This is a genomic window from Bradyrhizobium sp. 147, assembly GCF_023073935.1.
Lineage (GTDB): Bacteria > Pseudomonadota > Alphaproteobacteria > Rhizobiales > Xanthobacteraceae > Bradyrhizobium.
Genome location: NZ_JADPKL010000120.1, coordinates 55,670 through 98,757, shown reverse-complemented (window position 1 = coordinate 98,757; position 43,088 = coordinate 55,670). Strand labels below are relative to the sequence as shown.

Genomic DNA, 43,088 nt, shown 5'->3' with positions numbered 1-43,088 from the left:
CCGAAAGATCCCACGGTCGGGACGAAGAGCTGGCCTGCAATCGAACAAAGAGCTGATCATAAATCTTGACACACCAAACCCCCATGTGAGCAATCCAGAATCCTTCCTTGGAGGCAGCCTGATTGCTTCGTCGCTTCGCTCCTCGCGATGATGAGGAGAGATTTTACGCCGGCGTCAGCTTCGCAACTTCCCCCTTCATGTCCTCCAGCACACCCGAGATCGCCGCGGTCAGTTCGTCGATTTGGGCCCTGGTGGCGATCAGCGGCGGGCAGATGGCGATGGCATCGAGCATGTTGCGGGAGATAACGCCGCGCTCCTGCAGCATGCGGCTGGCGATGCCGCCGACGGCGCCGGGCGTAGCGGCTGCGGTCTTGCGCTCCTTGTCGAGCACGAGCTCGAGGGCGGCAATCATGCCGACGCCGCGGACCTCGCCGACCAGCGGACCGCTGGCGAGCTCGCGCAGCTTGCCTTGCATGTAGCCGCCGAGTTCGGCAGCATGCGCGACCAGGCCGCGCTCCTCGATGATCTTCAAATTCTCAAGCGCAATCGCCGAGCCGACGGGATGACCGCCCGCGGTGAAGCCGTGGCCGAGCACGCCGATCTTGTTGCTCTCGTCGGCGATCGGCTCGAACATGCGGTCGTTCAGCAGGATCGCCGACAGCGGGAAATAGCTCGACGTGATCTGCTTGGACACCACGATCGCATCGGGCTTGATGCCGTAGGTCTCGCAGCCGAACATCTTGCCGGTGCGCCCAAATCCGCAGATCACCTCGTCGGCGACCAGCAGGATGTCGTACTTCTTCAAGACCTTCTGGATCTTGTCCCAATAGGTCGCCGGCGGAACGATGACGCCGCCCGCACCCATCACCGGCTCGCCGAAGAAAGCCGCGATCGTATCCGGGCCCTCCTTCTGGATCAGCGCGTCCAGTTCCTCGGCCCGGCGCGTCGCGAACGCCTCCTCGCTCTCGCCGGGTGCGCCGTCCTTGTAGAAATGCGGCGAGCCCGTGTGCAGGATGTTCGGCAGCGGCAGGTCGAACGAGCGGTGATTGTTCGGCAGGCCCGTGAGGCTGGCCGAGGCGATGGTGACGCCGTGATAGGCGCGCAGGCGGCTGATCACCTTCTTGCGCTGCGGCTGGCCCAGCGCGTTGGAGCGGTAGGCGATCAGCTTCAGCACCGTGTCGTTGGCTTCCGAGCCGGAATTGGTGAAGAACACCTTGCTCATCGGCACCGGCGCGAGCGCGACCAGCTTCTCGGCGAGATCGATCGAGGGCCCGTGCGATTTGGCCGAGAAAGTGTGATAGAACGGCAGCGCCTGCATCTGCTTGTGCGCGGCGTCGACCAGACGCTTCTCATTGAAGCCCAGCCCGACGCTCCACAGGCCGGCCATCGCCTCGAAATAGCGATTGCCCGCGGCATCGAACACGTAGGGACCCTCGCCGCGCTCGATCACGAGAGGACCGGCCTGCTGATGGGTGCGCGCGTTGGTGTAGGGATGGAGCTGGTAGGCCACATCCCGGGCCTCTTGCGAATTCGGCAGCATGGACATTTGCAGGGATCCCTAAAGTCGTGACGTCGCCAGCACAGCCAGCATCATCACTTGATGATCAAGTTACTTGGCTATTTCGATGAGACAAAGCTTGCAACGCCAATCCGTCGGCAGCAAGCGCTCAGCAGCGTTGCACAAAGCCGCATATCGGGATTGGGCGGCTTTTTAGGCCGCGTCGTCGTCATCCCCGTCTTCAGCGGTGGCGGCCTCCCTCACCTCGACGAGCGCCATCGAGAGCAGATAGACCGTCGTGGGCAAGCCGACGCGGCGCGCCGTCTCGACGGCACGCGACAAATCGCTTGCCAGCTCCTTGAGGTGTTCTCCCCGGGACAATGTCTCAACCCCACCCCGCCGATCGCGGCCGCCTACACCGCAACGGCGCCGCTGGTTCTGATCAGTTCGGCGCTGGAATGGATTGTAGCAAAATTCCCGATGACATTCACTACGGCACGCTTGTAGGCGGCGGCATCACCCGTGCCGGGCTGCCGGCAGGCCACGGCGTCAGTGATCACCTCGTAGCGATGGCTGCGGTGAAACCCGTCCACGGCGGTGGCCAGGATGGTCTCGTCCAGGGAAAATCCGGCCAGCACGCAGCGCACATTGTGGATATTGGACATAAAGTCCACAAACCGCGACGAGCTGTAGGCGGACGGCAGCGGATGCTCGAACATCATTTCTCCCGGACGCGGCTTTGCCTCCGCGATCCAATCGGTCAGCCTCGATGCCGGATTGAACCAGGCCGCCTGCGCGATGCGCTTCAAATGCATCACCGGCCAGAGATTGCTGCGCCACAGCGTCAGCAGTTCCAGGCAGCGTGCGGTGGCGGCATCACCGCCGAGGATGACGTGGCGGCGCCCAGGGGTCAGATATTCGACCTGCAGGTCCGCGCAGACCAGGATCGGCGGATCATCGTGGATGGAAACCGGCATTGTCTTGCGCGCAGTTGCACCTAGCTCAGTGATCGGCGGCCGCGAGGTGCCGCAGCGGCGAGGTCACCGCCCGCCCCGCCGAGGCATCGAGCACGCCCGGCCGGTCCCAATCGCCTTCGGGCCGGATGATCACATAGGGATCGCTGTCCAGCGTGATGGCGTTCGGGCCCGGCTCGATCTCCAGCAGCATCTCGGTGTAGGAGAAATCGGAGAAGGTGATCTTGCGATTGTGGCCGAGCGGCTTGGCGCCGAAATGGGCCCAGAAATCCACCAGGCGGTCCTGCGCCTGGCCGTAAATCTTGCGGAAGCCCTTGCGCTTCACATAGTCGACGCTCGCCTGCACCAGCTTGAACGAGACGCGCGAGCGCCGGTACTGGTGACGCACCGCAAGCCGCTCCACCTTGGCGAAATCGCCGAAGAAGCGCACCCGCAGGCAGCCCGCGGGCTCACTACCGACGAAGCCGATGAAATGCGCGGCGACCATGTCGTTGCCGTCGAACTCCTCCTCGAACGGACAATTCTGCTCGGCGAGATAGACTGCGGAACGGATCGCGGTGACCAGCATGAGATCGCTGGGATCGCGCGCAAGGCGAATGGTAACGGCGCGGGAATCGGGCTTGGAGAGAGGAGTTCTAGTACCGTGCATCTGCAAAACTCCTTGCTTGGATGATCGCACCGGGCATGCGCATCGGCCGGCGATGCCAGGGGCGCTCGTAGCACCAGAGGTCGGGTTGGAAGCTCGGAACGGGGGCAAAGCCGGTCGCTCTCATGATGTCGCGTCCGGCCACGGTTGACGGCTGCGCATAGCAATCGGCGCCGCGAAACCTTAGCTGTCGCAGATGAGCCGCGGCCTTGCCGAGACCGGCGATGCCGCGCCCCGTCGCCGCGATCGCCCAGATGTAGATGGCCGCAACGTCGTCCTTCGCTGAAGCGAGATGGCGCGTCTCCGGTGCAGTCAGGCAGATCTCGTCGAGCAGCAGCGCATCGTGCCCGCGATCATTGAGGAACAGGAAGGCCATGCCGCCGAGCAGACGTCCTTTCCGGCTGAAAGTCAGGATGCTCTGAGGATCGAACGTGAGATATTTCGAAAGCTCCGCCGCCTCGATCCGCACGCCCGGCACCAGCCGATGCGCCATCTCCGAAAGCGCCGCGATTTCGGAAGATTGCGCACAACGGACATCGACGTCCGGACTCAGCGGCAGCGCATCGAAATCATGCCGTGCGTCAAACGAGCCCCTTTCCATACCGATATCGCCTCTCTATCGTTTGCCGCTTTCGTACCCCGCTATGAGGACGAGCTTAGCGGTTGGGGACCAAGAGTATGCAGCAGTTATTGCACCGGGGTGCTGCGATGATGCAGCACCGTGAAGAAGCCCTGGGCGCGTCCTGGGACGATTTGAAGCTGTTTTTAGCGTGCGCAAAATATAAAAGTTTTCGCAATGCAGCCGAAGAGCTCGGGCTCACCTCCACCACCTTGATGCGCAGGATCGACCGGCTCGAAGAGAGCATCGGCTGCAAGCTGTTCCTGCGCGACCAGAGCGGGCTCACGCTCAGCGATGAAGGCACCGCGATGATCGCCGACGTCGCGCATATGGAGCGTCACGCCTTCAACGTCTTCCGTCGCGCCTCGCGTTCGTCGAACGACACTGCCGGTACCGTGCGCGTCGCGGTGACGGAGGGGCCCGGCAATTTCTGGATTCTGCCGCGGCTGATCGATTTCCAGAAGACTTATCGCAAGATCACCGTCGATCTGCGCTGCGCGATGGAGCAGGCCGACGTCGCCCGCCTGGAATCCGACATCGCGATCCAGCTCGAGCCACCGACCAATCCGGATCTGATCGTCGCCAAGCTGGGCCGGCTGCACATCTATCCGTTCGTCTCCAAGGAGTACGAGAGCCTCTACGGCGTCCCGGCAACGCTCGCCGAACTCAAGAACCACCGCATCATCAAGCAGAGCGCGCCGCAAGTCGACGACGGCGCCTATGCCCGCGTGCTCGGGCTGACGTCGCTGGAGGGCATCGTCGGCATCAAGATCAACTCCTCGGTCGGCGCGCTCTATGCCGTCGAACGCGGCGCCGGCATCGGCTTCCTGCCGACGGTTTCGATCGCGCTTGGTGCGCCGCTCGTCGCCGTCGATCTCGGCGTCAGCCACCACGCCGATCTCTGGCTCACCTATCACAAGGAGTTCCGCACCTCCGAGCGGCACAAGATTGTGGTCGACTGGCTGAAGAAGATCTTCGATCCCAGGACCTATCCCTGCTTCCGCGACGAGTTCATCCATCCGAACGCGCTGGTGCCGATGATGACGGCCGCGCGCGACGGATTTGGGCTGACCGGCTATGTTGCGACAACACCCGCATAAACTTCAGCTCACCATTTGTATTCGAAGCCGACCGTGCCCTGGTGCGACGTGAGCTCGTTGCGGAGCTTGCCGTCGTAATTGACGTAGAGCCGCGCGACGCTGGTCAGGCTGAGCGAGGCCGAGGCGCCGGCATCCATGCCGTAGCGACTCTCGCCGATGCCGGGGACGACGATGCTCTGGGTGCCCAGGCTGACCTGGATCGATCCGAGGTCCTGGTGGAAATTGTCGACGAACTTGCCGTGGGCGGACAGGTCCAGGATCTTCTGGTCGATGACGAAATAGCGGCCGATCTCGGCCCCGATCATGATACGCGCACGCGACAGCGCTGTTGCGCCGACGTTGATCGGATCGAGGCCGCCGGCCTCCTGGAACGCCGCGCTGGTGGCACGCACATATTCGACCGCGCCCTTCGGCACGATGCGCATCTGGTCCTTGGTCCAGTAATAGCTGATCTCGGTCAGCGCGCCGTCGACCGCGGCGCTGTAGCCCGCCCGCGCAAGCCCAAGGCCGGTATCACGGCTGGAACGGACCTTGCCAAAGCCGTGCACCACCGCAAAGGCCCAGGTCCAGGGCCCCTTGTCGACGGAGCCATTGAAGCCGATTTGGGTGAGGTCGAGTGTCGCGGACTGGAGCGCCAGGGGCACGTCGATGTCGGTGTGGCTCTGGTCGACCGAAAAGCCGATACTGACACCCGGCGCGAGACGTGCGCCGATGCCGGCGACGCCGCCAAAGGTCTTGCGCTTGTCGCCGACGAAGTCTCCTTGCGCATCGGTGCGGACCGAGATGCCGTAGCCCTCGAACCAGGTGCGGTAGCGCGGATCTTCGGTGCTCGCCGATGCGCCGCCGCCGCCGGGATTGGTTCGCAACGCCCGGTTGAAGCCGCTCGATGCCTGGTTGCCGAGGCGCTCCAGGAAACCTGAGCCGAGATTGAGCGTGCTGTTGCCGGCCGACTGGTCATAATTGGCCGAGGTCGGCATCGGGACCGGGGTCGGCGACGGCGTGGGTGTCGGGGTCGGCGTCGGCGTTGGCGTGGGACTTTGCGCGAGGACGGTCGTAGCCGCCGACATCGTCACGATGAGCGCAAACGCCATAAGTGTGAAGGTCGTGGCGACCGCTGCCGCGAGCCGGCGGACACGGTTCAGCCCGATCGTCTGCCGTGTCCCTGGTGGCTGCGCAGTGCAGCGCATGACGACAAAACCCGAAGCAAATGGCGGCGCGCAAAAATGCAACATGAGCGGCACACCCATGAGCTGATTTGCGCCGAACTGTTACGGAGGGTCAACCAGCTGACGCCTCCAGATAAGGGGGATTGCTCCTGATTGTGGTTCCCCGGCCACAGGTCGAAATTGGGCCCGGGCACGTCCGGGGCGATCTTGAAATTCGTGCTCTGCTTGCTAACGCACGGTTTTCATGTTGCAATATTGGCCACAACGGAATTGGCCGCTGGCTGTGCGTTTCGCGACATTGAGACTCAAGACTCGACAGACTTTCGGAAGGCCGTTTGTGGCGTGGCACGCGAAAAAGCGGCCGCGTCTTTTTTCTATCTAGTGGAGGAGACTAGCGATGCCACAAAAGGGCACCGTCAAATGGTTCAACCCGACCAAGGGCTATGGGTTCATCAAGCCGAACGGCGGCGACAAGGACGTGTTCGTCCACATCTCCGCCGTCGAGCGCGCCGGACTCTCGACCCTCAACGAGAACCAGGTGGTTGAATACGACCTCGTGGAGAACCGCGGCAAATCATCCGCGGAGAACCTCAAGGTCTCCTGATGCCTCTCACGACACGCGAGAGATCATGACGTTGCCCCCGGCTCTGCCGGGGGATTTTGTTTGGGACACGTAATCGAACGGGTAGCGGGTGAGCCCGGGACCGTCTTTTACCCCACCACAGGCGCAATCAGAAAATTCTCCGACGCCGCGCTGCCCACCGTCCTGCACACATCACCCTCGATCCGGACCTTGCCGGTCGCGAGCAGCCGCAGCGCCTCGGGATAAATGCGGTGCTCGATTTCGAGGATGCGCTCGGACAGCGTATCCACCGTGTCGTGATCGCTGACCGGGACGGCGCCCTGCATCACGATCGGGCCTGCGTCGGTCTCTGGAATGACAAAGTGCACCGTCGCACCGGATAGCTTGACGCCGGCACGCAGGGCCTGGCCGTGCGGATCGAGACCGGGGAAGGACGGCAGCAGCGACGGATGGATGTTGAGCATCCGCCCGTACCAGGCCTTGGTGAAATCCGCCGTGAACAGGCGCATGAAGCCGCCCAGGCAAATCAGCTCGATGCCGTGCCGGTCGAGCGCGGCTTGCAATACTTTCTCGAAGCCGGCGCGATCCTTGCCGAACGGCTTGCTCTCGATCACCTCGGTCGTCACGCCGCTCGCCCTGGCCCGTTCCAGCCCCGGCGCACCGGTCTTGTTCGAGATCACCAGCGAAATCTCCGCCGGAAAATCCGCCGAGCTTGCTGCCTTGATCAGCGCGGCCATGTTGGAGCCGCGGCCGGAGATCAGGATGGCGACGCGGCGCTTCATCACAGCGCCAGGTCGAGATGGCCGTTATAGACGACGCGGTGCTCGCCCTCGGCGGGAATCACGGTGCCGAGCTGCGCCACGGTTTCGCCGGCATCGGTGAAGACCTCGACCACCTGGTCGACCTTGTCGGGCTCGACGATCGCGATCATGCCGATGCCGCAATTGAAGGTGCGCAGCATTTCGAGCTCGGTGATGCCAGCCTGCGCGGCCAGCCATTTGAACACCGGCAGCACCGGCAGGCGTGCGAGGTCAATGCCGACGCCGAGGTTCTTCGGCAGCACGCGCGGAATGTTGTCGGTGAAACCGCCGCCGGTGATGTGGGCTAGCCCCTTCACCGCGCCGGTCTCGCGGATCGCACGCAGGCAGGATTTGACGTAGAGCCGCGTTGGCGTCAGCAGCGCGCCGCCGAGCGTCATGACCGGCGCAAACGGCGCCTGCGCCTGAAAGCCGAGACCGGATTGTTCCACGATCTTGCGCACCAGCGAGAAGCCGTTGGAATGCACGCCCGACGACGCGAGCCCGATCACGGCGTCGCCTGCCGCGATGTCCGGGCGCGGCAGGAGCGTACCGCGTTCGGCGGCGCCGACTGCAAAGCCGCCGAGGTCGTAATCGCCGTCTTTGTAGAGGCCGGGCATCTCGGCCGTTTCGCCGCCGATCAAGGCGCAGCCGGATTCGCGGCAGCCCTCCGCAACACCCGCGACGATCGCGGCGGTGGCCTCCGGATCGAGCTTGCCGCAGGCGAAATAGTCCAGGAAGAACAGCGGCTCGGCGCCCTGGACCACGAGGTCGTTGACGCTCATTGCGACAAGATCGATCCCGATGCCGCCATGCAGCCCGGTCTCGATCGCGATTTTGACCTTGGTGCCGACGCCATCGGTGGCGGCGACCAGGACGGGGTCCTTGAAACCGGCCGCCTTGAGATCGAACAGGCCGCCGAAACCGCCGATCTCGGCGTCGGCGCCGGGCCGCGCGGTGGCGCGCACCATCGGCTTGATCAGGTCGACGAGACGGTTGCCCGCGTCGATATCGACGCCTGAATCGGCGTAAGTGAGGCCGTTTTTGCGGTCGGTCATGCCCGATTTCCAGTGGGTTTGCGGCTGGTTACGTCGAATTCCGGGGACACGCAATGGCAAGCGTGGCGCCCCGCGCTATAGTATGTAGATATCAACCGGTTCAGCCTCCCTAGGGGCCGGATCCGAGGTCAGGCCGGGTGCCGGGAAGCGCCGCGTGAGTATTCCGAATATCATTACCCTGGGCCGCATCATGCTGGTCCCGATCATCGTCTGGGCCATCGTGTCGAGCCAAATGGAGGTGGCGTTCGCGGTCTTCCTGATCGCCGGTATCAGCGATGCCGTGGACGGTTTCCTGGCCAAGCGGTTCAACATGGCGAGTGAGCTCGGCGCCCTGCTCGATCCGCTCGCGGACAAGGCGCTGCTGGTCTCGATCTACATGGCGCTCGGCATCTGGGGGGCGATTCCGCGCTGGATCGTCATCCTGGTGGTCTCGCGCGACATCATGATCGTCACCGCCGTGATCGTATCCTGGCTGTTCGACCGGCCGGTCGAGATGAAGCCATCAAAGGTGTCCAAGCTCAATACTGTGGCACAAGTGGCATTCGCGGCGCTGGTGCTGGCGGCGCTTGCCTTCGGCTTCAAGCCGGCACCCTATGACATGATCCTGATGGGCCTCGTCGCGGTATTCACGCTCTCCTCGGTGTCGCTCTATCTCGTCGAGTGGCTGCGGCACATGAGCACGATTGAGGCCAAATGAGTGGATGTGGCCCCGCAAAAGGCCAACTCCCGCTCGAAAGTCGAATCTTTTCAGACGAGGCCGGGACGCCGGCACGGAGCAAGGCAAGCGTGGCAGGCCGCGTTCATCCCCGACAATTGGCGTTTTCGCTGCCGCATGCGGAAAGCCTCAGCCGGGACAATTTCCTTGAGGGTCCCGCCAACGCGGTCGGTCTAGGCCTGATCGACGCCTGGCCGGAATGGCCGAACCGGATCATGTGGTTGACCGGCCCCGAAGGCAGCGGCAAGAGCCATCTCGCCGCGATCTGGGCCGAGGTATCAGGCGCCCGCTCGACCACGGCCGATGCGCTGACCGCCGCCGCGGTCCCGGGCGCGCTCGCGACCGGAGCGCTGGTGGTCGAAGATCTCAAGGCAAAAGAGTTTGACGAGCGCGCCCTCTTCCACCTGATGAATCTCGCCCGCGAGGATGGCGCCTACGTCCTCTTCACCGGGCGCGAGGTACCCGCATCGCTCGAGATCGAGCTTCGCGACCTGCGCTCGCGTCTGCGCGCCGTGCCGGTGGTCGCGTTGCTGTCGCCGGACGACCAGCTTTTCCGCGGCCTGATCGTCAAATTCTGCGCTGACCGCCAGCTCACGGTGGATGAGAGCGTCGTCAGCTACCTCGCGACCCGGCTGGAGCGATCCTCGGCCGCCGCCCGGCGGGCGGTAGAATTGCTCGACAGCGAGGCCCTGCGGCTTGGCCGCCCCGTCACCCGGGCGCTGGCGGCTGAGCTGCTTCGGGACGTCTGACCCGTCCGCCGGCACCAGCCGCTTGACGCGGTGGAACGGCGGAACATCAATGTCATCGAGATGAATACGCCGGTAGCGTTACAACCCGACGATGGCCAAATCATCCTTTTGGACCGCTGGCGAGTTACGTTATCGGCAACGTCATCGAAACGTCATCGCTCTAACACATGCTCCCGCCGATTTTGCGCGTAAGTCGCAATTGGGGTGAACTGGATGGATCGACTTCTCATGGACTCTGCGCAAGCTGTTGAAATCAAAGAAAAAGCCCCGGAAACGGAGAGCCTGCCGGCGATCGCTTCGAGCCCCGAACGGTTCATCAACCGCGAGCTGTCCTGGCTGCATTTCAACCGCCGCGTCTTGGAGGAATCGGTCAATCCCAGCCATCCCATGCTGGAGCGGGTGCGATTCCTGTCGATCTCGGCAAACAATCTCGACGAGTTCTTCATGGTCCGCGTCGCCGGCATCAAGGCCCAGGTACGCGAGGGCATTGCCGAGCGCAGCCCAGACGGTCTGACCCCGTCGGAGCAGCTTGCGTTGATCAATCGCACCGTCTCCCAACTTGCCTCCGACCAGCAGGCGATCTGGCGCGACCTGCGCGGCACGCTCGCCGAGGTCGGCATCGTCCTGGTCGACGGCAAGGACGTCACCAAGCCGGAACGGAGCTGGATCGAGGACTACTTCCTCAACAACGTGTTCCCGCTGCTGACGCCGCTCGCAATCGATCCGGCCCACCCCTTCCCGTTCATTCCGAGCCTCGGCTTCACCATCGCGCTCCAGCTCACGCGCGCTGCCGACGGCAAGCAGATGAACGCCCTGATCCGCATGCCCGGCAAGATCGACCGCTTCATCCGCCTGCCGGCCGAAGGCAAGGCCGTCCGGCTGATTTCGCTGGAACAGGCAACCGCCCTGTTCATCAATCGTCTCTTCCCCGGCTACAATCTGCACGGCCAGGGCGCTTTCCGCATCATCCGCGACTCCGAGCTCGAAATCGAGGAAGAGGCCGAAGACCTGGTCCGCCTGTTCGAGACTGCGCTGAAGCGGCGGCGGCGCGGGTCGGTGATCCGTCTCGAGATCGACGCCAAGATGCCGGAGCAGCTGCGCAGCTTCGTGCAGCATGCGCTGTCGACGGCTGACGACGAGGTGTTTCTGGTCGACGGCGTGCTCGCCATGAACGAGCTTTCGCAGCTCACTCGTCTCGACCGTCCCGACCTCGAATTCACCCCTTACGTGCCTCGCCATCCCGAGCGGGTGCGCGAGCATGCCGGCGACGTCTTCGCTGCGATCCGGCAGAAGGATCTCATCGTCCATCACCCCTACGAGTCCTTCGACGTGGTGGTGCAGTTTCTGCAGCAGGCCGCGCGCGACCCAGATGTAGTCGCGATCAAGCAGACGCTCTACCGCACCTCCAACAACTCGCCGATCGTGCGCGCGCTCGCCGAAGCCGCCGAGGCCGGCAAGTCGGTCACGGCGCTGATCGAGCTGAAGGCGCGCTTCGACGAAGAGGCCAACATCCGCTGGGCGCGCGACCTCGAGCGCGCCGGCGTGCAGGTCGTCTACGGCTTTCTCGAACTGAAGACGCACGCAAAGCTCTCGATGGTGGTGCGCCGCGAGGGCGGCAGCCTCACGACTTACGTGCATACCGGCACCGGCAATTATCACTCGGTGACCGCGCGCATCTACACCGACCTCTCCTACTTCACATCGGACCCGACCATCGGCCGCGACGCGGCTCGCGTGTTCAATTTCATCACGGGCTATGCCGCGCCGAGCGATCTGGAGAAGATGGCGGTGTCGCCATTGACCTTGCGCAAGCGCATCATCGAGCACATCCAGGGCGAGACCGCGCATGCACGGCACGGCCGGCACGGCGCGGTCTGGATGAAGATGAACGCGCTGGTCGACCCCGACATCATCGACGCGCTCTACGAGGCCTCGCAGGCCGGCGTCCAGGTCGATCTCGTCGTGCGCGGCATCTGCTGTCTCAGGCCCGGAATTCCCGGTCTGTCGGAGAACATCCGCGTCAAGTCGATCATCGGACGTTTCCTGGAACACGGCCGAATCTACTGCTTCGGCATGGGCCAAGGCCTGCCGAGCGCAAAAGCGGCTGTGTATATCTCCTCGGCCGACATGATGCCGCGCAACCTCGACCGCCGCGTCGAGGTGCTGTGTCCGCTGCAAAATCCCACGGTGCATCAGCAGGTTCTCGAACAGATCATGGTCGCGAACCTGAAGGACAATGAGCAGAGCTGGCAATTGTTGCCGGACGGGTCCTCAACGCGTATGAAAGCCGCGAAGGGCGACGAGCCTTTCAACGTCCACAACTACTTCATGACGAATCCGAGTCTGTCTGGCCGTGGAAAGTCGCTCAAGGAATCCTCGCCGCGCCGTCTCACGCGGCGCAATGAACGTCATCAATCCTGATCCCGGATTCTCAACGTGAAGCAGCCGCGCAAGCGCGGCTCGAGCGTCGCGGTCATCGACATCGGTTCGAACTCGGTCCGCCTCGTCGTCTATGAGGCGCTGGCGCGCAGCCTCATTCCGATCTTCAACGAGAAGACGCTGTGCGGCCTCGGGCGCGAGGTGCAGAGCACGGGCCTGCTCGCGCCCGACGCCGTCGACAAGGCGCTGACCTCGCTGAAGCGGTTCCGCGCCCTGTGCCGCGTGATGCAGGTCGGACACGTGTTCGCGATTGCGACGGCCGCCTGCCGCGACGCCTCCAACGGTCCCGACTTCATCGCGAAGGCCGAGCGCATCTGCGCCGTGAAGATCGAGATCCTGTCGGGCCCGCGCGAAGCGCGGCTGTCGGCGCTCGGCGTGATCTCCGGCGTCCATCATCCCGACGGCATCGTCGGCGATCTCGGCGGCGGCTCGCTCGAGCTGATCGACGTGCGCAGGAACAGCGTGCGCAGCGGCGTGACGCTGCCGCTCGGTGGCCTCGCGCTCCAGGACCTCGCACACAAATCGCTCAAGCGCGCCGACCGCATCGTGCGCGAGGCGCTCGACGAGGTGCCGCAGCTCGCCGCGGGCCGCGGCCGCACTTTCTACGCGGTCGGCGGCACCTGGCGTGCGCTCGCGCGTATCCACATCATCCAGAGCGGCTATTCGCTCCAGGTGATGCACGGCTATTCGATTTCGGCGGCCGAGGCGCTCGACTTCTCGCGGCGTCTGCGCCGGCTTGCGGCCGCCGACATGCTGGCCGATATCGAGGTCGTTGCTGATGCACGCCGCCCCCTCCTCACCTATGCCGCCCTTGTGCTCGAGCACATCATCCGCGTGGCGAAGCCGAAAACCATCGTGTTCTCGACCTTCGGCGTGCGCGAGGGTTTGTTGCACGAGAAGCTCTCGGATTCCGAACGCAACAAGGACGGGCTGATCTGCGCCGCAGAGGAGCTCAACCAGCTGCTGTCGCGCTCGGCGAAGCATGCCCGCGAGCTGATCGCCTGGACCGACCGCCTTGCGCGCGTCGTGAAGCTGCGAGAGACCGAAGAGGACCGCCGCCTGCGCCACACCGCGTGCCTGCTCTCCGACATCGGCTGGCGCGTGCACCCCGATCATCGCGGCGAGCAGACGCTGAGCCTCGTCGTTAATGGCAATTTCGGCGCGATCACCCATACCGAACGCGCCTTCGTCGGCTTGTCGGTGTTCTATCGCTATGCGGGCCTGAGCGAGGAGAACCAGCCGCCGGCTACCATGCAGGGCCTGCTGACGCCGGCGCAGCTCGAGCGCGCCCGCCTCCTGGGAGCAGCGTTCCGCGTCGCGCACCTGATTTCGGCGGCGCGGCCGGGCGTGCTACCCGCCACGCATTTCCGCAGCCAGAGCCGCAAGCTGATGCTGGTGTTCGAACACCGCCTCGGCGACCTCGTCGCCGACCGCGTCGGCAGCCGCTTCCGCCAGCTCGCCCGCCTGATTGGCCGCGCCGGCTCGATCGTCCGGCGCTAAAAACTATTCGACCGAGGCCTTGGCGTGGCGCTCCGAGGATTCGAGCGCGGCCGCGCCCAGGCTGCGCCGGCGCCAGATGGTGCCGACGACCAGCACGACGACGACGCCGAGAAGCGCGCAGAGATATTCGCCGCCTCCGCCGCCATGGGTGAATTGCGGCGGGATGCGAAGTGCGCCGAGCATGCTGTCCAGCGAGGCGCCGAGCGGGCCATCGAACAGCGTGTGCAGCTTCGGCGCGACGCCAGGATCGGTCGCGATCACTTCTCCTGAGATCCAGCCGAGCAGCGCAGCACCAGCCCAGACCAGGACCGGCAGCTTTGCGAGCAGCGCCATGATCAGCGCTGCACCGGCGACAATCAGCGGCACGCTGATGGCGAGGCCGAGGATCAGCAGCGGCACGCTGCCATTGGCCGCGGCAGCGACCGCAATAACGTTGTCGAGGCTCATGATGATGTCGGCGACCACGACGATCTGAATGGCCTGCAACAGATGCGAGGCCGACTCGACGTCATCCTCGTCCTCGTTTTCCGGCACCAGGAGCTTTGCCGCGATCACGATCAGCGCAAGGCCGCCGACGAGCTTGAGATACGGCAGCACCATCAGCGTCGCGACGATGCCAGTGAAGATGATCCGCAGCAACACCGCTGCGCCGGCACCGAAGATCATGCCCCACAGCCGATGCCGCGGGTTGAGGCCGCGGCAAGCGAGCGCGATCACCAGCGCGTTGTCGCCGGAGAGCAGGATATTGATCCAGATGATCTTGCCAACCGCGATCCAGAAAGTCGGCGCAGCCATCTCGTTGCGGAACTGGGTGAAGAATGCCCCGATCGTAGCGGGATCGAAGATCTGCCAGAGCCAGTCCACAATGAGTCCTTTCGCCCGTCTAACCTATCGGCTGATGGATCAGCCGACGATCTCGTTGCCCGAGAAGAACTGCGCGATCTCGATCGCTGCCGTCTCCGGCGCATCCGAGCCGTGCACCGAATTCTCGCCGATCGACTTGGCGTAGAGCTTGCGGACGGTGCCCTCGGCAGCCTTGGCCGGATCGGTCGCGCCCATCACCTCGCGGTATTTGGCGATCGCGCCCTCGCCTTCCAGCACCTGCACCACGACCGGGCCCGAGGTCATGAAGTCGACGAGCTCGCCGAAGAACGGGCGCGCCTTGTGCACGGCATAGAAGGTCTCGGCCTGCTCCTTGGTCATGCGGATGCGCTTCTGTGCGACGATGCGCAGGCCCGCCTTCTCGATCACGGCGTTGACCGCGCCGGTCAGGTTACGCTCGGTCGCGTCGGGCTTGATGATCGAGAAAGTGCGTTCGATGGCCATAAATCTTGTCCTCGGGGAGAATGCGGGGGTTCGCAGTTGCGGGGCTTATATCGGCGCCGTTGCCGGACGGCAAGCGACCGGCGAAACAGCCGCACAGGCGCTTCGCCGCAGGACTCGCAACCCGCGATTCAACATGGATTACAACGATTTCACCCAGATGAACCGAATCTGAAACCCGCATCAGGTTTCGGTTCAGCTTCGCGGGCGTAAGGTCGGGTCTATCGAAACCGAAGCCTGACATTGAGGCAGAGCGTTTCGGCGGCGTTTCCATCGGCGCGATAGCCCCGCGCCGGCAATTGTTGAGGAGATCACCATGTTGAGGAAACTTTCGCTTGCCGCCGTCGCCGCGGTCGCGCTCGGTGCCGCGCTGGCGCCGACCTCCGCTTCCGCCCACTGGCATGGCGGCTGGCACGGCGGAGGCTGGCACGGCGGCGGCTGGCACCGCGGCTGGGGCGGACCCCGCTTCTATGTCGGCGGTCCCGTCTTCTACGGTTATGGCGGCTGCTACGTGCGCCGGCTAGTCCCGACCCCCTGGGGACCCCGCTGGCGGCTGATCAACCGCTGCTACTGAGCCCGACAGCACCTTCCGCAAGCACCTTCCTGAACAAAGGGGTTACCTACGCCCCCAAGGTAACCCTTCAGGAGAGGCCCCGGCGTCCGCGCCGGGGCCTTTTATTTGGGCGGACATGACTGCCATAATACAATTTTGACGAGAATCCCGGGGATTCCCCGCGGGCAGCGAAACCATTTTGGGGGCAATGACTTGGTAGCGTGTCCTTACTCTGAGAACACGGAACCGCGCGATGGCTGGCCTTCTTGCCAATGACAGCGAACATATCGATCGGCGCACCAGCCGCTCGATTCGCGATGCCGTGGGCGAACGGCTTCAGCAGAGTCTGCGCCCCGATCCCCGCCTCCCGACGCACCTCGAGAAGTTGCTCAACGAATTGAGGCAGCGCGAGCGCGAATCGCACTGACGGGAGCATGATCGGAAAAGTGTGAAGCGGTTTTCCGAAAATCACGCTCGAACGACAAGATTGGAAAAACGGGTTGCGTTCGACGCGCCCTGCGGTGACAAGGCCGCATGCTGTCCATCACCGATCTCTCCGTCCGCCTCGCCGGACGCCTTCTGATTGACCAGAGTTCCGTGCAGATCACGCCCGGGTCCCGCGTCGGCCTGGTCGGGCGCAACGGCACCGGCAAGTCGACCCTGTTTAAGGTGATCCGCGGCGAACTCGCGGCCGAGCACGGCTCGGTGACGCTGCCGCCGCGCTGGCGCGTCGGCAGCCTGGCGCAGGAGGCGCCGAACGGCCCCGAGAGCCTGATCTCGGTCGTGCTCAGGGCCGATCTCGAACGCGACGCGCTGCTCGCCGAGGCTGAGCGCGCGACCGATCCGCACCGGATCGCCGAGATCCAGACCCGCCTCGTCGACATCGACGCGCATTCGGCGCCGAGCCGTGCAGCCGCGATCCTCTCCGGCCTCGGCTTCTCCGCCGCCGATCAGCTGCGCCCCTGCGCCGAGTTCTCCGGCGGCTGGCGCATGCGCGTCGCGCTCGCCGCGACGCTGTTCGCGGCGCCCGACCTGTTGCTGCTCGACGAGCCCACCAACTATCTCGATCTCGAAGGCACGCTGTGGTTGGAGGATCACCTCGCGCATTATCCGCGAACGGTGATCGTGATCAGCCACGACCGCGACCTCCTGGACAGCTCGGTCGACCAGATCCTGCATCTGGAGCGCGGCAAGCTCACGCTCTACAAGGGCACCTATTCCTCCTTCGAGGAGCAGCGCGCCGCGCGCGAATTGCTCGATGCCAAGCAGGTCAAGCGCCAGGAGGCCGAACGGGCACGGCTGCAAGCCTTCGTCGACCGCTTCAAGGCCAAGGCCTCCAAGGCGCGGCAGGCGCAGTCCCGCGTCAAGATGCTGGAGCGGCTGAAGCCGATCACGGCGCTGGTCACCGAGGACGTGCGCGAGATCAGCTTTCCGGCGCCGGAGAAGATCCTATCCCCGCCGATCATCGCCGTCGACAACGTCTCGGTCGGCTACGATCCGGAAACGCCTGTGCTGAGCCGCGTCACCTTACGCATCGACAATGACGACCGCATCGCGCTGCTCGGCGCCAACGGCAATGGCAAGTCGACGCTGGTCAAGCTGCTCGCCGGACGGCTCGCTCCGTTCTCTGGCAGAGTGACCCGCGCGGACAAGCTGTCGATCGCCTATTTCGCCCAGCACCAGCTCGACGAGCTGAACGAGGACGCCTCCGCCTACGACCATGTGCGCAAGCTGATGGGCGATGCGCCGGAAGCCAAGGTGCGCGCCCGCGCCGGCGCGATCGGCTTTTCCGGCAAGGCCGCCGACACCATAGTCGGAAAACTGTCGGGCGGCGAGAAGGCACGGCTGCTGCTGGGGCTAGCGACCTTCTTCGGCCCCAACATGATCATTTTGGACGAGCCGACCAATCATCTCGACATCGACAGCCGCGCCGCGCTCGCGGAGGCGATCAACGAGTTTCCCGGCGCTGTGATCATGGTTTCGCACGACCGCTACCTGATCGAGGCCTGCGCCGAGCGGCTCTGGATCGTCGCCAACCGCACCGTGACCAATTACGACGGCGACCTCGACGAGTACCGCCGCCTGGTGCTGTCCGCGCGCAACGCGGAAGCGCCGCGCGAGCGCAGCGTCGCGAGCGAGAAGCCGCAGCGCGTGAGGTCGGACAATCGCGGCTCGCTGAAGAAGCGCATCGCGGAAGCCGAAGCCGAGATCGCCCGCGTGAGCGAGATCATCAGCAAGATCGACACTGCGCTGGCGCTGCCCGACATCTTCACCCGCGACCCCAAGCAGGCTGCGCAACTGTCGAAGGCTCGCGCGAACGCGGCCGACGCATTGGCGCGCGCGGAGGAGCAATGGCTCGAGGCGAGCACGCAATATAATGAGGCGGCGGGGTAACGCCGAAAGGCCCCCTCATCAAAATAGTGAAAACAACCCCATGCACAGTACCGGTATGTAAATACCCGGAAATGAGCCATTGCACTGGATGGTCTTTTGCCGCGCGGTTGGCGCCGCCCGGCGGCGGCACCATTGTGCTGGGATGACTCAGTCGGCGTATTGGCCGGCTGCCTTGATGATCGGCGCCCAGCGGTCGATCTCGCTCGTCAGCATCGCACCCAAGGCCTCGGGCGTCGCCTTGTCCTGCGGGACAGGCTCGGTGTTGATGTCGTTGAACCGGGCGATCAGCGTCGGATCCTTGAGCGCCGTCTGGAGCGCCGCCGCCAGCTTTTGAACGATCGCCGGCGGCGTGCCCTTGGGGGCATAGATGCCGTGCCAGACGCCGAGCTCGAAACCTTTGAGGCCGGCCTCGTCGGCCGTCGGCAGATCGGGCAGACTCTTCAGCCGCTCCTTGGTGGTGATCGCATAGGCCTTGACCTGCTTGGCCGTGATCGGTCCGGTGGTGTTCGTCGCCTGGTCGCAGGTGAGATCGATCTGCCTGCCGAGCAGGTCGTTCATGATGGGCCCGTTGCCCTTGTAGGGCACCGTGGTGAGCTGCTTCTGGATCGCCGTCATGAACAGCATGCCGCAGAGATGCGACGCCGCGCCGAGCCCGGCATTGGCGTAGGTCAACTTGTCGCCCTGCTGCTGAGCATAGGCGACCAGGTCCTTGAGCGTGTCGGCCGGGAAATCCGGACGCGCGATGATGGTCATCGGCGCGTTGGTCACAAGTCCGATCGGCGCAAAAGCTGTCTTCGTGTCATAGCTCAAATTGCGGTAGAGCGTCGCGGCGGTCGAGATGCCGACGTGATGGATCAAGAGCGTATACCCGTCCGGCTGGGCGCGCGCGGCGCGGGTCGTGCCGATGGTGCCGCCGGCGCCGGTCGCGTTCTCGACGATGACCTGCTGTCCCAGGGATTTCGTCATGCCTGCCGCGGTCAGGCGCGCGATGGTGTCGGTCGGTCCGCCGGCGGCGAAGGGCACCAGGATGGTGATGGGCCTCGCCGGATAGTCCTGGGCGACCGCCGCGCCGAGCGGCAGAAGCAGAGCCGATATGAAGGCAATGAACCGCATAGTCTCCTCCAAATTCTTGTAGCTCCATATGAGCGTATTCGTGGCGGCAAGACCATCAGGAAAGCAGGTTCAACAGCCATGTCCCGATCACGATGATGACGCACCGCCGACGCGCGTGCCCCGCTCGCCGAGCGTTACGTCTGCTCCTCGGTCTCGCTCTCGAGCTTCTTGCGTAGTGCCGCGACGATGCGATGGACGGTTTGCAGGTCCTTCACCGCAAGCCCTTCCGAAAGGCTGTTGACCCACGGTGCCTGCAAAGCCATCGCGGCATCGAAAGCGCGCCGTCCCTTGTCGGTGAGAACGACAAGCTGCGCTCGGCGGTGATGCGGGTTGGCTTCGAAGGCGACAAGGCCGTCCGCGTGCAGGTCGTTGACGATCCGCTGTACATTTTGGCGGTTGGCGCCCAGATCGCGGGCGAGCCAAGCCACCGGTTGGGGACGCTCCGCCTGCACAATGGCGCCCAGTATCTGCCAACGGGCGCTCGTAAGTCCGAGCCGGGCCACCAGACGGTCACCCGCGGTCAAGAGCAGGCTGTTCAGCCGGAACAAGTCAAGCATGAGCTTGGTCAAGGCATCGCCGGCCGACGTTCGCTGCGATTTCAACATATCGTCACCATAGACCGTATTGACATCATAATGTCAATTTGACATCCTATCCATAGTACCACACTGACATCATACAACCCAGTTGCCGGAGGCCTTCATGTCGCTGCTACGCCCGCTGGACCCTTCTTTTCCGATCGACCGTCAACTCGGCATCGATGCCGGCCCCGTCGTCCTGGTGAATGTCTTCACCCTCGACAAGGCCGATGAGCAAACCTTCCTCGAGGTCTGGCAGGACGATGCGGTCTTCATGAAGCGGCAGCCCGGCTTCATTGCCACTCAGCTTCATCGCGCGATCGGCGAGAGTCCGACCTATCTGAACTACGCTGTCTGGGAATCGACTGCCCACTTCAGGGCTGCGTTCACGCACCCCGAATTCAAATCAAAGATCGGGGCCTATCCCGCGTCGGCAGTCGCTTCTCCGCATCTGTTCCAGAAGGTCGCGGTGGCAGGCGTCTGCACGGCGTAATCCGCCTCGCGAGCATTCGCGGATGGAGCCGGCAATCAGACCGAAAAGGCGATCAACTTCTTCGGCGCATATGTTCAGCCGAGACGGATGGCAAGAGCCAGCAATGGGACTTCAAATTCAACGGCTTCCTGCCGCATTCATCGGAGCGTTCAGATCGAACGCTTAGACACAGAGAGCAACAGCGACCGCAAGCGTCGGCTCTCCGGAAAACAAGTCATGTCACGCGGCTGCGCTTATGCCGACTTCTTCTTCGGCTTCGGCTTGGTGGCCTTCGGCACCGGCTGCGGCTCGGGATTACCCTCGATCGAGGACAAGCGTCCGGCGGTGAACGTATAGATCCCCGCTCGCGGACCGGTCGTCCAGGTCACCACGGCAACGCGGCGGCCGATGGCGTCGTTGGAGAGATTGACCGACGAAGGCGCGCCGATGCCGCGCACCACGTCGCATTCGGTATGGCCAAGCGCGACCGTGCCGCCCGTCGGCGCGGACGCCGTGCTCGATGCATTGGCATCTGCCGGCCCGGGAGGCGGCGCCATGCCGAGACAGGCACCGTCGGCACTGACGAGATCCTCGGCTCCCACCGGTTTATCAGGCGTGAGTGGCGGCGATTCGATCGAGATGTTCTTGATGAAGAGACGGCCGGGCTTCTGGAACCATTCTGCGTCCTTCGACAACAGATCAGTCCCGCCAGAGCAGCCCGCGACCAGCGGTGCTACGGCAGCCAACGCAATCATGACCGAGCCGGGAAGCTTTTGATGTCGCACGATAAACTAATTCCCCGCGTGAAGGACCAGCCCTAAACGATTGTCCCAACATCCCTTTGCGGCACGAAGGTGACCGAAGCCAGCATCGTTCGAAAAGTGCAAATTATCATTAATTGCGAGCAGTCTTTAACTCCGCTTCTGCCACCGGCCCCGCTCGTCGGCCTGCCAATAGGTGACATCAAATCCCCGCGCCTTGCAATCGGCCCAGGCACTGCGGGCGAGCGCAAGCGCGTCCGGATCGTCCCCGTTGAACAACAACACCATGCGCTCGTAGCCCTCCGCGTCCTGCGGCAGCGCGGCGTTGTCGACCAGAAAGCGGACATTGGCGCCGTTCGGATTGTCCGCCTCGATCGCCAGCACGATCGGCTGGTCGACGGCATCGTTCACGCGCCATGTCGCGTGCGGCAGGAAGGAATCGTCGCGATAGGTCCACAAATGCGCGTCCAGCGCATCGGCGCGCTCCTCCGACGTCGACTGCACCACGACGCGCCAGCCGCGCTCGAGGGATTTCTCCAGAAGCGGCGGCAACACGTTCTCCACCGTCATGTTTTGCAGATGATAAAACAGCACTTCGGTCATTTGCGCTCGTAATGATCTGCGACCAGACGATCCAGCAGACGGACGCCATAGCCGCTTCCCCAGCTCTGGTTGATGTCGGTCTTCGGCGCGCCCATGGCGGTGCCGGCGATGTCGAGATGCGCCCAGGGCACATCGTCGACGAAGCGCTGCAGGAACTGCGCCGCGGTGATCGAGCCGCCGTGACGGCCGCCGGTGTTCTTCATGTCGGCGAACTGGGAATCGATCAGCTTGTCGTATTCGGGACCGAGCGGCATGCGCCAGACCTTTTCCCCGCTCTCGAGGCCGGCCGCGATCAGCCGGTCGGCGAGCTCGTCATTGTTGGAGAACATGCCGGCGTGCTCTGTGCCGAGCGCGACCATGATGGCACCGGTCAGCGTCGCCAGATCCACCATGAATTTGGGCTTCACCTTCTTCGCCACGTACCAGAGCACGTCGGCGAGCACGAGGCGGCCTTCGGCATCGGTGTTGATGATCTCGATGGTCTGGCCCGACATTGAGGTGACGATGTCGCCCGGCCGCTGCGCATTGCCGTCGGGCATGTTCTCGACGAGACCGATGGCGCCCACCACGTTGACCTTGGCCTTACGAGCCGCGAGCGCATGCATCAGGCCGACGACACAGGCAGCTCCCCCCATGTCGCCCTTCATGTCCTCCATGCTGCCGGCGGGCTTGATCGAGATGCCGCCGGTGTCGAAGCAGACACCCTTGCCGACGAAGGCGACGGGCGCCTCGCCCTTCTTGGCCCCGTCCCAGCGCATGATCACGGTGCGGCTGGGCCGCGTCGAGCCTTGGCCGACGCCGAGCAGCGCGCCCATCCCGAGCTTCTGCATCGCTTTGACGTCGAGCACCTCGACCTTGACGCCGAGCTTGCGGAGCTGGCCGGCGCGGCGCGCGAATTCCTCGGGGAAAAGCACGTTCGGCGGCTCGTTGACGAGGTCGCGCGCCATGATCACGCCATCGACGACGTGACCGGCCGCGGCGAACGCCTTCGCAGCAGTGGCATCGCCGACCGCAAGCGAGATGTCGGCGCGCGAGCCGCCCTCCTCGCCGTCCTTCTTCTTGGTCTTGTAGCGGTCGAACTTGTAGGCGCGTAAGCGAAGGCCCGAGGCGACCGCGACCGCCTGCTCGCTGGTCATGGCGCCATCGGGCAGCTCCGCCAGGATCGTCATGGCTGCGGTCCCGGCCGGAAGCTTGCTTGCCGCCACGCCGCCGAATTTGAGGAAATCGTTCGCCTTCAGGCTGGCCGCCTTGCCTGCGCCGATCACGATCAGGCGGGTGGCCTTCACACCCTCAGGTGCCAGGATGTCCAGCGCGGCCCCGCTCTTCCCCTTGAAGGCGGCCGCGGAGGCCGCCCGCTTCACGAGGTCAGCGGCGCCGCCGAGCGCCTTCGCCGTCGCGGGGCCGAGCTTCAGGCCATCGTCGCAGAACACAACCAGGATGCCACGGGGGGCGGTAGACAGCGGGACAAAGCCGACCTTGATGGCATCGGACATGGGTAACTCCTCCAAAACATGGGGCTTTTCGCCGTTCCGCGGTCCTGGCCAAGGGCCGGAGCTGAACGGCGATTCACTGAGGCTTCCGTACTATGGGCCAGCGGCCCGCCAAATGCCAACGCCGCCGTGGCCGTCAGGCCACAACGAGCGAAATATTAACCATATATTGAGGGTGCCACGGGGCAGCCATTTTGTTGATGGATCAAAGGGATGCTAGTGAGAGAGTAAGCTGGCGGAACCGATGGCTGGCCGTCCCTCGGGGATCCCGTTTCGGGATTGGGTCGGGCAGCGGGATTCCGGCGGCATGGGGCGTGGTGGGAATTCGTGCGATAGCGCATGGGGTCGATCGATAAGTATATCTTCCGCACGACGCTCGCGTCGTTTGCGCTGGTCCTGGTCAGCCTCACCGGCGTGATCTGGATTACGCAGGCGTTGCGCGGCATTGACCTGATGACGAGCCAGGGTCAGACCATCCTCACCTTCCTCGGCATCACCAGCCTCGTCATCCCGGCCCTGGTCCTGATCATCTCGCCGATCGCGTTGATGATCGCGATCTCGCACACGCTGAACAAGCTGGCGACCGATTCCGAGATCATCGTGATGAATGCGGCGGGCTTCTCGCCGTTCCGCCTGTTCTATCCGTTCTTCTACGCCACCTGCGTGGTGGCGCTGCTGGTCGCCTTCATCGCGGCCTATCTCGCTCCCGACGGCATGCGGCGGATCAAGCAATGGGACGCCGAGATCACTGCCGACGTGCTCACCAACATCCTCCAGCCCGGCCGCTTCGCCCAGCTCGACAAGAATCTGACGATCCGGATCCGCGAGCGTCAGCCCGGCGGCATCCTCGCCGGCATCTTCATCGACGATCGCCGCGATCCGAACGAGCGCGTCTCGATCGTGGCCGAGCACGGCGAGGTCGTGAAGAACGAGACCGGATCGTTCCTGGTGCTGGAGACGGGCAATCTCCAGCGCTTCGAAGCCGGCAAGCGCGACCCGGCGCTGGTGGCGTTCGGCCGCTATGGCTTCGACATGTCAAAATTCTCGGGCCAGGGCCGCGACGTCACCCTCGGCATCCGCGAACGCTATCTCTGGGAGCTGTTCTCGCCGTCCGAGGACGACCCGGTCTACAAGCAGATTCCCGGCCAGTTCCGTTCGGCCCTGCACGACAGCATCTTGGCGCCGATCTATCCGTTCGCCTTTGCCGTGCTGACCTTCGCCTTCCTGGGTGCGCCTCGCACCACCCGCCAAAGCCGCAATTTCTCGATCGGCTCCTCGATCCTCGCGGTGTTCGGCCTGCGCATGGCCGGTTTCGCCTGCTCGGTGATGGCGGTGAAATCGCCGGGGGCGGTGCTGGTGCAATACGCGATGGTCGTGGGCGCCATCGGCGTCGGGCTCTGGATGATCATCGGCGGCGTCGTGGTCGAGCCGCCTCCCCGCCTCATGGAGGCCATCAACAGATCGAACGCACGGATCGCGCGGCTGTTCAGACGGCCGGCCATCGCATGAGCATGCTCACCAACACACTCGGGCGCTATTTCGCCGGCCGCTTCGTGGTCGCCGCGCTCGGCGTGTTCGCCAGCATCTTCCTGCTGCTGGTGCTGGTCGACTATATCGAGATGGTGCGCAAGACCTCGGGCCTTGCATCCGCCTCGGCGATCATGGTGGCCGAGACCTCGCTGTTCCGGGTGCCGCAGCTCCTGGAGAAGCTGACGCCGTTCTGCATGCTGATCGGCGCCATGACCTGCTATCTCGCGCTCTCCCGCCGGCTCGAGCTCGTGGTCGCGCGCGCTGCCGGCATCTCCGCCTGGCAGTTCATCTCGCCGGCGCTCGGCAGCGCGCTCCTGATCGGGGTGATCGCCACCGTCGCCTACAATCCGATGTCGGCCAACTTGCGCGAACTCTCCAAGCGCATGGAGGCGGAGCTGTTCGGCTCGGCGCCCGGCGGCGGCATCCAGGATGCGTCCGGCTTCTGGCTCAATCAGGTGACCAGCGACGGCCAGACCATCATCAATGCGGCGCGCAGCGAGCAGCAGGGCATCCGGCTCACCGGCCTCACCCTGTTCCGGTTTGATACGGAGCAGCACTTTAAGGAACGGATTGAGGCGCGCGAGGCGACGCTGGAGGCTGGCCGTTGGCTGTTCAAGGGCGTCCGCCGCTTCTCGCTGGACTCCCCGCCAGTCGACCAAGCCCGCCTCGAGATCCCGACGACACTGACCGAGGCGCAGGTCCGCAACAGCTTTTCCACACCAGAGACTGTGTCCTTTTGGCAACTACCGAGCTACATCCGCTCCTCCGAAAGCTCGGGCTTCGCGACAGCAGGATACCGACTCCAGTATCAGAAGCTTCTGGCACAGCCGTTTTTGCTGGCGGCCATGGTGATGCTGGCGGCCTCCGTGTCGTTGCGCTTCTTCCGGATGGGCGGCGTGCAGAAGATGGTTTTGAGTGGCGTGGGCGCAGGCTTTCTGCTCTACGTCCTGTCGAAAGTAACTGAGGATTTGAGCAAGGCTGAGTTGATGCATCCGATCGCTGCGGCGTGGTTGCCCGTTGTGGTGGGCGGCCTCACCGGCTTTTTGGCCTTGCTCTATCAGGAGGACGGATAGTGACTGCCGTCCACCGAGGGCTCGTGCCTCGTTCGACGCGGCGCACATTGGTGCGCGCGAACGGGCGCGGTTGGTCCGTTCGCAGGCTCCTGCTCACAGTGGCCGCTGCCGCTTCGCTCGGCGCGCTGATCAACCTTGCCGCAGTGGTGCCCGCCTCCGCCCAGTACACCTATAATCCGCTGCCGCCGCGTCCGAAGCCGCAGAGGGGCCCCAACGACAACCAGATGCTGGTGCAGGCGACCGAGGTCGACTACGACTACAACAATTCGCGCGTCTCCGCGGTCGGTAACGTCCAGCTGTTCTACAACGGCACCAGCGTCGAGGCCGACAGGGTCATCTACGACCAGAAGACCAAGCGGCTCCATGCCGAAGGCAACATCCGCATGACGGATGCCGACGGCAAGATCACCTATGCCGAGATCATGGATCTGTCCGACGATTACCGCGACGGTTTCGTCGATTCGCTGCGCGTGGACACCGCCGACCAGACCCGCATGGCCGCGAGCCGCGCCGACCGCTCCAGCGGCAATTACACCGTGTTCGAGAACGGCGTCTACACCGCCTGCGCACCGTGTAAGGACGATCCGAAGAAGCCGCCGCTGTGGCAGGTGAAGGGTGCGCGCATCATCCACGACCAGCAGGAGAAGATGCTGTATTTCGAGACGGCACAGCTCGAATTTTTCGGCGTGCCGCTCGCCTACATGCCCTATTTCTCGACGCCCGACCCGACCGTGAAGCGCAAATCCGGCTTCCTGATGCCGGGCTATTTCCCGGGCACGACGAACACCGGCTTCGGCGCCGAAATTCCCTATTATTGGGCGATCGCGCCCGACATGGACGCAACCATCACCCCCCGCTTCATGACGCGGCAGGGCGTGATGCTGCAGGGCGAATTCCGGCAGCGCCTGATCGACGGCGCCTACCAGATCCGCGCTTATGGCATCGACCAGCTCGATCCCGGAGCGTTCGCCGGGCAGCCCGGCGACCGTCAGTTCCGCGGCGCCGTCGACACCAAGGGCCAGTTCGCGCTGAACGACAAATGGGTCTGGGGTTGGGACGGCGTCCTGATGTCCGACTATTATTTCTTCTCGGACTACCGGCTTTATCAATACCGCGACCCGCTCGGCTCGTTCCTGCTGCTGCCGACGGAAGCGCTGTCGCAGCTTTATCTGACCGGCGTCGGCAATCGCAGCTTCTTCGATGCGCGCACGATGTACTGGCTGAGCTATTCGGGTAACCAGAGCCAGGTGCCGATCGTCTATCCGGTGATCGACTATTCGAACGTGCTCAACTATCCCGTCTTCGGCGGCGAGTTCAGCTACAAGACCAATTTCGTGAACCTGTCGCGCGACGGAGCGGTGTTCGATCCGATCACGACGGTCGCCAATACCAGCAGCCTGTGCACGACGGCATCGGCCGATCCGCTGGCCCGTACGCCCTCGCAGTGCCTGCTGCGCGGCTTCCCCGGCACCTACACCCGCCTGACCGCAGAAGCGCAGTGGCGCAAGTCCTTCACCGATCCGTTCGGCCAGATCTGGACGCCGTTCGCCAGCCTGCGCGCCGATGCGATCAATTCCTCGGTCTCCAACCAGCCGGGCGTGTCGAACTACCTGCCCGTCGGCGACACCCAGGCGTTCCGCCTGATGCCGACCGTGGGCCTGGAATACCGCTACCCCTTCATCAACATTCAGCCCTGGGGCTCGACCACCGTCGAGCCGATCGCACAGATCATCATCCGGCCGAACGAGACCTATGCCGGCAAGCTCCCGAACGAGGACGCCCAGAGCATGGTGTTCGACACCTCGAACCTGTTCAGCGTCGACAAGTTCTCCGGCTACGACCGCGTCGAGGGTGGTGGCCGCGCCAATGTCGGCGTGCAATCCACGACGCAGTTCGACAAGGGCGGTGCCGTCAAGGTGCTGTTCGGCCAGTCCTACCACCTGTTCGGCCTGAACTCCTTTACGGTCCAGGACACCCTCAATACCGGCCTCAATTCCGGCCTCGACAAGCCGCGTTCCGATTACGTCACGAGCGCCAGCTACTCACCCAACAGCACGTATACGTTCAGCGTCCGCTCCCGCATGGACGAGCAGACCTGGAACGTCCAGCGTTTCGAAGCGGAAGGCCGCGCCAATTTCAATCGCTGGTCCGTCAGCATGCTGTACGGCAATTACGCAGCGCAGCCGGAACTCGGCTACCTGACCCGCCGCGAGGGCATCCTGACGACAGGCTCGCTGAAGGTCGCCGCCAACTGGGTGGTGTCGGGCTCGGCCCGCTGGGATCTCGAGGCCAACAAGATCAATCAGTATGTGCTCGGTGCCGGCTATGTCGACGATTGCTTCGTGCTGGCGGCGAACTATGTAACTTCCTATAGCTATTCCGCGGGATCCGCACCGCCCGTTCTGAGTCACGCGTTCATGTTCCAGATCGGCCTGCGCACGCTGGCGACCTCGTCGACGACCAGCGGTTCCTCGGGCCTCCAGTGAGCGTTTTGAAGTGCCGGCCGCGCTTGCCCCACCACAGGCTCGGCGCGGCTGACATGCGAGCGATAACCATGACGATTCCGTTGCCGATCTTCCGCCTCCTTCTCGTCCTCGCCGCCCTGTTCCTGGCCGGTGCGCCGGCGCGGGGGCAGAACATCGTCGTCATGGTCAATGGCGATCCCATCACCGATTTCGACATCGAGCAGCGCTCCAAGCTCGACCAGCTCACGACGCAGAAGACCCCGAGCCGCGAGCAGGTCATCAACGAGCTGATCGACGACAAGGTGAAGATGAAGGAAGGCAAGAAGTACGGGGTCGATCCCGGCGTCTCCGACATCAACCAGTCCTATGAGGGGATGGCGCAGCGCATGCGCATCACGCCGGACCAGCTCACCAAGTCGCTCGAATCCAAGGGCGTCCGCCCCGAGACGCTGAAGGGCCGCATGAAAGCCGAGATGGTCTGGACCAGCCTCGTCCGCGGCCGCTACAAGGAGCGCCTGCAGGTCGGCGAGCGCGACGTCGCGCAAGCCGTGCAGGCGCAGAGCGGCGAGAAGCTTCAGGTCGAGGGCACCGAATACAAGATGCAGCCGATCGTGCTGATCGTGCCGCGCGGCTCGTCGCCGGCGTTCGTGGAAACACGGAAGAAGGAAGCCGACACCTACCGCGCGCGCGTCGGAAGCTGCGAGGAAGCCAACTCGCTGTTCCGCTCGACACCGAACGCCACCATCCGCGACACCGTCACCAAGACCACCGCAGAACTGCCCGAGGCGCTGCGCAAGGTGCTCGACGACACGCCGATCGGCCACCTCACCGCGCCCGAAGTGACCAAGGCTGGTATCGAGATGGTGGTGCTGTGCGCGCGCAAGCCGACCATGATCGACACGCCGAAGAAGCGCGAGGTCCGCGAGAAGATGTATCAGGAGAAGTACGAGAAGACCCAGAAGGCCTATCTCGAAGAGCTCCGCAAGGCGGCGATGATCGAATATCGCAACCGCTAATGGCCGAGCCCTCCTCAGCGCGCCCGGTAAAACCCCTCGCCCTGACCCTGGGAGAGCCCGCCGGCATTGGTCCCGACATCACCATTGCGGCCTGGCTCAGGCGCCGTGAGCTGAACCTGCCCGCCTTCTACCTGCTCGGCGACGAGGCGCTGATCGCCCGGCGCGCCAAGGCGCTCGGCGCCGACATCAGGATTGCCGCGGTGAACCCCAGTGAGGCCCACGCCGCCTTCGCGAACGCCCTGCCGGTGGTTGCCACCGGCGAGCGCGCCACGGCCGAGCCCGGCAAGCCCGACGCATCGAGCGCGCCGGCCGCGCTCGCCTCGATCCGCCAGGCGGTCACCGACGTCCGCGAGGGCCGCGCCGGCGCCGTCGTCACCAATCCGATCGCCAAGAGCGTGCTCTACCGCGCAGGATTCCGCCATCCCGGCCACACCGAATACCTCGCCGAGCTCGCCGCGACGGACGGCCACGTCCCGCAGCCGGTGATGATGCTGTGGTCGCCGCAGCTCGCCGTGGTGCCCGTGACCATCCACGTCTCGCTGCGCGAGGCGCTGGCCCAACTCACGAGCGAATTGATCGCCTCGACCGTTCGCATCGTTGCGACCGAGCTCAAATCCCGCTTCGGCATCACGAGGCCGCGCATCGCGGTCTCCGGCCTCAATCCGCACGCCGGCGAGGACGGCTCGCTCGGCCACGAGGAGCAGACCATCATCGCGCCGGCGCTGAAGGCGCTGCGCAACGACGGCATCGAAACCAGGGGTCCATTGCCTGCCGACACCATGTTCCACGAGGCCGCGCGCCAGACCTATGATTGCGCCGTCTGCATGTATCACGACCAGGCGCTGATCCCGATCAAGACGGTGGCTTTCGACGACGCCGTCAACGTCACGCTCGGCCTGCCCTTTATCCGCACCTCGCCCGATCACGGCACCGCCTTCGACATCGCCGGCACCGGTAAGGCCAATCCGGCAAGCCTGATCGCCGCGCTTCGGCTCGCCAGCCGCATGGCGGCTGCGAACCTCTGATGAGCGCGATCGACGACCTCCCGCCGCTGCGCGAGGTCATCCGCCAGCATGCGCTGTCGGCCCGCAAATCGCTCGGCCAGAACTTTCTGCTCGACCTCAACCTCACCGCGCGCATCGCGCGCGCCGCCGCGCCGCTCGAGGACTCCACCATCGTCGAGATCGGCCCCGGCCCGGGCGGGCTGACGCGCGCTTTGCTCGCGCTCGGCGCGAGACGCGTCATCGCCATCGAGCATGACGAGCGCGCGATCCCGGCGCTTGGGGATATCGCCGCGCGCTATCCCGGCCGGCTCGAGATCGTGCATGGCGATGCCATGAGTTTCGACCCGCGTCCGCTGCTCGACGGCGAACGAGCAAAAATCGTCGCCAACCTGCCCTACAACATTGCGACCCAGCTCCTGATCAACTGGCTCACCACCGAGCCCTGGCCGCCCTGGTACGAGACGATGGTGCTGATGTTCCAGCGCGAGGTCGGCGAGCGCATCGTTGCGCGCGAGGACGAGGAGGCCTATGGCCGGCTCGGCGTGCTCGCCAACTGGCGCTGCGAGACCAAAATCCTGTTCGACATTTCGCCGTCCGCCTTCGTGCCGCCGCCGAAGGTCACCTCCTCCGTGGTGCGCCTTAAGCCGCGCCCACACCCACTTGCCTGTGATCGCAGGCTGCTCGAGCAGGTCGCCGCCGCCGCGTTCGGCCAGCGCCGCAAGATGCTGCGGCAAAGCCTGAAATCGCTTGGCGTCGATCCGGCGCGGCTGGCGCAAGCCGCCGGCGTCGATGCGACGCGGCGTGCGGAGACCATTCCGATTGCCGGCTTTGTTGCCATGGCCCGTGAATTGGCTGATATACGCAGCGAAGCTGAGTAACCAAGAACTCCGGAGGAAAGAAAATGGCGCTGATGCGCAGGCAGTCCCTGGTCAAGTTCGACGCGCCCTTGTGCGAGACCATCGTCGAGACGCCCAAGCCGCAAGGTCGCGAAGTCCTGGTCCGCATCGAGCGCTGCGGCCTCTGCCACTCCGACCTGCACATCCAGGACGGCTATGCCGATCTCGGCGGCGGCAAGAAGCTCGATACCACGCGCGGCATGACGCTGCCCTTTACGCTCGGCCATGAGATCGCCGGCGTCGTCGACGAAGTCGGCCCCGACGTTCCCGCCGGACTCGTCGGCGCGAAGAAGGCGGTATTCCCGTGGATCGGCTGCGGCCAGTGCCGCGACTGCCAGAACGGCGACGAGAACCTCTGCGTCAAGCAGCGCTTCCTCGGCGTCTCCATCGACGGCGGCTTTGCCACCCACGTGCTGGTGCCCGACGCCAAATATTTGCTCGATTACGATCCCCTTCCCGTCAACCAGGCCGCGACGTTAATGTGCTCCGGCGTCACCGCCTATGGCGCGCTCAAGCGCCTGGTCGACCGTCCGCGCCAGCGTAACCTCCTGCTGATCGGGCTCGGCGGCGTCGGCATGATGGGCCTGTCGTTCGCGCAGGCGATGTTCAAGCAGCCGATTACGGTCGCCGACCTCTCGCCAGCCGCGCGCGAGACCGCACTGAAGAACGGTGCTGCCGTCGCCTACGATCCGGCCGAGCCCGACGTGATCAAGCGCATCCTGAAAGAGAGCGAGGGCGGCTTCGACGAGATCGTCGATTTCGCCGGCAACGAGAAGTCGATGGCGTTTGCCGTCGCGGTCGCCGCGCGCGGCGGCAAGATCGTCGTCTCCGGCCTCATGGGCGGCCAGTTCACGCTGCCGATGGTGCAATGGGTCTACAAGCGCATGACCATCGAGGGCTTCATGGTCGGCACGCTCGCCGAAGCCCACGAGCTGATGGCGCTCGCACGCGCCGGCAAGATCAAGCCGACGCCGATGCGGGAGGAGCCGATGGGCGACGTCCAGAAATGGATCGACGAGCTCCGCGCCGGCAAGGTGGTCGGCCGCATCGTGCTCAAGAACTGACCGAAGCGCGACGGGCCTGACGCAAGTCTCGCCCGCCCGTACGGAACACCTGCGGCCGCGCCGCGTTGGCAGCGCATGTCGATCCGTTGCACCGTCGAAAGCGCATTCTTCATCGCCTGGAGCTGCCTGGAGAAGAGCGGCGAGCTCGGTCCTGCGGACGAGAGCGCCAATGTCATTCTCGATGCCATCGAAGCGCAGCTTCGAACAGGGGAGCGCCGGCAGTTGATGCTCGCCAACAGGGCGATCGACGCTTACCGCCTGCATGCGGCGAGGAGCAACGCCGCCGCGCAACGTGAAGCGCGCCTTGGATGATGGTGTTCGGCGGCTACCCGGCGTATCCGAGACGCCGGTTGGCACGCGTTCACTCCTGTATGTTCACTCCTGAACACGCGGGCACGCTCAGCCGGTGCCCGTAGTTCTCCGGCGGAGAACAGAGTTCAATGGCATCTGGAACGTAACGGCACCATTTGGAACGCCGCGAACGTTCATTGCATTGATGCCGCATCAGCAACGATGGAGTTAATGCGGATGACAAAGCCCTGGGCGAAACGGTGCGATCGGTTCCCAAGCAGAACCGGAGTCCCACGGCGGCCGGTCGCGCGCCGTCAGTTCCCGCGATGACGAGAAGCAGGACATTCGCGAGCAGGATGCGCATGGCAAACTCACCCAGAACACCAGCAACAGGCACATGGGATAGACGATGAGGGGAATGTTGGATGTGACGAGTCTCGGCCGATGGTACGATCCCATCTCGGAGCGCTGGGTTGAGCCGCGCGACACGCCGACCGCGACATCGCCTCGGACGGAGGATGACGCCGTCTTCGAACGTCAACGGAAATTGCAGGCCGAACGTATCTGGCGCGCGCTGGTCGATTGCTGCGCGCGCGAGTGAGACAATTGCAAGTCATACACAATATGTCTGCAAGATGTCTGCAAGGCCGGCGCCGTGGATGGCGCCGGCCCTTATTTTTTCTTGCCGTCGGTCCCGTTCTCTTGTTTGGACGCATCGGTCATGCCGGGCCGATTTGCCCGATTTGCATTCATGCCGGTGGTATCCATCGTCCCCTTCTCCGTGGCGCCGTTGGTGTTCTCCGGCCTTTCCATGCCGCTCTGTGGAGCGGGCCCGGTATTCTGGGCGATGACGGGCCCGGCCATGGCTGCAAATGTAATTGCTGCGATGAGTGCTTTCATGGGCATCTCCCTCGTCCCATGGATGACGTGCCCGCGACAGAGTTGTTCCCCACTCTCGAGCCGGACCTCGCGCTGACGTGCGCTGCCGCTTGCGGCGGCGACTGACGCTTCTGGTGCAGATAGGCCGGGTTGAAATCCCCGAGCCGCTGCAACTCGCGCCATTTCAGCACGATTAGCTCGCCATCGCGAAGATCCATGGCCCCGCTCCGCCTGAGATCGGCGAGCGTCCGGTTCACGGTCGCGATCGCCATGCCCAGCGTCTCGCCGAGCTGCGCCAGGCTGATCGGCATGCGGCAGCGATTGCCGCGGACCAGTTGCGCGGCGCGGGCGCGATAGAACAGCTCGCAGAACAGGTGCGCCATGCGCGCCTGCATGGGACGGGCGCTGTTGTTGGTGATGGCTTCGCGAAAGATCGCGGCGTCGAGCAGCGTCTCGCGCCAGACGGCCATTCCGAAAAGCGGTCGCCGCCTGAACGCGGCGAACAATTCGCGATGCGGGATGAAGGCGACCGAAGCAGGCCCCAACGCACTCAGCCCATGGTCCATTTGGTCGATGAACAGGCCTTGCGCGTCCGGCAGGTCGCCGGTCAGATGGAACGCGAGATATTGCCGCCGCCCGCTGCCAAGCAGATGGTAGCGCGCGACCATGCCCGACACGACCAAGACCGAATGTTCAGGTTCGTCGCCCTGACGGATGAAATCCTCGTTCGGCGCATAGTCGCGCACCGTGAAGGTGAGTGTGCGGATCTCGGCAATATCCTCCTCTGCGAGCACGGTGTGCTCGCAGAGGTTCCGGATCAGCACCTCGTGGGCTTTTTCCATACCGCCGCCAAAAATCGCACTGGTTCTATCAAATGATACATCTGACTTGTATCCAGCGGATTAGAACGCGAGGCGGAAGCACAGGTTGCTAACCGGTTTGCGATGGCACCGGTTTGCTTCAACTCGATCACCGCCGAACCGAGCCGGCCTTCTCATGAGCCCTATCACGATCCTTGAGCGCATCCGCCACCTGTTCGCATCGGAGCGAAGCGAGCACCCAAGAAGCGAGTACTTGGACAGCATCAACCACGCCTTCCTGAAGGGAACGCTGAACGAGCCGGTCCGGCCGATGTCGGATCAGGAACTCGCCCACGCTATCCGCGAGTTCCGCGCTGTGCCCGTCTCCGACTGGACCGTCGCAAAGCTCTCGCGGCGCTTTGTCGAAGTGCCCCGTGACGACTGAAGTCTCATGCCGCATTCGAAGTTCATCGCGCGCCTCGATGCCATAGAAGGCCTTTCCGAGGACGAACGCCGGCAAATCGCCGGCTTGCCATCTACGCTGCGCCAGGTCGCGGACGGCGAGATCGTGCTGCGCCAGGGCGAGGCCGCCACGCGCTGCGTCTTTGTTGTGAGCGGCTTCTTCTATCAGGCCCGCATGGTCGGTGATCGCAGCCAGATCCTCGCATTCCACGTGCCCGGCGACATGCCGTGCCTGCACACGCTGCTGGTCTCAACCATGGATGCGGACCTCGTCGGCCTCGGGCCAAGCATCGTCGGCACCGTCGCGCACAGTCAGCTCAGGCAGCTTCTCGATGGCTCCGTCCACCTGACCCGCGCGTTCTGGCGCGAGACGCTGATTGACGCGGCGATCTCGCGGCAATGGATCGCCCGCCTCGGCGCTCAGGCAGCGCTGCCGAAGGTAGCGCATCTCATTTGCGAGCTCGCCGCGAGGCTGGAGATCGTCGGGCTCGTCACCGACGGCTGCTTTCAGATGCCGATGACACAGCGGCACGTGGCGGACGCCTGCGGACTGTCCATCGTCCATGTCAATCGCACCATCCAGGAGCTGAGACATCGCGGATTGATCGCGTGGGAAGGCAGCGAGATCGAGCTGTTGCAGCCCGAAGAGCTGCGAAGGCTTGCGGATTTTGCGCCTGACTATCTGAGCTGAACGCAGCCAGTGAACGCATGCTCGAGCTGGGGGCCGAACGCATTACCCTCTCGCTCGCGGCTTGGTCCGCCATGATTTGAGCAGCGGGCCGTTGCGTCCCAGCACCGGATCGGCTTTCGGCCTGCGCACCTTGGTAATGCGTTTGATGGCGTCTGGACGCTCCCTTGTGTCGGTGCACTCGTCATACGTTCCGTCCCGCGGATACGCTCCGACGACCAGAAAGTCCCGGCTGGCCTCAATGAGCCGGTGTCCGGTGCCTGCGGGAAGCACCAGAACGTCGCCGGCCTTCACGCGCAGAACCCGCCCCTTGATCCCGCCGCACTCGATCCTGGCCGTGCCGCGCGCCACGCCCATCACTTCATGGACTTGCGAATGATAGTGCACAAAGTCGTACACGGTATCGCGCCATGACCGGCCCCAGCCGTTCGCATCGAACAGCGTGTCGATGATGACCTCTGGCGCAAAACGCCGAGGCTTGAGGTTCACCGCCCCGCGATAGAGCAAGAGCGGAAAATGCGGGTTGTTCGGCACGACGCCGTCATCCCTGAAATGGATGGCCACCGGCTTCCGAGCCCGCACCAGCGCCCGCAGTGTCGCCGCGTCGGGATGCTCCTCCACCAGCTTCTTGGCGAGATTCTTGATCTGGTCCTTAACCGGCATAGCGTCGCCTCAGCCGCGATTCAACGGCTGCGGAGATGATAAGTTTCCAACGGAGAACCTGCGCAGCCCGCCATTTGATTTCTATTCCGGTGCGTTGCGCAGCCGCCGCAACAGCCGCCGAAAACCGGTAGACCTTCGATGCAATTGGCCTGAGCCCGTGCGAGGCGCTGCATCAAGGGCGATAGTCCGGAATTGTCTGGGGCGAAGACGTTGGCCGCAACCTTTCCAGTCACGACGGGATACGTTCGGATTGTTCCCATCACGACCAACAGAAGGAGCGCCCACGAAACGAACGCTGCCAGTACGTAGCCGCTTCGGCTCCGCCTGCTTGCAAATGACGTAGAATCCGAGACGACGGGCGGCGGGGTTGATGTGGCCCCGGGGGCGTCGGGCAAAACACCTCGTCAAGCACTCACCCCAAAAAGATTTTTCTTTTCCGAATTTCGGATTTGTGGCATACACACTCTTCGTAGCGCACGAACATGCGGGTGCCGCCGGCGCCCGGCCTTCCCTGCGCCCTTTGGCCATCATTGGGCGATGAGAGCAGAGCAAGACGCGGGCGAACGCGCCGCGGGAGCGCGCCGCTATGCTCCTTCTGTCTCGATACGCAAGCCAGACCGTCGACCAAGACGACGGCGTGACCTTCACCGGCTCCGGCCGCCTCGGCGCCCGCAGTGGTTCCAGCTGCGGCGGAACCTGGAGTTCGGCGGAGCATAGCGACGCGAATAGGCCCAATTTCGCGGCGGAACAAACGCGCTGCGAGCCCGATTCAAGCCACATCCTCTCCGGATTTGCGGCTCATTGCCACCCAAGTCTTTGACGACAAAGGGCGAGTAAGAGTTGCGTCATGCGTAACCGGGAGACCAGGATGGGCAACCGCACCGCAAAATTCATATCCGCGCTAGTCGGCAGCATCATTGCCGGCGCGCCACTGGCCGCCGTGTCGCAGAACGCACAGAACGCGCCGAGCACGGCCAACGCGGCCGCCGACTGCCTCGTCTCGCCCAAGGGCGCCGCGCCGCAGGGGCAGCACTGGTACTATCGCATCGAGCGTGGGACCAAGCGGCAGTGCTGGTATCTGCGCGCCGCCGGCGACAAGGACGGCGCGAAGTCCGTGCAGAGCGCGCAGGCTACGAGCGATACGCCGACCGGAGTCGCGCCGGCGCAGCAGCAACACCCGACGCAGGATGCGCGCGCCGAGTATCTGACATCACGGAGCGGTGACGCCGCCAAAGCACCAAACGCAACTGCGCAACCCGCAGGCGCGACACGGGCGCAACCATCTGCAGATCAGGCCGCTGACGGCAACGCGCAACAATCCGCCACGCCGTGGCCCGATGTCTCCGCAACCTCCGCCCCGCCCGCGCCGCAGCCGGCGCCTGCCGTTGTCGCGGCAGCCGCCCAGCCGAGCGCAAAGCCGTCAAAATCCCCTTCCTCCCCGGCACCCGCCGCGGCAGACAGCACGACCGACAAGCCGACCGGCTCGGTCCAGATGCTGCTGCTCGTGATTGGCGGTGCGCTGGCCCTCGCGGGAATCCTCGCCAGCCTCATCTACCGCTTCGCCGGCGCGCGCGTCCGGGTCCAGTCCGCCGACCGCCGCACACATTGGGACGATTGGGAGCCGCAGAAACAGGACGCAAGCCGCGCGCCCTGGCTCGATGCGACGTCGGCCAACGCCCAGCCGTCGCGCCCCATCGACTTCGATGCGCCGCGTCCTCAAGCGACGAAACAAGCGACAAAACTTGCCGCGATCGGCCGCGAGATCGATCTGATCGACGCGCGCAAGTCGCGTGCCGCGATCCCTGCCGCAGAACCTGACGAGGTCAGGCCCGCCGAGGCCAAGATCAAGATATTCGACCGGGATTTCGAAATCGAGGCCGCTGCGCCCCGGCTCGCCGCCAACGAGATCGGCAAGGATCGCGATGAGGCGCCTGCAGGCCGCCACGAGGATGCGGTCGACGTCGACGTCATCACGACGATGCTGGAACAGCTGGTGAAGGAAGGGCCGCGCCTGTCGCGGTCTAACCTTGAAGCTGACCTTGCAAACTTCGCACGAAGCCTGCGAGGCCAATCCGCCGCTCGCGCTTGAGACGCTCGGCCTTCAGGATCGACTGCACTTCGCCGAAGGCCTCGTCGACGTCGTGGTTGATCACGATGTAGTCGTACTCGGCCCAGTGGCTCATCTCGTGACTGGCGCGGCTCATCCGCTTGCGGATCACGTCGTCGGAATCCTGCGCGCGCGAGTGCAGGCGCTTCTCGAGATCGGCCGCCGAGGGCGGCAGGATGAAGACGCTGACGACATCGGCGCGCGCCTTCTCGCGCAACTGCTGCGTGCCCTGCCAGTCGATGTCAAACAGCACGTCCTGCCCGGCCGACAGCGCCGCCTCGACCGGGCCGCGTGGCGTACCGTAGCTGTTGTCGAACACCGTCGCCCATTCCAAGAGCTCGCCAGCCTTCACCATCGCTTCGAACGTGGCCTTGTCGACGAACGAATAATCCTTGCCGTTGACCTCGCCCGGCCGCATCTCGCGCGTGGTCGCGGAGACCGACATCTTCAGGCCCGGCATTCGCTCGATCAGGAGACGCGACAGCGTCGTCTTGCCCGCGCCCGAGGGCGAGGACAGCACGAACATCAATCCGCGGCGCTCGACACCGTCAGTTCCGTGACCGCCCGTCGTCATCGATCACTCCAGATTCTGGACCTGCTCGCGGAACTGCTCGACCACATTCTTCATGGCGAGTCCCGTATTGGTGAGCTCGATGTCATTCGACTTCGAGCAGCAGGTATTGACCTCGCGGTGAAACTCCTGCGCCAGGAAATCGAGCTTGCGGCCGATCGGACCGCCCTTGCCGATCAGCTCGCGCGCCTGCGCGATGTGGGAGGCGATGCGATCGAGCTCCTCGCGGATGTCGGCCCTGGTCGCGATCAGGATCGCTTCCTGCATCAGGCGATCGGCATCGAAACGATCGGAGGTGTCGAGCAGGGCCGCGATCTGCTCTGCCAGCTTCGCCTTGATCGCCTCCGGCTTGCGGCCGGGCGCAGCCTCCGCTTTCTTCGCCAATTGCTCGATCTCGTCGACGCGCTGGGTCAGGATCTGCCCCAGCGAGGTGCCCTCGCGTTTGCGCATCTCGACGAGATCGGCAAGCGCTTTGTCGAAGGCCTCCGCCACGGCGGCGCGTGCGGCCTTGTCCTCCTCCTCGTCGCCGTCGGGCTCGGCGACCTCGACGACGCCCTTGATGGCGAGCAGGCCGTCGACGCTCGGCGCCACCGCATCGACCTTGCCGGCGATCAGCGCCGCCGCCTTCAGCACGGCGTTGAGCACGTCCTCGTTGATGCGGACCGCGGCCGCGGCGTTGGTGCGCTTGACGTTGAGATTGGCGTAGACCGTGCCGCGCGACAACAGCTCGCCGGCGCGCTTCTTGGCGTGCGCCTCGAGCTCATCGAATCCCTGCGGCAGCCGCACCCTGAGGTCAAAACCCTTGGCGTTGACCGACTTCAATTCCCATTCGAACGTGTACGGCCCGCTTGCGCCGTTGCTTCGGGCAAACCCGGTCATGGACGACAGCGCCATCGGTTGAGATTCTCCAGAAACGCGGGATTCGCGAGGCCATCAAGCCACGCGAATCTTAAGACTATTTTGCCGGAAAGTGGAATCCGCAAAGAGCATGGACGGCGCTGCGCGCAGCCCCGGCCTAGCGCTGGACCACCGGCGGCGAGGGCTGCACCGCGCCCTGCCGGGCCGGCGCGGGATTGGCTGGATTGGCCGGCCGGACCGCGGGCGGCTTTTTCTGCTGGTTGGGCCGTGCCGGCGTGGTCGCGGTCGGTGTATCGGCGGCGCCGGGCGCAGCAGCGGCCGGTGGCTGCGCGTCCTCGGCCGGCTCGACCGTGTCGTTCTGGATCTGCTTCTCGATCGCACGAAGCTTCGCGACGTTCTTCTGATGCGCGTCGTAGGTCTCGGTGAAGGCGTGCCCGCCGCTGCCGTCCGCGACGAAATAGAGATCGCGGGTGCGGGCCGGGTTGGCGGCGGCCTCGAGCGAGGCGCGGCCCGGATTGGAGATCGGCCCCGGCGGCAGGCCCTCGATCACATAGGTGTTGTAGGGAGAGGGCTGCGTGATCTCGCTGCGCTTGATCGGACGGCCCAGCGTGCCCTTGCCGCCGACGAGGCCGTAGATGATCGTGGGATCGGACTGCAGCTTGATCCTCTGCTTCAGGCGGTTGACGAACACCGCCGCGACGCGGCTACGCTCGTCCGGCTTGCCGGTCTCCTTCTCGACGATGGACGCCAGCGTCACCAGTTGCTCCGGCGTCTTGACCGGAATGTCCTGGTTGCGGCGTTCCCAGATCTCGGCCAGCACCCGCTTGTGTGCCTGCTGCATGCGCTGGATCACCTGCTCGCGCGTGGTGCCGCGCGGGAACTTGTAGGTCTCCGGCAGCAACGTGCCCTCGCGCGGCAGCTCGCGCACGCTGCCGGTGAAGATGTCGTTGTCGGACAGCCGCGCCACGATCTGCTCGGAGGTCAGGCCTTCCGGGATCGTCACGGCATGCTGCACCACCTTGCCCTCGACGATGGTGGCGATGACGTCGCGCAAGGATGCGTTCTTCTGGAACGAATACTCACCGGGCTTGAGGTCCGAGCTCGCCTTCAACGCGGCGACGCTGGCGATGAACACCCACGGATTGACGTCGGTTACGCCTTCCCGGTTCAGCGTCTCGGCGATGTCGCGCTTGCCCGCGCGCTGCGGGATATTGACGATCTTGTCTTCCTTCAGCGGTCCCGGCGCCTCGAGCACCTGCCGGCCGTAATAATAGACGCCGCCGGCACCGAGCATGGCGAGCAACAGCAGCGTGATGATCGCGTTGCCAACCACCACGAAGGGATTGCGCGCACGGTCCGATCGCTTGGGCGGCGGCGGGACCTGCTCGGGCTCGAGTGCAGCCCGCGGACTCCGGGGCGAAATGGGCGGCCTTTCACTCATCGAAGCAACCTGAATCCTGCCGGTTCAATCGCGGCCTGACAATGACTTGCCGAGCCAAATGCACGCGCCCACTTCTATGACTATCGCCGAATACGGCAAAACGGTGGATTCGTCTCAAAGGCAAACTAATTGGCCAAGCGCCGCACGATCACCGACGCATTGGTGCCACCAAAACCAAAAGAGTTCGACAATGCGACATTGACCTCACGCTTCTTCGCCATGTGCGGCACGAGGTCAATCGCAGTCTCGACCGACGGATTGTCGAGGTTGATGGTCGGCGGCACGACATTATCGCGAATCGCGAGAATGGCGAAGATCGCCTCGATCGCACCGGCCGCGCCGAGGAGATGACCCGTCGACGATTTGGTCGAGGACATCGCAACCTTGGAGGCAGCGTTACCGAGCAGGCGCTCCACCGCACCGAGTTCGATCTCGTCGCCGAGCGGTGTCGAGGTGCCGTGCGCATTGATGTAGTCGAGATCGGATGCCGTGAGACCGGCGCGCTTGAGCGCGGCCGCCATGCTGCGGAAGCCTCCATCGCCATCGGGCGACGGCGAGGTAATGTGATAGGCATCGCCGGAAAGGCCGTAGCCGATCACCTCGGCATAGATCCTCGCGCCGCGGCGCCTGGCGTGCTCGAGCTCCTCGAGCACCAGGACGCCGGCGCCCTCACCCATCACGAAGCCGTCGCGGTCCTTGTCATAGGGACGCGAGGCCTTTTCGGGCGTCTCGTTGAAACCGGTGGACAGCGCGCGCGCGGCATTGAAGCCGGCAATGCCGATGCGGCTGATCGGCGATTCGGCACCGCCGGCAACCATGACGTCGGCATCGCCGAGCGCAATCAGGCGAGCGGCATCGCCCACCGCGTGCGCGCCGGTCGAGCAGGCTGTGACCACCGAATGGTTCGGTCCCTTCAGCCCGTGCGCGATCGACACGTAGCCAGAGGCGAGGTTGATCAGACGCCCCGGAATGAAGAACGGCGACACTCGGCGCGGCCCGCGCTCCTTGAGCAGAATCGCGGTGTCGGCAATGCCGTTGAGACCCCCGATGCCGGACCCGATCATGGTGCCGGTCGCGCACTTGTCCTCTTCGGTCTCGGGATGCCAGTTGGCATCGTCGAGCGCCTGGCCGGCTGCGGCCATGCCGAAGATGATGAAGTCGTCGACCTTGCGCTGGTCCTTCGGCTCCATCCACTTGTCAGGATTGAACGTGTCGTTCGACCCGTCGCCGCGCACGACCGTGCAGGCGATCTTGGTCTGAAGATCGGAGACGTCGAAGCTCTCGATTCTGCGCGCACCGCTCTCGCCGTTGAGGATGCGCTTCCAGGTCGGCTCGACGCCACAGCCGAGTGGCGACACCATGCCGAGACCCGTGACGACGACCCGCCTCATATCCGAAAACTCCGTATCGACAGATTCACGGCCAATAACAAGAAACCGGCTGACCGCTGCGAAGCGGCCCGTCCGGTTTCAATGTTGTCCCCGCGAAATTGAAGAGCCTTAGCTCTTCGCGTTCTTCTCGAGAAACTTCGTAGCGTCGCCGACGGTGAGAATCGTTTCCGCAGCGTCGTCCGGAATCTCGCAACCGAATTCCTCTTCGAACGCCATCACCAGCTCGACGGTGTCCAGACTGTCGGCGCCGAGGTCGTCGATGAAGCTCGCGTTGTCGACAACCTTCTCGGGTTCAACACCAAGGTGTTCGACCACGATCTTCTTAACCCGCTCGCCAATGTCACTCATTGCTTAACCTCGTGTTGTTCCCTGTAGACCCGACCCCCCGGGACGATACGAGCCGTCGTGGTCGTTTGACTGCCTTCGCTTACGAACTTTGATTTGGCCCATCCTAACCGATGCAGGCCCCGGCGAACGACGGCCAAAGGCTCCGCATCGCCAATATACAGGGTTTCAAAAACCTGCAATGGCGTTCTTTGCCCATCCGTTGTAGGTCCGGTTATCATACTTCAATTGCCTTGACTACAAGCCTCATTTCGCTCCGGAAACGGCCGTTTGCCGCATCCGGCACCGGCCTGACCGGCGGTGCGGCACGAGGCGTCAGATCATGGCCATGCCGCCGTTGACGTGGATGGTTTGCCCGGTGACGTAAGCCGCTTCGTTCGAGCTCAGGTAGACGGCGGCTGCCGCGATGTCTT

47 protein-coding genes (1 of these 47 cut by a window edge) are annotated in these 43,088 nt (G+C 64.4%); 22 read left to right on the top strand and 25 right to left on the bottom strand.

The window, feature by feature from the left end:
* Positions 1–163: 163 nt before the first annotated feature.
* From IVA87_RS29460 to IVA87_RS29440, 5 genes are all read right to left on the bottom strand, one after another.
* Positions 164–1,546, bottom strand: coding sequence for an aspartate aminotransferase family protein (locus IVA87_RS29460; protein WP_247304230.1), 1,383 nt, complete (start codon positions 1,544–1,546; stop codon positions 164–166).
* A gap of 165 nt (positions 1,547–1,711) precedes the next feature.
* The gene (locus IVA87_RS29455; RefSeq protein ID WP_247304231.1) at positions 1,712–1,879 is read right to left on the bottom strand and encodes a hypothetical protein; all 168 of its coding nucleotides are present in this window, start codon (positions 1,877–1,879) and stop codon (positions 1,712–1,714) included.
* 32 nt (positions 1,880–1,911) lie between these two features.
* Complete coding sequence (locus IVA87_RS29450) at positions 1,912–2,475, bottom strand: isochorismatase family protein (protein ID WP_247336414.1); 564 nt, start codon at positions 2,473–2,475, stop codon at positions 1,912–1,914.
* A 25-nt stretch (positions 2,476–2,500) separates the two neighbouring features.
* The gene (locus IVA87_RS29445; RefSeq protein WP_247304233.1) at positions 2,501–3,121 is read right to left on the bottom strand and encodes a GNAT family N-acetyltransferase; all 621 of its coding nucleotides are present in this window, start codon (positions 3,119–3,121) and stop codon (positions 2,501–2,503) included.
* Positions 3,108–3,719, bottom strand: coding sequence for a hypothetical protein (locus tag IVA87_RS29440; protein WP_247304234.1), 612 nt, complete (start codon positions 3,717–3,719; stop codon positions 3,108–3,110). The genes IVA87_RS29445 and IVA87_RS29440 overlap by 14 nt, the downstream gene beginning before the upstream one ends.
* 77 nt (positions 3,720–3,796) lie before the next feature.
* Here IVA87_RS29440 and IVA87_RS29435 point away from each other — a divergent pair, with 77 nt between their 5' ends.
* Positions 3,797–4,837, top strand: coding sequence for a LysR family transcriptional regulator (locus tag IVA87_RS29435; protein ID WP_247304235.1), 1,041 nt, complete (start codon positions 3,797–3,799; stop codon positions 4,835–4,837).
* Positions 4,838–4,845: 8 nt separating this feature from the next.
* On the opposite strand, the gene IVA87_RS29430 is transcribed toward IVA87_RS29435, so the two are convergent.
* Entirely contained in the window at positions 4,846–6,024 is a 1,179-nt protein-coding gene (locus tag IVA87_RS29430) for an autotransporter outer membrane beta-barrel domain-containing protein (protein ID WP_247336411.1), read from the bottom strand.
* A gap of 376 nt (positions 6,025–6,400) precedes the next feature.
* On the opposite strand from IVA87_RS29430, the gene IVA87_RS29425 reads away from it, so the two are divergent.
* The gene (locus IVA87_RS29425) at positions 6,401–6,607 is read left to right on the top strand and encodes a cold-shock protein (protein WP_008551638.1); all 207 of its coding nucleotides are present in this window, start codon (positions 6,401–6,403) and stop codon (positions 6,605–6,607) included.
* Positions 6,608–6,714: 107 nt separating this feature from the next.
* Here IVA87_RS29425 and purN read toward each other — a convergent pair whose 3' ends face one another.
* Together purN and purM are read right to left on the bottom strand one after the other, a co-directional pair.
* Positions 6,715–7,368 (bottom strand): phosphoribosylglycinamide formyltransferase, encoded by a 654-nt coding sequence (gene purN, locus IVA87_RS29420; RefSeq protein WP_247304238.1) that lies wholly within the window; start codon positions 7,366–7,368, stop codon positions 6,715–6,717.
* Positions 7,368–8,441 carry a phosphoribosylformylglycinamidine cyclo-ligase gene (gene purM / locus IVA87_RS29415; protein WP_247304240.1) on the bottom strand — a complete coding sequence of 358 codons (1,074 nt, stop codon included), beginning with the start codon at positions 8,439–8,441 and terminating at the stop codon, positions 7,368–7,370. The genes purN and purM overlap by 1 nt, the downstream gene beginning before the upstream one ends.
* A gap of 154 nt (positions 8,442–8,595) precedes the next feature.
* Between purM and IVA87_RS29410 the strand changes: the two genes are divergently transcribed.
* From IVA87_RS29410 to ppx, 4 genes are all read left to right on the top strand, one after another.
* The gene (locus IVA87_RS29410) at positions 8,596–9,138 is read left to right on the top strand and encodes a CDP-alcohol phosphatidyltransferase family protein (protein WP_247304242.1); all 543 of its coding nucleotides are present in this window, start codon (positions 8,596–8,598) and stop codon (positions 9,136–9,138) included.
* A gap of 89 nt (positions 9,139–9,227) precedes the next feature.
* Positions 9,228–9,905: a DnaA/Hda family protein gene (locus tag IVA87_RS29405; protein WP_247304244.1), complete on the top strand. Its 678-nt coding sequence runs from the start codon at positions 9,228–9,230 to the stop codon at positions 9,903–9,905.
* A 228-nt stretch (positions 9,906–10,133) separates the two neighbouring features.
* Positions 10,134–12,326 (top strand): RNA degradosome polyphosphate kinase, encoded by a 2,193-nt coding sequence (locus IVA87_RS29400; protein ID WP_247336421.1) that lies wholly within the window; start codon positions 10,134–10,136, stop codon positions 12,324–12,326.
* A gap of 15 nt (positions 12,327–12,341) precedes the next feature.
* Complete coding sequence (gene ppx, locus IVA87_RS29395) at positions 12,342–13,844, top strand: exopolyphosphatase (protein ID WP_247304246.1); 1,503 nt, start codon at positions 12,342–12,344, stop codon at positions 13,842–13,844.
* 3 nt (positions 13,845–13,847) lie between these two features.
* Here ppx and IVA87_RS29390 read toward each other — a convergent pair whose 3' ends face one another.
* Positions 13,848–14,708, bottom strand: coding sequence for a TerC family protein (locus tag IVA87_RS29390; protein ID WP_247304248.1), 861 nt, complete (start codon positions 14,706–14,708; stop codon positions 13,848–13,850).
* A 39-nt stretch (positions 14,709–14,747) separates the two neighbouring features.
* Positions 14,748–15,170 (bottom strand): nucleoside-diphosphate kinase, encoded by a 423-nt coding sequence (ndk, locus tag IVA87_RS29385; RefSeq protein ID WP_035715388.1) that lies wholly within the window; start codon positions 15,168–15,170, stop codon positions 14,748–14,750.
* A 313-nt stretch (positions 15,171–15,483) separates the two neighbouring features.
* Here ndk and IVA87_RS29380 point away from each other — a divergent pair, with 313 nt between their 5' ends.
* From IVA87_RS29380 to IVA87_RS29370, 3 genes are all read left to right on the top strand, one after another.
* A complete protein-coding gene (locus IVA87_RS29380) occupies positions 15,484–15,741 on the top strand; it encodes a sulfur globule protein precursor (RefSeq protein ID WP_247304250.1) in 258 nt (85 codons plus the stop codon).
* Positions 15,742–15,973: 232 nt separating this feature from the next.
* Positions 15,974–16,147: a hypothetical protein gene (locus tag IVA87_RS29375; protein ID WP_247336406.1), complete on the top strand. Its 174-nt coding sequence runs from the start codon at positions 15,974–15,976 to the stop codon at positions 16,145–16,147.
* A gap of 107 nt (positions 16,148–16,254) precedes the next feature.
* Positions 16,255–18,114: an ABC-F family ATP-binding cassette domain-containing protein gene (locus IVA87_RS29370; protein ID WP_247304252.1), complete on the top strand. Its 1,860-nt coding sequence runs from the start codon at positions 16,255–16,257 to the stop codon at positions 18,112–18,114.
* A 147-nt stretch (positions 18,115–18,261) separates the two neighbouring features.
* Here IVA87_RS29370 and IVA87_RS29365 read toward each other — a convergent pair whose 3' ends face one another.
* Complete coding sequence (locus IVA87_RS29365) at positions 18,262–19,227, bottom strand: tripartite tricarboxylate transporter substrate-binding protein (RefSeq protein WP_247304253.1); 966 nt, start codon at positions 19,225–19,227, stop codon at positions 18,262–18,264.
* Positions 19,228–19,361: 134 nt separating this feature from the next.
* On the bottom strand, positions 19,362–19,832 hold the full coding sequence (locus tag IVA87_RS29360; RefSeq protein ID WP_247281686.1) for a MarR family winged helix-turn-helix transcriptional regulator: 471 nt from the start codon (positions 19,830–19,832) through the stop codon (positions 19,362–19,364).
* A gap of 97 nt (positions 19,833–19,929) precedes the next feature.
* Between IVA87_RS29360 and IVA87_RS29355 the strand changes: the two genes are divergently transcribed.
* A complete protein-coding gene (locus IVA87_RS29355; protein ID WP_247304254.1) occupies positions 19,930–20,298 on the top strand; it encodes an antibiotic biosynthesis monooxygenase family protein in 369 nt (122 codons plus the stop codon).
* A 233-nt stretch (positions 20,299–20,531) separates the two neighbouring features.
* Here the strand turns inward: IVA87_RS29355 and IVA87_RS29350 are convergent, their stop codons facing one another.
* The 3 genes from IVA87_RS29350 to IVA87_RS29340 form a co-directional block, all read right to left on the bottom strand.
* On the bottom strand, positions 20,532–21,023 hold the full coding sequence (locus IVA87_RS29350; protein ID WP_247336417.1) for a hypothetical protein: 492 nt from the start codon (positions 21,021–21,023) through the stop codon (positions 20,532–20,534).
* A gap of 165 nt (positions 21,024–21,188) precedes the next feature.
* Positions 21,189–21,641, bottom strand: coding sequence for a DNA polymerase III subunit chi (locus tag IVA87_RS29345; RefSeq protein ID WP_247304255.1), 453 nt, complete (start codon positions 21,639–21,641; stop codon positions 21,189–21,191).
* Positions 21,638–23,134: a leucyl aminopeptidase gene (locus IVA87_RS29340; protein ID WP_247336401.1), complete on the bottom strand. Its 1,497-nt coding sequence runs from the start codon at positions 23,132–23,134 to the stop codon at positions 21,638–21,640. Before IVA87_RS29340 ends, IVA87_RS29345 begins: the two co-directional genes overlap by 4 nt.
* Positions 23,135–23,470: 336 nt before the next feature.
* Here IVA87_RS29340 and lptF point away from each other — a divergent pair, with 336 nt between their 5' ends.
* The 9 genes from lptF to IVA87_RS29295 all read left to right on the top strand — a co-directional run bounded on the left by lptF (position 23,471) and on the right by IVA87_RS29295 (position 33,071).
* Positions 23,471–24,640, top strand: coding sequence for an LPS export ABC transporter permease LptF (lptF, locus tag IVA87_RS29335; protein WP_247304258.1), 1,170 nt, complete (start codon positions 23,471–23,473; stop codon positions 24,638–24,640).
* Positions 24,637–25,734 (top strand): LPS export ABC transporter permease LptG, encoded by a 1,098-nt coding sequence (gene lptG, locus IVA87_RS29330; protein ID WP_247304260.1) that lies wholly within the window; start codon positions 24,637–24,639, stop codon positions 25,732–25,734. The genes lptF and lptG overlap by 4 nt, the downstream gene beginning before the upstream one ends.
* A complete protein-coding gene (locus IVA87_RS29325; RefSeq protein WP_247304262.1) occupies positions 25,734–28,220 on the top strand; it encodes an LPS-assembly protein LptD in 2,487 nt (828 codons plus the stop codon). The genes lptG and IVA87_RS29325 overlap by 1 nt, the downstream gene beginning before the upstream one ends.
* A gap of 68 nt (positions 28,221–28,288) precedes the next feature.
* Positions 28,289–29,215, top strand: a complete 927-nt coding sequence (locus tag IVA87_RS29320) for a SurA N-terminal domain-containing protein (RefSeq protein ID WP_247304264.1) — start codon at positions 28,289–28,291, stop codon at positions 29,213–29,215.
* Positions 29,215–30,240 (top strand): 4-hydroxythreonine-4-phosphate dehydrogenase PdxA, encoded by a 1,026-nt coding sequence (gene pdxA, locus IVA87_RS29315; protein WP_247336398.1) that lies wholly within the window; start codon positions 29,215–29,217, stop codon positions 30,238–30,240. The genes IVA87_RS29320 and pdxA overlap by 1 nt, the downstream gene beginning before the upstream one ends.
* Positions 30,240–31,097: a 16S rRNA (adenine(1518)-N(6)/adenine(1519)-N(6))-dimethyltransferase RsmA gene (gene rsmA, locus IVA87_RS29310; RefSeq protein WP_247304269.1), complete on the top strand. Its 858-nt coding sequence runs from the start codon at positions 30,240–30,242 to the stop codon at positions 31,095–31,097. The genes pdxA and rsmA overlap by 1 nt, the downstream gene beginning before the upstream one ends.
* A 23-nt stretch (positions 31,098–31,120) precedes the next feature.
* The gene (locus IVA87_RS29305; protein ID WP_247304271.1) at positions 31,121–32,179 is read left to right on the top strand and encodes an alcohol dehydrogenase; all 1,059 of its coding nucleotides are present in this window, start codon (positions 31,121–31,123) and stop codon (positions 32,177–32,179) included.
* A gap of 75 nt (positions 32,180–32,254) precedes the next feature.
* Positions 32,255–32,491 (top strand): hypothetical protein, encoded by a 237-nt coding sequence (locus IVA87_RS29300; protein ID WP_247304273.1) that lies wholly within the window; start codon positions 32,255–32,257, stop codon positions 32,489–32,491.
* Between the two features lie 388 nt (positions 32,492–32,879).
* A complete protein-coding gene (locus IVA87_RS29295; protein WP_247304275.1) occupies positions 32,880–33,071 on the top strand; it encodes a hypothetical protein in 192 nt (63 codons plus the stop codon).
* 71 nt (positions 33,072–33,142) lie between these two features.
* Here IVA87_RS29295 and IVA87_RS29290 read toward each other — a convergent pair whose 3' ends face one another.
* The gene (locus IVA87_RS29290) at positions 33,143–33,370 is read right to left on the bottom strand and encodes a hypothetical protein (protein WP_247304277.1); all 228 of its coding nucleotides are present in this window, start codon (positions 33,368–33,370) and stop codon (positions 33,143–33,145) included.
* On the bottom strand, positions 33,367–34,191 hold the full coding sequence (locus IVA87_RS29285) for a Crp/Fnr family transcriptional regulator (RefSeq protein WP_247304279.1): 825 nt from the start codon (positions 34,189–34,191) through the stop codon (positions 33,367–33,369). Before IVA87_RS29285 ends, IVA87_RS29290 begins: the two co-directional genes overlap by 4 nt.
* A 232-nt stretch (positions 34,192–34,423) precedes the next feature.
* On the opposite strand from IVA87_RS29285, the gene IVA87_RS29280 reads away from it, so the two are divergent.
* Together IVA87_RS29280 and IVA87_RS29275 are read left to right on the top strand one after the other, a co-directional pair.
* Positions 34,424–34,594: a hypothetical protein gene (locus IVA87_RS29280; RefSeq protein WP_247304281.1), complete on the top strand. Its 171-nt coding sequence runs from the start codon at positions 34,424–34,426 to the stop codon at positions 34,592–34,594.
* A 6-nt stretch (positions 34,595–34,600) separates the two neighbouring features.
* Entirely contained in the window at positions 34,601–35,302 is a 702-nt protein-coding gene (locus tag IVA87_RS29275; protein ID WP_247304283.1) for a Crp/Fnr family transcriptional regulator, read from the top strand.
* A gap of 42 nt (positions 35,303–35,344) precedes the next feature.
* Here the strand turns inward: IVA87_RS29275 and IVA87_RS29270 are convergent, their stop codons facing one another.
* Together IVA87_RS29270 and IVA87_RS35195 are read right to left on the bottom strand one after the other, a co-directional pair.
* Positions 35,345–35,962 carry a cupin domain-containing protein gene (locus IVA87_RS29270; RefSeq protein ID WP_247304285.1) on the bottom strand — a complete coding sequence of 206 codons (618 nt, stop codon included), beginning with the start codon at positions 35,960–35,962 and terminating at the stop codon, positions 35,345–35,347.
* Between the two features lie 20 nt (positions 35,963–35,982).
* A complete protein-coding gene (locus IVA87_RS35195) occupies positions 35,983–36,357 on the bottom strand; it encodes an MAPEG family protein (RefSeq protein WP_256466511.1) in 375 nt (124 codons plus the stop codon).
* Positions 36,358–36,830: 473 nt separating this feature from the next.
* On the opposite strand from IVA87_RS35195, the gene IVA87_RS29260 reads away from it, so the two are divergent.
* A complete protein-coding gene (locus IVA87_RS29260) occupies positions 36,831–38,051 on the top strand; it encodes a hypothetical protein (RefSeq protein ID WP_247336393.1) in 1,221 nt (406 codons plus the stop codon).
* On the opposite strand, the gene gmk is transcribed toward IVA87_RS29260, so the two are convergent.
* The 6 genes from gmk to fabG form a co-directional block, all read right to left on the bottom strand.
* Complete coding sequence (gene gmk, locus IVA87_RS29255; protein ID WP_247304288.1) at positions 37,984–38,643, bottom strand: guanylate kinase; 660 nt, start codon at positions 38,641–38,643, stop codon at positions 37,984–37,986. The two genes, IVA87_RS29260 and gmk, sit on opposite strands and share 68 nt — an antisense overlap.
* A gap of 3 nt (positions 38,644–38,646) precedes the next feature.
* Complete coding sequence (locus IVA87_RS29250) at positions 38,647–39,534, bottom strand: YicC/YloC family endoribonuclease (protein ID WP_247304290.1); 888 nt, start codon at positions 39,532–39,534, stop codon at positions 38,647–38,649.
* 121 nt (positions 39,535–39,655) lie between these two features.
* On the bottom strand, positions 39,656–40,939 hold the full coding sequence (gene mltG, locus IVA87_RS29245; protein ID WP_247304293.1) for an endolytic transglycosylase MltG: 1,284 nt from the start codon (positions 40,937–40,939) through the stop codon (positions 39,656–39,658).
* Positions 40,940–41,064: 125 nt separating this feature from the next.
* Entirely contained in the window at positions 41,065–42,330 is a 1,266-nt protein-coding gene (fabF, locus tag IVA87_RS29240) for a beta-ketoacyl-ACP synthase II (protein WP_247304294.1), read from the bottom strand.
* Between the two features lie 108 nt (positions 42,331–42,438).
* A complete protein-coding gene (locus IVA87_RS29235; RefSeq protein ID WP_008551805.1) occupies positions 42,439–42,678 on the bottom strand; it encodes an acyl carrier protein in 240 nt (79 codons plus the stop codon).
* Positions 42,679–42,990: 312 nt separating this feature from the next.
* Positions 42,991–43,088, bottom strand: the 3' end of a protein-coding gene (gene fabG / locus IVA87_RS29230; protein ID WP_247336389.1) for a 3-oxoacyl-[acyl-carrier-protein] reductase. Its footprint extends 640 nt past the window's final position; 98 of the gene's 738 nt are visible here — the last part of the coding sequence; the start codon falls outside the window, past its right edge; it ends in the stop codon at positions 42,991–42,993.

Bases quoted from the DNA above. Each gene is read 5' to 3' on its own strand.
- IVA87_RS29370 (WP_247304252.1), top strand. From the start codon at position 16,255: ATGCTGTCCATCACCGATCTCTCCGTCCGCCTCGCCGGACGCCTTCTG.
- IVA87_RS29285 (WP_247304279.1), bottom strand. From the start codon at position 34,191: ATGGAAAAAGCCCACGAGGTGCTGATCCGGAACCTCTGCGAGCACACC.
- IVA87_RS29430 (WP_247336411.1), bottom strand. From the start codon at position 6,024: ATGCGCTGCACTGCGCAGCCACCAGGGACACGGCAGACGATCGGGCTG.
- IVA87_RS29250 (WP_247304290.1), bottom strand. From the start codon at position 39,534: ATGGCGCTGTCGTCCATGACCGGGTTTGCCCGAAGCAACGGCGCAAGC.
- ndk (WP_035715388.1), bottom strand. From the start codon at position 15,170: ATGGCCATCGAACGCACTTTCTCGATCATCAAGCCCGACGCGACCGAG.
- IVA87_RS29450 (WP_247336414.1), bottom strand. From the start codon at position 2,475: ATGCCGGTTTCCATCCACGATGATCCGCCGATCCTGGTCTGCGCGGAC.
- purM (WP_247304240.1), bottom strand. From the start codon at position 8,441: ATGACCGACCGCAAAAACGGCCTCACTTACGCCGATTCAGGCGTCGAT.
- IVA87_RS29295 (WP_247304275.1), top strand. From the start codon at position 32,880: ATGAGGGGAATGTTGGATGTGACGAGTCTCGGCCGATGGTACGATCCC.
- lptF (WP_247304258.1), top strand. From the start codon at position 23,471: ATGGGGTCGATCGATAAGTATATCTTCCGCACGACGCTCGCGTCGTTT.
- IVA87_RS29360 (WP_247281686.1), bottom strand. From the start codon at position 19,832: ATGTTGAAATCGCAGCGAACGTCGGCCGGCGATGCCTTGACCAAGCTC.
- IVA87_RS29440 (WP_247304234.1), bottom strand. From the start codon at position 3,719: ATGGAAAGGGGCTCGTTTGACGCACGGCATGATTTCGATGCGCTGCCG.
- IVA87_RS29345 (WP_247304255.1), bottom strand. From the start codon at position 21,641: ATGACCGAAGTGCTGTTTTATCATCTGCAAAACATGACGGTGGAGAAC.
- IVA87_RS29305 (WP_247304271.1), top strand. From the start codon at position 31,121: ATGGCGCTGATGCGCAGGCAGTCCCTGGTCAAGTTCGACGCGCCCTTG.
- IVA87_RS29375 (WP_247336406.1), top strand. From the start codon at position 15,974: ATGGCTGGCCTTCTTGCCAATGACAGCGAACATATCGATCGGCGCACC.
- pdxA (WP_247336398.1), top strand. From the start codon at position 29,215: ATGGCCGAGCCCTCCTCAGCGCGCCCGGTAAAACCCCTCGCCCTGACC.
- IVA87_RS29355 (WP_247304254.1), top strand. From the start codon at position 19,930: ATGTCGCTGCTACGCCCGCTGGACCCTTCTTTTCCGATCGACCGTCAA.
- gmk (WP_247304288.1), bottom strand. From the start codon at position 38,643: ATGACGACGGGCGGTCACGGAACTGACGGTGTCGAGCGCCGCGGATTG.
- IVA87_RS29235 (WP_008551805.1), bottom strand. From the start codon at position 42,678: ATGAGTGACATTGGCGAGCGGGTTAAGAAGATCGTGGTCGAACACCTT.
- fabF (WP_247304294.1), bottom strand. From the start codon at position 42,330: ATGAGGCGGGTCGTCGTCACGGGTCTCGGCATGGTGTCGCCACTCGGC.
- lptG (WP_247304260.1), top strand. From the start codon at position 24,637: ATGAGCATGCTCACCAACACACTCGGGCGCTATTTCGCCGGCCGCTTC.
- IVA87_RS29445 (WP_247304233.1), bottom strand. From the start codon at position 3,121: ATGCACGGTACTAGAACTCCTCTCTCCAAGCCCGATTCCCGCGCCGTT.
- IVA87_RS29340 (WP_247336401.1), bottom strand. From the start codon at position 23,134: ATGTCCGATGCCATCAAGGTCGGCTTTGTCCCGCTGTCTACCGCCCCC.
- rsmA (WP_247304269.1), top strand. From the start codon at position 30,240: ATGAGCGCGATCGACGACCTCCCGCCGCTGCGCGAGGTCATCCGCCAG.
- IVA87_RS29275 (WP_247304283.1), top strand. From the start codon at position 34,601: ATGCCGCATTCGAAGTTCATCGCGCGCCTCGATGCCATAGAAGGCCTT.
- IVA87_RS29435 (WP_247304235.1), top strand. From the start codon at position 3,797: ATGCAGCAGTTATTGCACCGGGGTGCTGCGATGATGCAGCACCGTGAA.
- IVA87_RS29380 (WP_247304250.1), top strand. From the start codon at position 15,484: ATGTTGAGGAAACTTTCGCTTGCCGCCGTCGCCGCGGTCGCGCTCGGT.
- IVA87_RS29365 (WP_247304253.1), bottom strand. From the start codon at position 19,227: ATGCGGTTCATTGCCTTCATATCGGCTCTGCTTCTGCCGCTCGGCGCG.
- IVA87_RS29320 (WP_247304264.1), top strand. From the start codon at position 28,289: ATGACGATTCCGTTGCCGATCTTCCGCCTCCTTCTCGTCCTCGCCGCC.
- IVA87_RS29260 (WP_247336393.1), top strand. From the start codon at position 36,831: ATGGGCAACCGCACCGCAAAATTCATATCCGCGCTAGTCGGCAGCATC.
- IVA87_RS29460 (WP_247304230.1), bottom strand. From the start codon at position 1,546: ATGTCCATGCTGCCGAATTCGCAAGAGGCCCGGGATGTGGCCTACCAG.
- purN (WP_247304238.1), bottom strand. From the start codon at position 7,368: ATGAAGCGCCGCGTCGCCATCCTGATCTCCGGCCGCGGCTCCAACATG.
- IVA87_RS29300 (WP_247304273.1), top strand. From the start codon at position 32,255: ATGTCGATCCGTTGCACCGTCGAAAGCGCATTCTTCATCGCCTGGAGC.
- IVA87_RS29400 (WP_247336421.1), top strand. From the start codon at position 10,134: ATGGACTCTGCGCAAGCTGTTGAAATCAAAGAAAAAGCCCCGGAAACG.
- mltG (WP_247304293.1), bottom strand. From the start codon at position 40,939: ATGAGTGAAAGGCCGCCCATTTCGCCCCGGAGTCCGCGGGCTGCACTC.
- IVA87_RS29270 (WP_247304285.1), bottom strand. From the start codon at position 35,962: ATGCCGGTTAAGGACCAGATCAAGAATCTCGCCAAGAAGCTGGTGGAG.
- IVA87_RS29290 (WP_247304277.1), bottom strand. From the start codon at position 33,370: ATGAAAGCACTCATCGCAGCAATTACATTTGCAGCCATGGCCGGGCCC.
- IVA87_RS29425 (WP_008551638.1), top strand. From the start codon at position 6,401: ATGCCACAAAAGGGCACCGTCAAATGGTTCAACCCGACCAAGGGCTAT.